62 protein-coding genes (1 of these 62 only partly in view) are annotated in these 57671 nt (G+C 35.4%); 30 read left to right on the top strand and 32 right to left on the bottom strand.

Translation table 11 applies throughout. The annotated features are described in order from the left end of the window. Positions 1 to 14: the 5' portion of a hypothetical protein gene (locus tag MHI02_RS07615; protein ID WP_204798139.1), read on the bottom strand. Its footprint begins 427 nt before the window's first position; only the first 14 of its 441 coding nucleotides appear in the window; it begins with the start codon at positions 12 to 14; its stop codon lies off the left edge, out of view. Between the two features lie 95 nt (positions 15 to 109). Here MHI02_RS07615 and MHI02_RS07610 point away from each other — a divergent pair, with 95 nt between their 5' ends. The 3 genes from MHI02_RS07610 (at position 110) to MHI02_RS07600 (ending at position 2343) form a co-directional block, all read left to right on the top strand. Further along, on the top strand, positions 110 to 931 hold the full coding sequence (locus tag MHI02_RS07610; RefSeq protein WP_204798138.1) for an undecaprenyl-diphosphate phosphatase: 822 nt from the start codon (positions 110 to 112) through the stop codon (positions 929 to 931). Between the two features lie 234 nt (positions 932 to 1165). Further along, positions 1166 to 1465 (top strand): helix-turn-helix domain-containing protein, encoded by a 300-nt coding sequence (locus MHI02_RS07605; RefSeq protein ID WP_052771789.1) that lies wholly within the window; start codon positions 1166 to 1168, stop codon positions 1463 to 1465. Further along, positions 1462 to 2343 (top strand): IS3 family transposase, encoded by an 882-nt coding sequence (locus MHI02_RS07600; RefSeq protein WP_052771790.1) that lies wholly within the window; start codon positions 1462 to 1464, stop codon positions 2341 to 2343. Before MHI02_RS07605 ends, MHI02_RS07600 begins: the two co-directional genes overlap by 4 nt. Before the next feature lie 537 nt (positions 2344 to 2880). Here MHI02_RS07600 and MHI02_RS07595 read toward each other — a convergent pair. Both MHI02_RS07595 and MHI02_RS07590 read right to left on the bottom strand, forming a co-directional pair. Continuing rightward, complete coding sequence (locus MHI02_RS07595; RefSeq protein WP_047186445.1) at positions 2881 to 3192, bottom strand: metal-sulfur cluster assembly factor; 312 nt, start codon at positions 3190 to 3192, stop codon at positions 2881 to 2883. Positions 3193 to 3267: 75 nt separating this feature from the next. Beyond that, positions 3268 to 4029: an alpha/beta fold hydrolase gene (locus MHI02_RS07590; RefSeq protein ID WP_047186446.1), complete on the bottom strand. Its 762-nt coding sequence runs from the start codon at positions 4027 to 4029 to the stop codon at positions 3268 to 3270. A 204-nt stretch (positions 4030 to 4233) separates the two neighbouring features. Here MHI02_RS07590 and MHI02_RS07585 point away from each other — a divergent pair, with 204 nt between their 5' ends. From MHI02_RS07585 to MHI02_RS07570, 4 genes are all read left to right on the top strand, one after another. Beyond that, complete coding sequence (locus MHI02_RS07585; protein WP_341165809.1) at positions 4234 to 5052, top strand: Cof-type HAD-IIB family hydrolase; 819 nt, start codon at positions 4234 to 4236, stop codon at positions 5050 to 5052. Between the two features lie 171 nt (positions 5053 to 5223). Further along, positions 5224 to 5358: a hypothetical protein gene (locus MHI02_RS07580; RefSeq protein WP_257456403.1), complete on the top strand. Its 135-nt coding sequence runs from the start codon at positions 5224 to 5226 to the stop codon at positions 5356 to 5358. A 23-nt stretch (positions 5359 to 5381) separates the two neighbouring features. After that, positions 5382 to 5570: a DUF3813 family protein gene (locus MHI02_RS07575; RefSeq protein WP_047186448.1), complete on the top strand. Its 189-nt coding sequence runs from the start codon at positions 5382 to 5384 to the stop codon at positions 5568 to 5570. 113 nt (positions 5571 to 5683) lie between these two features. Continuing rightward, positions 5684 to 5947 carry a NifU N-terminal domain-containing protein gene (locus MHI02_RS07570; RefSeq protein WP_047186449.1) on the top strand — a complete coding sequence of 88 codons (264 nt, stop codon included), beginning with the start codon at positions 5684 to 5686 and terminating at the stop codon, positions 5945 to 5947. Between the two features lie 71 nt (positions 5948 to 6018). Here the strand turns inward: MHI02_RS07570 and MHI02_RS07565 are convergent, their stop codons facing one another. Next, positions 6019 to 6405 (bottom strand): hypothetical protein, encoded by a 387-nt coding sequence (locus MHI02_RS07565; RefSeq protein ID WP_216883676.1) that lies wholly within the window; start codon positions 6403 to 6405, stop codon positions 6019 to 6021. Between the two features lie 174 nt (positions 6406 to 6579). Here MHI02_RS07565 and MHI02_RS07560 point away from each other — a divergent pair, with 174 nt between their 5' ends. From MHI02_RS07560 to MHI02_RS07550, 3 genes are all read left to right on the top strand, one after another. Next, positions 6580 to 7449 (top strand): DegV family protein, encoded by an 870-nt coding sequence (locus MHI02_RS07560; RefSeq protein WP_204798137.1) that lies wholly within the window; start codon positions 6580 to 6582, stop codon positions 7447 to 7449. 118 nt (positions 7450 to 7567) lie between these two features. After that, the gene (yppF, locus tag MHI02_RS07555; RefSeq protein WP_047186452.1) at positions 7568 to 7768 is read left to right on the top strand and encodes a YppF family protein; all 201 of its coding nucleotides are present in this window, start codon (positions 7568 to 7570) and stop codon (positions 7766 to 7768) included. 110 nt (positions 7769 to 7878) lie between these two features. After that, positions 7879 to 8751 carry an SDR family oxidoreductase gene (locus MHI02_RS07550; protein ID WP_047186453.1) on the top strand — a complete coding sequence of 291 codons (873 nt, stop codon included), beginning with the start codon at positions 7879 to 7881 and terminating at the stop codon, positions 8749 to 8751. Between the two features lie 117 nt (positions 8752 to 8868). On the opposite strand, the gene MHI02_RS07545 is transcribed toward MHI02_RS07550, so the two are convergent. Continuing rightward, on the bottom strand, positions 8869 to 9513 hold the full coding sequence (locus MHI02_RS07545; protein ID WP_084824119.1) for a cupin domain-containing protein: 645 nt from the start codon (positions 9511 to 9513) through the stop codon (positions 8869 to 8871). 336 nt (positions 9514 to 9849) lie between these two features. Between MHI02_RS07545 and istA the strand changes: the two genes are divergently transcribed. Continuing rightward, positions 9850 to 11367, top strand: coding sequence for an IS21 family transposase (gene istA / locus MHI02_RS07540; protein ID WP_047186307.1), 1518 nt, complete (start codon positions 9850 to 9852; stop codon positions 11365 to 11367). Continuing rightward, a complete protein-coding gene (istB, locus tag MHI02_RS07535) occupies positions 11367 to 12089 on the top strand; it encodes an IS21-like element helper ATPase IstB (RefSeq protein ID WP_047186308.1) in 723 nt (240 codons plus the stop codon). Before istA ends, istB begins: the two co-directional genes overlap by 1 nt. Before the next feature lie 160 nt (positions 12090 to 12249). On the opposite strand, the gene MHI02_RS07530 is transcribed toward istB, so the two are convergent. The 4 genes from MHI02_RS07530 to MHI02_RS07515 all read right to left on the bottom strand — a co-directional run bounded on the left by MHI02_RS07530 (position 12250) and on the right by MHI02_RS07515 (position 16476). Further along, a complete protein-coding gene (locus tag MHI02_RS07530) occupies positions 12250 to 12789 on the bottom strand; it encodes a DUF6944 family repetitive protein (protein ID WP_047186454.1) in 540 nt (179 codons plus the stop codon). A gap of 348 nt (positions 12790 to 13137) precedes the next feature. Next, the gene (locus MHI02_RS07525; RefSeq protein ID WP_257456401.1) at positions 13138 to 14634 is read right to left on the bottom strand and encodes an alpha-amylase family glycosyl hydrolase; all 1497 of its coding nucleotides are present in this window, start codon (positions 14632 to 14634) and stop codon (positions 13138 to 13140) included. A 173-nt stretch (positions 14635 to 14807) separates the two neighbouring features. After that, positions 14808 to 15167, bottom strand: a complete 360-nt coding sequence (locus MHI02_RS07520; RefSeq protein WP_047186456.1) for a YisL family protein — start codon at positions 15165 to 15167, stop codon at positions 14808 to 14810. Between the two features lie 133 nt (positions 15168 to 15300). Further along, complete coding sequence (locus MHI02_RS07515; protein WP_240473185.1) at positions 15301 to 16476, bottom strand: DUF418 domain-containing protein; 1176 nt, start codon at positions 16474 to 16476, stop codon at positions 15301 to 15303. A gap of 174 nt (positions 16477 to 16650) precedes the next feature. On the opposite strand from MHI02_RS07515, the gene MHI02_RS07510 reads away from it, so the two are divergent. The 6 genes from MHI02_RS07510 to MHI02_RS07485 all read left to right on the top strand — a co-directional run bounded on the left by MHI02_RS07510 (position 16651) and on the right by MHI02_RS07485 (position 18738). Further along, the gene (locus tag MHI02_RS07510; RefSeq protein WP_047186457.1) at positions 16651 to 16866 is read left to right on the top strand and encodes a spore germination protein; all 216 of its coding nucleotides are present in this window, start codon (positions 16651 to 16653) and stop codon (positions 16864 to 16866) included. 10 nt (positions 16867 to 16876) lie between these two features. After that, entirely contained in the window at positions 16877 to 17080 is a 204-nt protein-coding gene (locus tag MHI02_RS07505) for a spore germination protein GerPB (RefSeq protein WP_047186458.1), read from the top strand. A gap of 82 nt (positions 17081 to 17162) precedes the next feature. After that, positions 17163 to 17738, top strand: a complete 576-nt coding sequence (gerPC, locus tag MHI02_RS07500) for a spore germination protein GerPC (protein ID WP_047186459.1) — start codon at positions 17163 to 17165, stop codon at positions 17736 to 17738. A 154-nt stretch (positions 17739 to 17892) separates the two neighbouring features. Further along, a complete protein-coding gene (locus MHI02_RS07495) occupies positions 17893 to 18066 on the top strand; it encodes a hypothetical protein (RefSeq protein ID WP_047186460.1) in 174 nt (57 codons plus the stop codon). A gap of 16 nt (positions 18067 to 18082) precedes the next feature. Further along, a complete protein-coding gene (locus MHI02_RS07490; protein ID WP_047186461.1) occupies positions 18083 to 18451 on the top strand; it encodes a spore germination protein GerPE in 369 nt (122 codons plus the stop codon). A 68-nt stretch (positions 18452 to 18519) separates the two neighbouring features. Then, positions 18520 to 18738 (top strand): spore germination protein, encoded by a 219-nt coding sequence (locus MHI02_RS07485; RefSeq protein ID WP_047186462.1) that lies wholly within the window; start codon positions 18520 to 18522, stop codon positions 18736 to 18738. Between the two features lie 145 nt (positions 18739 to 18883). Here MHI02_RS07485 and addA read toward each other — a convergent pair whose 3' ends face one another. The 3 genes from addA to MHI02_RS07470 form a co-directional block, all read right to left on the bottom strand. Beyond that, positions 18884 to 22654 (bottom strand): helicase-exonuclease AddAB subunit AddA, encoded by a 3771-nt coding sequence (gene addA, locus MHI02_RS07480; RefSeq protein WP_341165808.1) that lies wholly within the window; start codon positions 22652 to 22654, stop codon positions 18884 to 18886. After that, positions 22647 to 26144: a helicase-exonuclease AddAB subunit AddB gene (addB, locus tag MHI02_RS07475; protein WP_145523888.1), complete on the bottom strand. Its 3498-nt coding sequence runs from the start codon at positions 26142 to 26144 to the stop codon at positions 22647 to 22649. Before addB ends, addA begins: the two co-directional genes overlap by 8 nt. A gap of 157 nt (positions 26145 to 26301) precedes the next feature. Then, positions 26302 to 26937 carry a TVP38/TMEM64 family protein gene (locus MHI02_RS07470; protein WP_216883683.1) on the bottom strand — a complete coding sequence of 212 codons (636 nt, stop codon included), beginning with the start codon at positions 26935 to 26937 and terminating at the stop codon, positions 26302 to 26304. A 212-nt stretch (positions 26938 to 27149) separates the two neighbouring features. On the opposite strand from MHI02_RS07470, the gene MHI02_RS07465 reads away from it, so the two are divergent. Continuing rightward, the gene (locus tag MHI02_RS07465; RefSeq protein ID WP_341165807.1) at positions 27150 to 27539 is read left to right on the top strand and encodes a hypothetical protein; all 390 of its coding nucleotides are present in this window, start codon (positions 27150 to 27152) and stop codon (positions 27537 to 27539) included. Here the strand turns inward: MHI02_RS07465 and MHI02_RS07460 are convergent. The 3 genes from MHI02_RS07460 to MHI02_RS07450 form a co-directional block, all read right to left on the bottom strand. Then, positions 27475 to 28008, bottom strand: a complete 534-nt coding sequence (locus tag MHI02_RS07460) for a competence protein ComK (RefSeq protein WP_083452452.1) — start codon at positions 28006 to 28008, stop codon at positions 27475 to 27477. The genes MHI02_RS07465 and MHI02_RS07460 overlap by 65 nt on opposite strands. Positions 28009 to 28357: 349 nt before the next feature. Beyond that, complete coding sequence (locus MHI02_RS07455) at positions 28358 to 29353, bottom strand: lipoate--protein ligase (protein ID WP_047186736.1); 996 nt, start codon at positions 29351 to 29353, stop codon at positions 28358 to 28360. Between the two features lie 238 nt (positions 29354 to 29591). Next, complete coding sequence (locus MHI02_RS07450) at positions 29592 to 30323, bottom strand: MBL fold metallo-hydrolase (protein ID WP_060667475.1); 732 nt, start codon at positions 30321 to 30323, stop codon at positions 29592 to 29594. A gap of 105 nt (positions 30324 to 30428) precedes the next feature. Between MHI02_RS07450 and yhfH (MHI02_RS07445) the strand changes: the two genes are divergently transcribed. Together yhfH (MHI02_RS07445) and yhfH (MHI02_RS07440) are read left to right on the top strand one after the other, a co-directional pair. Further along, complete coding sequence (gene yhfH / locus MHI02_RS07445; protein WP_083452453.1) at positions 30429 to 30557, top strand: protein YhfH; 129 nt, start codon at positions 30429 to 30431, stop codon at positions 30555 to 30557. A gap of 105 nt (positions 30558 to 30662) precedes the next feature. After that, entirely contained in the window at positions 30663 to 30791 is a 129-nt protein-coding gene (yhfH, locus tag MHI02_RS07440; protein WP_083452454.1) for a protein YhfH, read from the top strand. Between the two features lie 313 nt (positions 30792 to 31104). Here the strand turns inward: yhfH (MHI02_RS07440) and hemY are convergent, their stop codons facing one another. The 4 genes from hemY to MHI02_RS07420 form a co-directional block, all read right to left on the bottom strand. Next, on the bottom strand, positions 31105 to 32505 hold the full coding sequence (hemY, locus tag MHI02_RS07435) for a protoporphyrinogen oxidase (RefSeq protein ID WP_341165806.1): 1401 nt from the start codon (positions 32503 to 32505) through the stop codon (positions 31105 to 31107). Continuing rightward, positions 32505 to 33440, bottom strand: a complete 936-nt coding sequence (gene hemH / locus MHI02_RS07430; RefSeq protein WP_145523890.1) for a ferrochelatase — start codon at positions 33438 to 33440, stop codon at positions 32505 to 32507. Before hemH ends, hemY begins: the two co-directional genes overlap by 1 nt. A gap of 20 nt (positions 33441 to 33460) precedes the next feature. After that, complete coding sequence (hemE, locus tag MHI02_RS07425) at positions 33461 to 34495, bottom strand: uroporphyrinogen decarboxylase (RefSeq protein WP_145523891.1); 1035 nt, start codon at positions 34493 to 34495, stop codon at positions 33461 to 33463. A gap of 214 nt (positions 34496 to 34709) precedes the next feature. Continuing rightward, on the bottom strand, positions 34710 to 36917 hold the full coding sequence (locus tag MHI02_RS07420) for a transglycosylase domain-containing protein (protein ID WP_204798133.1): 2208 nt from the start codon (positions 36915 to 36917) through the stop codon (positions 34710 to 34712). 342 nt (positions 36918 to 37259) lie between these two features. Here MHI02_RS07420 and MHI02_RS07415 point away from each other — a divergent pair, with 342 nt between their 5' ends. Beyond that, on the top strand, positions 37260 to 37757 hold the full coding sequence (locus MHI02_RS07415; protein WP_341165805.1) for an antibiotic biosynthesis monooxygenase family protein: 498 nt from the start codon (positions 37260 to 37262) through the stop codon (positions 37755 to 37757). A gap of 185 nt (positions 37758 to 37942) precedes the next feature. Here the strand turns inward: MHI02_RS07415 and MHI02_RS07410 are convergent, their stop codons facing one another. The 3 genes from MHI02_RS07410 to MHI02_RS07400 all read right to left on the bottom strand — a co-directional run bounded on the left by MHI02_RS07410 (position 37943) and on the right by MHI02_RS07400 (position 39579). Further along, on the bottom strand, positions 37943 to 38422 hold the full coding sequence (locus tag MHI02_RS07410) for a thioredoxin family protein (protein ID WP_204798132.1): 480 nt from the start codon (positions 38420 to 38422) through the stop codon (positions 37943 to 37945). After that, entirely contained in the window at positions 38415 to 38861 is a 447-nt protein-coding gene (locus MHI02_RS07405; RefSeq protein ID WP_047185316.1) for a disulfide oxidoreductase, read from the bottom strand. The genes MHI02_RS07410 and MHI02_RS07405 overlap by 8 nt, the downstream gene beginning before the upstream one ends. Positions 38862 to 38949: 88 nt before the next feature. Continuing rightward, a complete protein-coding gene (locus tag MHI02_RS07400) occupies positions 38950 to 39579 on the bottom strand; it encodes a phosphatase PAP2 family protein (RefSeq protein WP_225344048.1) in 630 nt (209 codons plus the stop codon). A gap of 90 nt (positions 39580 to 39669) precedes the next feature. Between MHI02_RS07400 and MHI02_RS07395 the strand changes: the two genes are divergently transcribed. Beyond that, the gene (locus tag MHI02_RS07395) at positions 39670 to 40107 is read left to right on the top strand and encodes a ferritin-like domain-containing protein (RefSeq protein ID WP_047185315.1); all 438 of its coding nucleotides are present in this window, start codon (positions 39670 to 39672) and stop codon (positions 40105 to 40107) included. 91 nt (positions 40108 to 40198) lie between these two features. Here MHI02_RS07395 and MHI02_RS07390 read toward each other — a convergent pair whose 3' ends face one another. Then, a complete protein-coding gene (locus tag MHI02_RS07390; protein ID WP_204798131.1) occupies positions 40199 to 41413 on the bottom strand; it encodes an ABC transporter permease in 1215 nt (404 codons plus the stop codon). Beyond that, positions 41406 to 42149 (bottom strand): ABC transporter ATP-binding protein, encoded by a 744-nt coding sequence (locus MHI02_RS07385; RefSeq protein ID WP_047185313.1) that lies wholly within the window; start codon positions 42147 to 42149, stop codon positions 41406 to 41408. The genes MHI02_RS07390 and MHI02_RS07385 overlap by 8 nt, the downstream gene beginning before the upstream one ends. A 627-nt stretch (positions 42150 to 42776) precedes the next feature. On the opposite strand from MHI02_RS07385, the gene MHI02_RS07380 reads away from it, so the two are divergent. The 3 genes from MHI02_RS07380 to MHI02_RS07370 all read left to right on the top strand — a co-directional run bounded on the left by MHI02_RS07380 (position 42777) and on the right by MHI02_RS07370 (position 44359). Further along, positions 42777 to 43208, top strand: coding sequence for an HIT family protein (locus tag MHI02_RS07380; RefSeq protein ID WP_047185312.1), 432 nt, complete (start codon positions 42777 to 42779; stop codon positions 43206 to 43208). A gap of 136 nt (positions 43209 to 43344) precedes the next feature. Next, the gene (locus MHI02_RS07375) at positions 43345 to 43866 is read left to right on the top strand and encodes a tryptophan transporter (protein WP_047185311.1); all 522 of its coding nucleotides are present in this window, start codon (positions 43345 to 43347) and stop codon (positions 43864 to 43866) included. A 121-nt stretch (positions 43867 to 43987) separates the two neighbouring features. Beyond that, the gene (locus MHI02_RS07370) at positions 43988 to 44359 is read left to right on the top strand and encodes a YtxH domain-containing protein (protein WP_370447396.1); all 372 of its coding nucleotides are present in this window, start codon (positions 43988 to 43990) and stop codon (positions 44357 to 44359) included. A 52-nt stretch (positions 44360 to 44411) separates the two neighbouring features. Here MHI02_RS07370 and MHI02_RS07365 read toward each other — a convergent pair whose 3' ends face one another. The 3 genes from MHI02_RS07365 to MHI02_RS07355 all read right to left on the bottom strand — a co-directional run bounded on the left by MHI02_RS07365 (position 44412) and on the right by MHI02_RS07355 (position 47430). Continuing rightward, entirely contained in the window at positions 44412 to 45314 is a 903-nt protein-coding gene (locus MHI02_RS07365) for a glycine betaine ABC transporter substrate-binding protein (RefSeq protein ID WP_047185309.1), read from the bottom strand. 69 nt (positions 45315 to 45383) lie between these two features. Then, the gene (locus MHI02_RS07360; RefSeq protein WP_047185308.1) at positions 45384 to 46238 is read right to left on the bottom strand and encodes an ABC transporter permease; all 855 of its coding nucleotides are present in this window, start codon (positions 46236 to 46238) and stop codon (positions 45384 to 45386) included. Next, a complete protein-coding gene (locus MHI02_RS07355; RefSeq protein WP_060667479.1) occupies positions 46231 to 47430 on the bottom strand; it encodes a quaternary amine ABC transporter ATP-binding protein in 1200 nt (399 codons plus the stop codon). Before MHI02_RS07355 ends, MHI02_RS07360 begins: the two co-directional genes overlap by 8 nt. Before the next feature lie 389 nt (positions 47431 to 47819). Between MHI02_RS07355 and MHI02_RS07350 the strand changes: the two genes are divergently transcribed. Continuing rightward, positions 47820 to 48314, top strand: coding sequence for a GbsR/MarR family transcriptional regulator (locus tag MHI02_RS07350; protein ID WP_047185306.1), 495 nt, complete (start codon positions 47820 to 47822; stop codon positions 48312 to 48314). Between the two features lie 371 nt (positions 48315 to 48685). On the opposite strand, the gene MHI02_RS07345 is transcribed toward MHI02_RS07350, so the two are convergent. Beyond that, positions 48686 to 49039 carry a DUF1878 family protein gene (locus MHI02_RS07345; protein WP_052771721.1) on the bottom strand — a complete coding sequence of 118 codons (354 nt, stop codon included), beginning with the start codon at positions 49037 to 49039 and terminating at the stop codon, positions 48686 to 48688. A 343-nt stretch (positions 49040 to 49382) separates the two neighbouring features. On the opposite strand from MHI02_RS07345, the gene MHI02_RS07340 reads away from it, so the two are divergent. Together MHI02_RS07340 and MHI02_RS07335 are read left to right on the top strand one after the other, a co-directional pair. Then, on the top strand, positions 49383 to 49925 hold the full coding sequence (locus MHI02_RS07340) for a DUF3267 domain-containing protein (protein ID WP_047185305.1): 543 nt from the start codon (positions 49383 to 49385) through the stop codon (positions 49923 to 49925). 156 nt (positions 49926 to 50081) lie between these two features. Further along, positions 50082 to 50981, top strand: a complete 900-nt coding sequence (locus MHI02_RS07335; RefSeq protein WP_047185304.1) for a peptidylprolyl isomerase — start codon at positions 50082 to 50084, stop codon at positions 50979 to 50981. Between the two features lie 45 nt (positions 50982 to 51026). On the opposite strand, the gene MHI02_RS07330 is transcribed toward MHI02_RS07335, so the two are convergent. Continuing rightward, positions 51027 to 51221, bottom strand: a complete 195-nt coding sequence (locus tag MHI02_RS07330; protein ID WP_052771720.1) for a sporulation YhaL family protein — start codon at positions 51219 to 51221, stop codon at positions 51027 to 51029. 149 nt (positions 51222 to 51370) lie between these two features. On the opposite strand from MHI02_RS07330, the gene MHI02_RS07325 reads away from it, so the two are divergent. After that, positions 51371 to 52597, top strand: coding sequence for an HD domain-containing protein (locus MHI02_RS07325; RefSeq protein ID WP_060667480.1), 1227 nt, complete (start codon positions 51371 to 51373; stop codon positions 52595 to 52597). A gap of 260 nt (positions 52598 to 52857) precedes the next feature. On the opposite strand, the gene MHI02_RS07320 is transcribed toward MHI02_RS07325, so the two are convergent. The 3 genes from MHI02_RS07320 to MHI02_RS07310 all read right to left on the bottom strand — a co-directional run bounded on the left by MHI02_RS07320 (position 52858) and on the right by MHI02_RS07310 (position 57661). Continuing rightward, positions 52858 to 53406, bottom strand: a complete 549-nt coding sequence (locus MHI02_RS07320; RefSeq protein WP_060667481.1) for a GbsR/MarR family transcriptional regulator — start codon at positions 53404 to 53406, stop codon at positions 52858 to 52860. A 69-nt stretch (positions 53407 to 53475) separates the two neighbouring features. Continuing rightward, on the bottom strand, positions 53476 to 56433 hold the full coding sequence (locus MHI02_RS07315) for an ATP-binding protein (RefSeq protein WP_257456383.1): 2958 nt from the start codon (positions 56431 to 56433) through the stop codon (positions 53476 to 53478). A gap of 4 nt (positions 56434 to 56437) precedes the next feature. Further along, positions 56438 to 57661 carry a metallophosphoesterase family protein gene (locus MHI02_RS07310; RefSeq protein ID WP_204798129.1) on the bottom strand — a complete coding sequence of 408 codons (1224 nt, stop codon included), beginning with the start codon at positions 57659 to 57661 and terminating at the stop codon, positions 56438 to 56440. Between the last annotated feature and the right edge of the window lie 10 nt (positions 57662 to 57671).

Below are 57671 nucleotides of genomic sequence, written 5' to 3'. Positions count from 1 at the left end.
TGTTTATGTTTCATCTTTCAACCTCCTCACCATTTAGACTATTCATTAGCCTATTGGTTGGTGAATTATTTTTTGGAGGAGAAATTTATTCAAGTTAGGAGAGAAGGAATTGGATTTTTTTGAAAAAATATGGACTTTAATCGAGTACTTTATTTTGGGTTTAGTCCAAGGTATAACGGAACCTATCCCCATTTCATCTAGTGGCCATTTAATTATCTTCCGGGAATTATTCGGTATTGAAGCAGAAGGGCTTTCCTTTGAAATCTTTGTTAATTTTGCATCTTTATTAGCCATTTTAGTTATTTACTGGGAAGATATCATTCGATTAATCAGGAATGGATACTTATATGTTTTTAAAAGGGAAAATGCTGCCAAAGATGACTTCCGTTTTATCGTATACCTAGTTATAGCCACTATTCCAGTCGGAGTCGTTGGTGTATTATTTGGAGATGTGATTGGAGAATCGCTTAGTAGCACAAAAATAGTCGGATACACTTTATTAATTACCGCTGTTGCATTATGGATTATTCGGAATCTCCGTGGTAGAAAAAATGATGGTGATTTATCAACAAAAGATGCCATTATCGTAGGTTTGGCACAAACAGTGGCCGTTACTCCTGGCATTAGTCGTTCGGGTGCAACTATTGTTGGATCTATGTTAGTGGGAATGAAACAAGAGACTGCATTACGATTTTCATTTCTATTATATATCCCAGTTAGTCTCGGAACAGGCCTACTTGAAATACCAGATTTAATTAAAAGTCCCGAATTCCAAACGATGCTAATACCACATATCATTGCATTCGTTACAACATTTATCGCAACCTATTTTGCGCTAAAATGGTTTATGGGAATCATGGCCAAAGGAAACTTAAAATATTTCTCCTATTATTGTGTTGTAGTAGGATTTTTGGTTATTTTCTTTTTGTAAAATATAGTTTTATTTACCTAAACAGCAGAGCATTCGTAGTCGAATTTGCTTCTGCTGTTTTTTATTCCTTTTAGGGGGGAATAGAATTTTCTCACGGACATTTGACGGTTTTCTCATTGGCGTTTTGGCCATGATATCTACTGATATTGTATCTATAAAGTAGACAATTTTAGAAAGTGTCCTATTCATTTGATAATCTTATATATAGAATTAGATAGAAAATAGGGGATGAATATGACAAGACAACTAAAAAGATACAGTTATGAATTAAAGAAAAAAGTGGTTGAAAAGTATTTTGAGGGGTATGCAATCCGAGATTTGATAAAGGAATATAACATTAGTGCACCTCGAGTAGCGAATCGGTGGGTTAATAAGGTACGTGAAGGAGGTTATGAAGCGTTAAAAGATACAAGAGGTATGAAAAGCATAGGTAAACAGAAACGAAAAGAAGAGGAAACCAAAGATGAGCTTATCGAACGACAAGCATTACAAATCGAATATTTAAAAAAGCTTTTGGAGCTGGAAAGGATGTGAGAAAGCAGAAAGAGGTACAATTTGCCTTTATAGAAGCAAATGAGAAAGATTATCCTGTTACGATGTTAGTGCAACTGACTGATGTATCACGATCTGGTTATTACAAATGGAAAAAACGTGGAGGGGGTAGTGTGCAGGCACAAAAGGACGAAGAATTATACAACTATATCATCCAATTACATCATAAACACCGTGGTACATTGGGAAGAAAAAGAATGAAAATGGCATTAAAGGAGGAATATGACATTGAGGTTGGAGAGATGCGTGTCTCTAAAATCATGCGGAAATATGGTATTCGTTGTAAGATCCGCCAAAGGCGCTTTGTTAAGCGTAACGAGATAAATAAAAAAGTACCGAATATATTAAATCGAAACTTTCAAGCAAAGAAACCCGGAATGAAGTTTGCGATTGATATTACCTATTTACCAGTGATAGAGGGGCCAAACAAGAATCTTTATTTGTGTGCGATTAAAGATTTATTTCATGACGAGATTGTGGCGTATTCTATTAGTCAACGTCAGGATATAGAGCTTGTATACGAAGCGTTAGATCGTTTAAAAGAAAAAAAGTTTGTGAAAGGTGCCATTTTACATAGTGATCAAGGCACACAGTTCACAAACGCTGGTTATCAAATGCGTGTCAAAGAGATGGGCCTCACCCCATCCATGTCCCGCAGAGGCAACTGCTGGGACAACGCATGCATTGAAAACTTCTTTAGTCATTACAAGTGTGAAATAGAATGTTTTTTTGAAAACACAGAGACTGTATTCGAAGTTCAAAATGCGGCAAACCAATATATCCATTACTTTAATCATAATCGAATCAACACAAAATTACAAACGAGTCCTGTAAAATATATCAAGCGTTACGCAAGCTAAAAATGCACCGCAGGGAACCACAGCGGAGCTGCTTGCCCTTGCCTGGCATGCCTCTTCTTAGTGATTCGGTGTGTTGGGGATAGGGGCCCCCGACCAGCGAGAACTTAGAAGAGATGGTTCGTGGTACGCTCTGTGTGCGAATAGGGAGCTTTAATAGCTTTATTTTTCCCGATTCGCCACTTTATTCACCACCACGAACCCAAATGCCTGGCAAGGGTGGCGTATATGATCATAGCTCAAACTATCGGAAACAAAGGTATTGTGAAAAGTTTTTTGAGACACTTTGGTACTGTCTACTTGACAGAAGCAGGTGTAACCTCTCATGGACATATCCCGGTTTTCCTGAATGAATTTTGTCCGTGAGATAAGCTTTCCAAAGGGGCTTCTTTAGATTAAATTTTTATTTGCATAAAAAAATATCAGGTTGAGAATAAATATTAATTCTTAACCTGATATTGCATCATTTTCTATACAATTTTTCAAATACTAAAAAGTCCTGGGAACTCGTTACCGCAAAAAGAGCTGCGGCTTTTTGAATCAATCCGGAATACCCAAAGCAATTTTTGCATAACGTGACATCATATGTTTATTCCAAGCTGGTTCCCAAACAATGTCAACTTTTAGCTCTTTTATTTCAGGTATGTCTGCTAAAACAAATTTCACATCACGTTCGATATGTGCAGAAAGTGGACATCCCATTGAAGTTAAAGTCATAACGACCGTGCACAATCCTTCTTCATCCAAATCAACGTCATAGACTAGTCCCAAGTTAACAATATCTATCCCTAGCTCAGGGTCAATAACGTTCTCTAATGCACCCATAATATTTTCTTTAAGTGCTTCATCCATTCATTACAACCTCCCTTTAATGCCTTTCCTATATTTAAACATATTTTTCATACTATTTAAATGATGTAAATCACATTATACGTATTTTTCAAACCATTTCACAGTTTCCAGCTTTGCCATGCGACTAACTTTATGATCTCGATTTTTTTCTTTTATATAACGAATATGTTCTTTAATCTTATACTGCTCTTTCACTTCATTATAAAAGCTAAAAGAATGGTCAAATGGAACAACCGAATCCTTTTCACCATGCCAAAATAACAATGGTCGATCATTCAAGGTATCCTTCCTTAATGATAAATCGATTTCCTTTAATTGATCATATAATTGAGCAATCATTTCATCAAAATTAGGTATCGTTATTTGATCTTGAACACTTTTAATTAATTCCCTTGCAAATATTGATGGCTTGGGAGATCCCATTAATACAGCGGCTGCTTTAATCCACGGGAATTGAGTTAGCGCTGCAGATGTTGTTATTCCTCCCATGCTCGTACCAGCCAATCCAATTCTTTCATCTAATAAAATTTGTCTATCCTTTAACTCATGACGAATGGTATCGATATCTTTTAAATTTTGCAGAACAATTTCCCAAAATGCTAAGGTTCGTTTTACCGGGTCTATATCAAATTCTCTTTCACCATGATGTAAACTATCTGGTAAAATAACCCGTAAACCTCTCTCGGCAAGTAAATAAGCTAAATCCAGATTATGTTCTTTTGCACTTGTAAATCCGTGACTATATATTACTGTCGGCAATTTTTCTTTTTCCTTTGAAGCTTCAACTACGATTAAACTAGGTATCTTTTTTATTTCTTCTTTAAACACACCAATCATTACGACGCGACTCTCCTTGAACTATAATAATTATATTTTAAGCTTGTTGGACCCCTTCTTGCAAATTTTGTAAATACATTACACCTTTACACATTGCCTTTTCCACTATAAACTTGGCAGAAAGGTCTTTCTTACTAAATAAGTATAACCAGGGCATTTACAACCTAATAGCGAATGCCAAGTTTTCTAAATGGGGTGAATGGAATGTTAGATAAGTACTTAATTGCGTTAGATTTAGATGGAACGTTGTTAACGGATAGTAAAGAAATAGATCCTCGAACGAAACAAACCTTGCTTAAAGCAATGAACGAAGGCCATATCGTTGTTATCGCTACAGGGAGACCACATCGGTCAAGTATAAATTATTACCATGAACTTGGTTTAAATACACCTATGGTAAATTTCAATGGTGCACTCCTTCATCATCCAACTGAAGAAAAGTGGGATATACTACATAATCCAATGTCGTTGAGAACAGCCAAAAAGATTATAGAAGCAAGTTATGATTTAAATGTACGAAATATTCTAGCTGAGGTAATGGATAATGTATACCTAGAACAATTTGATGAAGAAGTAATAGAACTCTTTCAAGGACCTAAAAACAATCCTCCGTTTACGATTGGCAATTTAAAAAATAAATTAACGGAAGATCCAACTTCTCTTCTTATTTTTCCAAACGAAAAAGAGGTTCATACATTGCGTAATCATTTAACAGAATTTCACGCTGAACTCATCGAGCATCGTAATGGGGGTGCACCATATCATGTTGTAGAAATTGTAAAAAAGGGAATGAACAAAGCAGTTGGACTCCATAAAATTGCGAAATACTACAATATTTCCAAAGAAAATATCATTGCCTTCGGGGATGAAGATAATGATTTAGAGATGATTGAATATGTAGGTGTAGGTGTTGCAATGGGGAACGCTATTAAAGAATTAAAACAAGTTGCAAACCATATAACAAATACCAACGAACAAAATGGTATTGGTACGTTTCTTGAAGAGTATTTAAAGTTAGATTAGACTAATGCGTACTAATTCCCGATTATTACCAAGCTTAATTTCGTTCAGGCGAACCATACTATAATTGAACGTAAAAAACGTTCACTTTTTGTTTTACTTCTTGAGCATCATTCAGGGGTTAAAATTAACCCCTGATGTTTCCATTCTAATTTCTGAAGGAGGAATTCAGGTATGGGAAAAGGAAGTAAATCACGTCGATTTGTACAACATGGTTCTGATTCCGTTAAAAAACATGCCGAGCGTTTCCCCTATCGTTCTACATTAGCTGAACGTGAAAGAGAAGTGAATGGACAAGAGAATCTTTAGAAGTACCTTTAGGAGGGTTTTCATTGCAAAACAACTTATTTCAACAAGCTAAAGACGCAGTAAATAACCTCATTAATGGTAATGCTAGTGAAGCTGATAAACAAGCAGCCGAAAGCGCAATTCAGTCTGCATACGAGGATGCATCTCCGCAAGAGAAGGAACATCTACAACAGCTTGAGCAACAGTTGAAGCAATCAAACCAACTAAAATAATTCATGTAACAAGTATAGACATCCCCTTTCATCAGGAAGGGGATGTTACTTTCATCCTTAAAAATAATTTGGTAATATAAAGACAAGTAGGTTTACGAGGAGGAATGACAAATATGGCAATTCATGTTGAAGGGACACCAAATCCAAACGCAATGAAATTCACAACAGATAAAATTATTTTTGAAGGTACAAATAGTATTTCTGTTATGCCTGGAAACACAAGTGAGCACGACATTCTTAACGATTTAATGAAAGTGGAAGGCGTTGACAACGTCTTTGGATATCAAAACTTTATTACCATCAATAAACAATTTGATGCGGAATGGGAAGACTTAACCCCTCGTGTTAAAGAGGTAATGGAAAGATACGGTTATTAATACATAAGAAAGGCGCAAGTACCCGTTTGGGTGGGATAAATGGACCAAAAATAAATAATTATTTTTGGTCTCTATTTTATTTCAATCGGTATGTAATTGGGATTCATTGCTTTTCCATTTTCACTTTTTCCATAAATAACAAAAATTGGAGCATCATCCGCTTCCATTACTTTTTTAGGTAATGTGACTTCAATTTCAAAAGGTTTCCATTCCTGACCATTAAGTTGGATAGGTTTCTCTTCTTGTAGAACTTCCTCCCCTAGTTCAACTCGATAGAATATTTCTTCACTCGATGTTTTTACATCAGCAACCAATTTAGCCGTAAGATCTTCAACCTGGACATCCACATTTCGAATATCTATCGTACTCGGTGAATCGGAATTTGAATTCAATTCATCTGTGTTGCTACAACCGACAAGAAGAACAGCAAATAGCATCAAAAGCATGATTCGTTTCATTTTTCACTCTCCCCTCTCATATTCTTTTAAATGTCATCATCATTGTAAGCTTTTTTCCAAAATTTAACCACCTTCGTGATGTAAGGGATATACCATATAAAATTTTATTTTTGACTAAATATGGATATCGCTATAAACTGAAATAAAGAAAGATTTTTTATTAGGAGTGATTGAATGGCAATTCAAATACTTACCGATTCCAGTTGTGATTTAACGCTAGAACAGTTTTCGGAATTAGACATACAAATTGCACCATTAACCGTTCATCTAGATGGACAAGATTATGAAGACGGTGTAACGATTCAAGCAAAAACTGTTTATGATGCCATGAGACAAGGAAAAGCACCAAAAACCTCCCAGATCTCTCCACAAACGTTTAAAGAAATATTCACTTCCCATGCAAAAGAAAATAAGCCATTAGTATACATAGCTTTCTCTTCCCAACTTTCAGGAACCTATCAAACCGCGAAAATGATGGAACAGGAAGTAAAGGAAGCGTATCCTGATGCACCAATACATGTTATCGATACGAAATGTGCATCCCTTGGGCAAGGTTTAGTTGTATTACATGCAGCAAAACTCGCAAAACAAGGAGCCTCAGTAGATGAGGTTGTAAACGCAGTAAGATATCAGTCGGAACATATGGAACATATATTTACCGTGGATGATTTAGAATATCTAAAACGTGGTGGCCGTATTAGTAAGGCTCAAGCTTTTGTTGGTACTTTATTAAAGGTAAAACCTTTACTACACGTAGATGACGGAAAGTTGGTTCCACTAGAAAAAATTCGAGGTTCAAAAAAAGTTTTAAGTCGAATGCTAGAACTAATGGAGGAACGAGGGCTCGATCTCACGAATCAAACCATTGGTATAAGTCACGGTGACGACCTAGAAAGAGCCGAACAACTTTCCAAGATGATCCAAGATAAATTTAGTGTTAGTGAAAATCAAATTGTAATTGAAATGGTTGGTTCTGTCATAGGAGCACATTCTGGTCCAGGAACGATAGCCCTATTCTTTTCCAATAAACCAAAACCGAATTAAAACAACATCCTAACCCCATGGAAAAACTTTAAGATTAAAAGCATGAAATCTATTTTTTAAACATATATTCAATTAAATATAGATATAAAGTCATACACTTAATGAGGGGGAATCTACATTGCATATTTTCGATTTAGTAGACAGATATATGTCCGTTCGAAATCACATGCCAGATTCAGTTAACGACTTACTCGACTTTTATCAGCATAAGTACATTATGGGGGAAATTGACATAAAAGACTATCGACACATATTTGCATACTTGCATAAACAAGGTGCCATATCAGCATTTGATTACGAAAGATCAGTAACCTATTAATACGGAAGCGACTAAAGTCCTTTTTTAAAAAGGGCTTTTTTTCTATTATGCTTTCTTCATGATTGGATTTTCCCACGAAGGGTACATTAATGATGAAGGAGGAGATGTGGATGAGTATGGAGCATCATAACGGAAAAATTACTCCACCAAAACAAATTCAAGGGAAACAACCAGGAATCGAATCTGAGATGATTCCAAATCCGGAATTTATCCGCCATGATTATGAAGGAGGTAATAAATTAAAAAACAAAGTAGCTATTATTACCGGTGGGGATAGTGGTATTGGCCGAGCCGTGAGCGTACATTTTGCTAAAGAAGGTGCGGATGTTGCGATTATTTACTTAAATGAACATGACGATGCCAATAAAACGAAAGAACTCGTGGAACAGGAAGGCAGAAAATGTTTACTCCTAAGCGGGGATATTGGTAATGAAGCTTTTTGTTCAGAAGCAGTAAAAAAGACATTTGATACGTTTCATCAAATTGACATATTAGTAAATAACGCTGCAGAACAACATCCTCAACCAAGTTTTTTAGATATAACAAGTGAACAATTAGAAAAAACATTCCGAACGAATATATTCAGTATGTTTTACTTAACGAAAGCAGTCATTCCTCATCTAAAAAAAGGGAGTTCTATTATTAATACTTCCTCGATTACTAGTTACAAAGGAAATGTGGATTTGATTGATTATTCGGCAACAAAAGGAGCAATTACTTCATTTACTAGATCATTATCCGGTGCTTTGGCTGACCAAGGAATTCGGGTTAACGCTGTTGCTCCGGGTCCGATTTGGACTCCACTAATTCCCGCTTCTTTTAACAAAAAGAAAGTGGATTCATTTGGAGCCGATACTCCGATGAAACGGCCTGGTCAACCGAAAGAGGTTGCACCTGCTTATGTTTATTTAGCTAGCGATGACAGCAGCTACGTAACTGGGCAAATGATTCATGTGAATGGTGGAACGATTGTGAACGGGTAAGATAACTTATGGTTAGTTATAAAGAAGACTTCCATCAGTGGGGGGTTCCCTTCCCCAACTGATGGTTAGTCACACTTATCAGACCTTTATGGGCAGTTGATATTCTTTTCACATCTCTTAATCCTTATTTTCTAAAAACCCCGTATATGGTACCCATTCTTCTTGTGTTCTACCAGGAATACTTGTATGATCTTGACTTCCACCTTCTGCGGCCATTGCATCTGCTTTTGTTACATGAACCGTTCCACGTGGATGGTTCGGTGGTGCATAGATGGAATAAAGTTTTAGCGGGATAGTTCCTGTATTCGTTACATTATGCCATGTTCCAGCGGGTACCATAATTGCAAAATCATCAGCAACTCTTCTTTCAAAATCAAGGTTATCTTTTCTCTTACCCATTTGAACAATCCCCTGTCCTTGTTCGATACGTAAGAATTGATCAACTTCAGGATGTATTTCTAAACCAATATCATCCCCTACATTAATACTCATCACCGTAACCTGTAAATGTGGTCCGGTCCATAAAGCCGTGCGATACGTATTATTTTGCTTAGATGCCTCATTAATATTAACAACAAAAGGATTAGGACCGTAATCTCTTAATAAAATATTATTATTTTGTCTAACTGTTTCAAATCTATTTTCATATAACTCGGCTGGTTTTTCCCAGTATTCAGAGTGCCTTGTATAGTTATTCATTGGTGGTGCATTTACATAATAAGGATATTGATAATATGGATTATTGTAAGGAAAAAAATACATTCTACTCCATCCTCTCACATTTTATAATTGGGTAGCTAAAACAACTAATATAAATATTATGCAATCGTATTTATTATGAATAGGCACAAACCTACCCTGAATAAATTTCTCAAACGTTTCACTTAAAAATTGATGCAACATTTTAGATAAACACCTATATATTATAGGGATTAAACATCTCAAAATGTTTATGGCAAACTAAAAATGTAGGTTATGGCACTTCTTTTATGCATGTCCTATAGGGCTATGCATAAAAGAAAAAGCCACTTGCTAACAACTCAATAATTAACTACACTTCCTGTTGGACCCATTATTCTGGCAGGAGGTAGATTAGGAGTGTTAGAAGTGACTGAAATTAATTATATCAGACAACAAGTGAACGGAAAAGGGCATACATATGCAGAGGTTGCGAGAAGAACAAATAGAGACCCAAGAACCGTACAGAAATATGCGGATCTAGATGAATTCCAACCTGAATTGAAAGGAAGGAAACATCAACCCTCTCCGGTTATGGATCCGGTGAAAGAGATTGTGGATCAGTGGTTGAGGGAAGATTTGAAGAAGAAAAAGAAATATCGGAGAACTGCGAAGCGTATTTGGGAGTTATTAAAGGAAGAGTGTGGATTTAAAGGTTCAGACCGAACGGTGAGAGCATATGTCTCTAAGCGGAAAATAGAATTACTTGAAGAGATGGAAGCAAACGATGAGGCAGCTCTTCCGTTAGAAGCAAGTCCAGGGGATGCCCAGGTAGACTTTGGGGAGGCACCGTTTAAGGTAGAGGGAGAAGTCATAGAACTTCCGTATCTGGTTATGTCTTTCCCGTACAGTAATGCATTTCTGGTTCAGGTGTTTGAGTCCCAGAATCAAGACTGTTTCTTGGAAGGCATGAAACGATTCTTTCATCACCTTGGGGGTGTACCTAGAAGAGTTCGTTTTGATAACTTATCACCTGCGGTGAAAAAGATTCTTCCTCATGGAAGACGTGAACTGACGGAGGGATTTGAAAGGTTTGTCTTACACTACGGTTTCGAATATGAATTTTGTAATCCAGGTTCAGGGAATGAAAAAGGTCATGTGGAAGCAATGGTTAAGTATGTTCGTAATAATTTCTTTTTACCAGAACGAAGAGTATTTCAATTAGACGAATTCAATACCAAGTTGTGGGGAGAAGCTGAAAAAGATCGTCATCGCCAACATTATGAGAAAAAGGAAGAAATCAGTAAATTATTCGAAGAAGATAAGCATGCATTTTTACACTTACCGGCCAAGGAGTATAGTTGTGTACGCTATGAAACTTTGAAAGCTGATAAATATGGGTTTGTCCAAGTGGATACAAAAAAATACTCCACTTCCCCACGTTACGCAAAACAAAAAGTCTTGGTGGCAATCACATATGATCAAGTTACTATCCTTTCGGATAGATACGAAAAAATTGTAAGACATAACCGAATCTACGGAAATGCATCAAAATCAATGGTATGGCAACCCTACCTATCTCTTATGGCCACAAGGCCAACAGCTTTGAAATATACGACGTTCTATGGCCAATTACCGGAACGCTGGCGAAGCTATTTGAATGAATGCACCGTTGAGGAGAAGAAAGAAGCTCTCAAACTATTATCAACATTACTGAAAGAACATAGTTTAGAAAAGGCAACAGAAGCGTTGGAGATAGCTTCTAAAAGGAGCCATCCATCTTCCGAATCAATCAAACAGGTTTTCCATCAACTTATTCACGGGCGAGGTTATCGCGATACGTTGGAGATGAAGCCTAGCATCCCAGTCATGCCAGTCGCTGAGCGAGGGATTAAGAAATATGATGTCTTCTTTTCCTCTGAAAGGAGGCAGGCATAATGCATGAAATGATTCAGGAGTACGCAAAGCGATTAAAACTCAGCTGGATTCGTGAGAATTTCCATACGGTGAACATAGAAGATCCTCAACAATACTTATTAACACTTTTTGAAAAGGAAGTGGAACAGCGTGAGGAGCGTAAGATAAACCTATTATTCAAAACGGCAACGCTGCCGAACGTGTCTGGCAATCCTTTTGATTGGACAGATATTCAATTGGGTCAAGGGTTAAGTCAAGAATGGGTATTAGAAGGAGAATTTATCGAGGCAAAGGAAAATATGATTTTTTATGGTGGAGTAGGTGCAGGTAAAACCTACCTCTCTACGCTCATAGGAATCAATGCCATACAGAAGTATGGCAAGCGAGTGAAGTTCTATACCGTTGCTTCATTGGCAAATGAGCTGTTGGAAGCGAATGAAAAAGGTACGTTGACCAGGCTGTTTAACAGAATAGATAAGCTTGATCTATTAATATTAGATGAGCTAGGCTATATTCCATTGCATAAGCAAGGTGCAGAACTACTGTTTCAAGTGATATCTATGTGTTATGAAAAACGGAGCATTATCATTACTACCAATCTTCAATTCGGACAGTGGAACCATGTCTTTGGCGATCCAATTCTAACGGAAGCCGTAGTGGATCGCCTAATCCACCACTCCCACCTCATTCTGTTTGGGGGTGAAAGTAAACGAATGAAAGAGTCTATGATGATGAAAAATTAGAGGTTGGCAAGTGGTTTACAAAAAGGGCTGCCGTTTCATACATTTTACACTTGCCAAATACACTCAAAATTAGGAGAAGAGGACATGAACGAAGAACTTCAGAGGTTATTTAACAATTTGATTCAATTGGAAATAGCAAATTGCAGCATCTTCCATTAAATTATATTGGTATAAAGTGATATAATGGCTGATCAGAATGTTGGTCTTTTTGATTTTGTATTGTCATATTAATAGCCGAAATCACAGATCCAGCAGCTTGAATCCATGCTCCCGTATCATCTAGTAAACTTACATCTACATTTTCCACCTCTTCTTTAATTCCTGATATTCCTTGAATGCCATTGCCGATAGACTGTAAGAAATCTCCCTGAAATCCGAACACATCGTTTTCTTCAATTGCTGGTATTAATCCAATTCCTGCTCCCATGGCTTGAATAAAATTACCTTGAATCTCAAGATTGATGTTTTCTACATATAAACCTGTTACTACAAAAAGATTTCCAATGGTTTGGACTTCGTTGGCTAATTTAACTAATTCCTCTGATGTATAATCAGAAATAATCGAACTTCCAATAGCTTGCAGTATATTTCCGACTTTCGCAATTACCTTACCATCATCTTCACTAAAAGGAGGGTCTATAGCATTGATTACTGTTCCTACTGCTTGAATCCACGCCCCGATAACCGTATGGTGACTCAACTGACTCTCACCTCACTAATCATTTATCTACTCTTATACCGTGTATTCACTGCAGTATCATATGAAAACTATACCTATATGATTATCATTTTTCGTAAACATTTTTTAAATAGGTCATAGCCTATTGAAAATCATCAATAATAGCCTTAAATAAAATGTAGACGCTAAATCCTTTTTACAGGATAGCGTCCTAAAACTTTTCCAGATTTTTTTACGAAATGGCCATTCTATTTTAATCTGTCACTTCACTAAGAATAATGGTACTAAGACTAACACATAGTACTAATGTTAATGCAATAAGTCCAATCATTCTTTGCACCTCCTATCCTATTTAAGGAAAATATCCTTTTACTCTTCTGCTTCACGTTTTTTTTGTTTTCTACTTAAGTAAATAACCCCAACAATGAATAATAGCAATGTCCCAAAAATAAAACTGATGAATCCCCAGTTTAATCCTTTGTCTGGTTGCAAATGAAAAACTTCTACAGATTCTCTAGGTAATCCGATACGATAGTCGCCATTATCATCAGCGCGTACTAAATTATCTTCCAAATAACCTCTCAATTGCATTCCGGGCTCTATACCAGATACAGTAATATCCTGTGATGTACTACTGTTGTTAATTGCTATATATAAGGTGTCTCCTTCATATGACCTACGAAAAACACTCATAGCATTACTTGTATCAACTAATTCAAAATCCCCGTATTGTAACGCGCGAAATTGGGATCGTAAGGATGATATTTTATGGAAGAACTCTTGTAAATCAGAATCTCCACTATTAAATTGAACAAGATTTTGAGCGGCAACCGCATCTTCGCCATACATCGGAATCTCGGATCCTTGGAAAATCATTGGAACTCCTGGCGTTGTATACATATATGTCAATGCCAGTTTCCAAGCCGTCAATGAGTTTCGGCCATTTTCTGAGAACTCTTGTGTGAACCTTTTCGAATACATATCATCCATATAAAGTATTGGTAGTTGATTTCCGCTTTCTTCCCAAACATTATAGATAGCGGAAACCTCCTTGTCTTCTTTAGAAAAGGTTTCTCTCATCGTTTGATTTAACGCTGTATTTTCAATCACTTGTATACCAGTGCTATCTAATATTTTTTGACTGTTCTCATTCGTTTCAAGAATATCTCCTATTAAATAAAAATTAGAATGAATAGATTTAATATGTTCTGTTAACTTTTGTAAAAAAGAAACTGGCATTTGATCAACTGCATGAATGTTAAAACCATCAATTTCAGTTTCTGCCATCCAGAAGTCTGCAACATCCATTAAATATTGTTGAACTTCTTCATTTTGTAAATTTAATTGCACGGTATTATTGATCCATTCAGGTCCAGATAATTCTTGTTCCTTTACCCAATCAGCTTTTTCAGTATCTTGAACGATTGGATTCGTTGGTGCGATGAATTGTGTTACAAATTCAATGACAACCTTCATCCCTCTCTTATGCGCTTCCTTTACAAGCAATTGAAAGTCTTCCATTGTTCCAAACTGTTCTTCCAATTGATAGAAGTCTTCAATCCAGTAACCATGGTAACCTTTATCAGCGTTTGCCATAATAGGTGAAAGAGAGAGAGTTGTAATCCCAAGTTCCTGAAGATCATCTAATTTTGTAATAATCCCCTGGAAATCCCCTCCATGATATGCATATGGATCATTAACATCAACATTACTATCCATGCTATGGTCGCCATTATTATATCTGTCAATTAGGATGTGATAAATAACCTCTTCTTGAATCTGTCGTTCATCTGCATATAATAAAGTGTTTTCATTACTTAGCAAGAAAACACCAGCTATTAAAAATAGCATTCGTATTTTTTTCATTCAACTATCCCCCAAAATATGTATTCACCCTTTTATTATTAACCAACTAATCTATTAGTCAACCAGATTTCGAATATTGTTGAAAATCATTCATAATGTGGAACATCATTTAAAGACGTTCCACTAAATAAAAAAACTGCCGTTTAGACAGTTTTTAATCCTTCATATGATAACTACATCGGTAATCTTACAAAACCTAAAATCAACACAATGACTAACGCGATAACAAATTGGATCCAGAAGCTTCTGACTGGTTTTCCTTTAGATTTTTTCACTAAAATCATTTCCATTGCAGCAATTAACCATATACCAGCTAATGATTTTGTAATGGCTTCAGCAAATAATGGCATTTGTATACTTTGGAAATATACTCCAAGTAAGTCCCCACCAGTGTATAAAATAAATAAGTAATCAAGACGTAAAATCATGTGAACGATTTTCGCAGGTTTTTCTTTTCCTTGATTAAGGAAGACAAGTGCAATGATAAAAAGAATAAAACCTAGTACCCACGAAGTAATATGCATATGTGTCATCTATTATGTATCCTCCCTTTCAACTTTCATTCTAACGATATCATACCATAATCTGGTACAACGGTCATTTTTTGTTCTTTTTAGCATTAGAAAACGAAGGCGCTCGACAAACCTTTGCCGAAAGAATGCTTTCTTATCTGCGCAAAAATGGTTGTCGCTTCCAATACGTAAGGCTTCTCCATACCCATTCTAATGGGCCGAATCGGAAACGGCTAAACCACCACTTGCTAAAGATAATTTGACCTATATAAATGATAACAACCATTACTACTCCAGTAAAAGGGCCAATTTTGCCATATAGCCCAAACCCTACTCCGTAAAACAATAGAAAACTAATAATAGACTGAAATATATAATTTGATAATGCCATTCTCCCAACATATGTAAATGGTTTCATTATTTTTCTTCCTAGGTCCGTTCTAAACAAAAGAGTAACTGAAAAAATATAAAATAAAGCAGAAAACATTCCACCAATATTATCTTGAATATAAGAAAACCATATTGGATTTCCGAATAAATAGGCACCCATTTTTAAACCTATAAAGAGTAAAAAGGAAACAACCCACCATTTGATTAACAGAGATTTATATTTTCCAGGTTCATGGAGCCAACGTTTCTCCCCTATAAACATACCAAATAAAAATAGCGGAAGGAGTACTAGTATTAAAAATATTAGAGTAACAGGATTATTTGCAAACAACCAATCCTCATAATTCTGTAACCAAACCAATCCTATTTCATTGCTTAAATAATTTTTGTATGACTGTTCAATCATCACAACATCTACATAATCTAAGTAATCTTTGGTTAAATAAAATAAAAAGGAAAGAAAACTTACACTTCCGACCATCATAGCTATTCCAATTGCCAGCTTTGTATTTGACTTTGTATGTAGGAATAAAAGCGACAGTATTCCAACTAAAGCGTAAGATAATAAAATATCCCCGTGCCAAAGTAGAAAAGCATGCATCGCACCAAAACAAAATAAAATGAATAATCTTCTTAATAAAATGAGATTGGGATTATTTCCTCTTGCCATTATCCGCTCTCTCATCATTTGTAACCCAAATCCAAATAAAAGGGAAAATAACGTGTAAAAACTACCCTGGAAAAATATATCAATAAAAATTAGCGCAGCTTGATCTATATTTGATGTCCATGCTTCTTCCGCCCCGCCATACATAAAGTATGGTGCACTAAAAGCCCCAATATTTACAATAAATATTCCAAATATCGCTAATCCCCTTGCCGCGTCAATCCATTCTAATCGATTCGATTCCTGTAATGGCGTTGCATTATTTTTCATCATCCAATCCCTTCCCCTTTCATATCTGATTTAGCAAATTCCTTACTTGCGCACACTATTCAATTATAGCACCCTTTTTTAAAGTAAAACTAAATCCTCTCACCTATTCCATTTTTTATTCTATTCATACGCACATTCTTAAAATCAAGCATAAACTGTGATAAAGGAGGATGTTATATGCCTGCAATCGTTGGAGCTATTAAAGTAGTCAGTGTTTCCAATTCGAGTGTATTTCATGTTGGAGACGTATATTCCATTTTGCCACAAAGTAGTGCGAAAACGTATGCCGGTGGAGGATCCTTTAATACGGGAAATGGAATTAGAATTCATTTAGGAAATTCAAATACACACGTTAATGACCGAGATCATATAGATCAACCGAAAGTTCTATGAGGTGACAACGATGGACATGACCATTCATCAAGCAATCCATATTCATTTTTTAAAAATCGGTGCTATCACTAATTCTTCCGTTGTACAAATTGGTAGCACTGGCTGTATTCAAGCTCAATCAGATATTCATAATACTGGGGGTTATACTGAAACTGCTGAAGTTGCTGAAGCGCAAACAGAGGCTCCACTTGTTCCTTTAGCTCCAAATGCTTAATCACAACTTCTAATCATTCGCATAAAATAATCTAGGCATTTGTCGGAGAACTAAATTACGACCTTGTATTGGAGGCAATGCAATGTATGGTCAAGATTGGAACCAGTACGTTTATGAATTACAAAGACATATACAGAACTTGGAAATTCGGATGAAAAATTTAGAAGACCAAGTACACCAACTAAACGCGAACAAAGAATCAAAAGACAGGGTTAATATTGAAAAAGTCGAGTACAAATTTGATCAATTAAAAATTGAAACATTATCAGGTAGTCTTCATATTGGACTTTCACCCGAAAACTTAGAACAAATGGAAGACTTTGCACTTGGTCAAACCAATCAACAGACTGCTCAAAGTTTGCCTTTATTTAATCAAAAACTTTGTACTGATCTTAGCGATTGGCTGCACCAATCCGGACCAAACATGATTAATGATCTAGCTAATACTCATGAACGGACCATTGATAGCTCGCATCAATCCTTATTACTCCAAGATATTCAAAAGCAGCTGCCAAATCGAATTTCCTATTATAAGGAACAAGCCGAAAAAGATAATAATATTTCTGAGGAACAAGAGTTTGAAAGTTTTATAAAGTCTAAGGTAATGGAAGAAATCCAACATTCCTTAGCTAACTATATTAAAAAATATAAAGGTTAACTTATTCAGTGGGCTTTTTCCACCCCCCATTGATATGGTTGAACTCATCAGAACCCTACTAGCTGTTTTCCCCATTCACAAAACTTAATTTAAACGATGATTCTTGAAGTGGGGGATTACAAGCCGGTAAAGTCGTGACAAAGGAGAATATTAAATGATAATGGAAGTTCATAATTACGGGTTACATGTTGCCAATGTTCAAATTGATGCAATTGCTGCTTCTTCTGTCTTTTTAATCGGAGATAATGATTCAATCGTTTTATCATCTTTTTTTGATACACCTCCTGAGAGTTATTCTATACTCAATTTGGTACCACTAGGAGCCTAACTAGGGGGGGATTTATTTGGTAAAACGTACATCCAACGTTCAATTAATAAATACAGTCTCTGCTATAAATGCCTCTTTCATTAATATTGGAGATACACATGAAGCCTGTCCGGAAACAAGAGCCATAGCCTTACAAAAAGAAGGTGAGACGTTTCAAGGTGAATTAGAGTTTGAAGATTATTCCATCTTTAGTCAAAAAAAAAATTTACCTAAAACCAAACCTAAAGTTATAAAACATACGATCAACCATCAACCTAATATTTATGTACAAAATGTTAACGTCATTGCTCTTTCCTCTTCATCTATCATGCAAGTAGGAAATTTAAATCATATTTCAGCGGAGTCTAGAATATTGCATATTCGCTATGTTATTGCTGAAGATTAATTCTTAACAATATATAACTAGTGTCATATACTATAAATAAATTTCATAACCCAAAAGTAGGTGTTAGCATGCCATCAATTGTTGGCCCAATAAGAATAAACAGTGTCGGTGGAGGCGTCATTAATTTCGGTGATACATTTTATTTATCACCAAAAAGCTCCTCTAAAACAAATGCAGGTTCTGGCGGATTTAATACGGGGGATTTTATTAATACTAACTCAGGAATTAGTAATACTGGAACAAACGATCCCGATATAGCTGATCAAACTCAAACCGCCAATGCCTAATTTTTCAAAAAACAAAAAACCTTACAGGTCCATAAAGAAGACTAACCATCCTTAGGGGTTCCTTCATCCCCACGGATGGTTAGTCGCATTTATCGAACCTTTTATGGGCAGTTGATCTCCCACCTACCTTCTTGAGTTAGGAGTCTTACTGCTCATTTAGGTATGATAAACTCTGTAGAGTGTTAAAGTTTTCTGGTACTTCAACAACAAGTTGTTTAGAAAAGAAATACAAGTATGTTTTCTTCACTGGTTGTTTCGATATTTCCTCTATAGCATGGCGATAGAGATTCATTTGGGTTTCATATTTTTTGATTAACTTATTTTTTAATCTATCTGTTAATTCCTCATTGATCGCATCTGTCTTATAATCTAGTACCATCCATCCATCTTCAAAAGGGAAAAGGCAATCAATTACCCCTTGAATAAGTACCCTTTCATTCCCACCAGTCCAATGTGCATATACTTCATTTGCCGGAAGGGTTAAACTGAAAGGTACTTCCCTATGGACCGATGTCGCTTGTTCCAACATAGTAGCGGCTATTTCTGTATTATAAAAATTCTTGATTGCAGGAATATCAATAATATCCGCTTCTTGTCTCGTCAAAATTTCCTTTTCAACAAAAACTTCTAGTTGTTCTTCAATTTCCACTTGATTAAGTGGCTTAGTTAGTGGAAGATGTTGCATCACGGTATGCATGGCAGTCCCTTTTTCTGCAGCTGTAATAACTTTTTGTTCTTGCATAAAATTCGGTCGTTTCACAATCGGCGGCTTAAATTCTTTCACCAATTGATCTGCACTGTACTCATCTTTGATTTCCCGCTGTCTTTTAATTTCCGTTACAGACTGCTTTGCTCGGGAATATGCTGCTTGTTCATGTGGATAAGTATAGGACAATCTATTTTCTACTACTTCTTTCCACTGTTCATCTTGAGTGCCTATTGTTTTCCATCCGATTACTTTCTCTTTTAAAACCTGGTCAAACTCAGTTGATGTTTCATCCAGATTTGTGTAATCACTTGCATGAACAACCGATATATCCCATTTAGATGGATCCATTTGAATGTCTTTTAAAACGACATCCTTCACGTCACCTGAACGTAAGGAGCCCCCATCTTGGTGTCGCATTAAAGCTGGGCCTACCCAATCCAGATAAGAAACAGCGGCCATGCGGAAATACGCTGGTAAAACCCACTCGGAATGGTCAACCATCCTCTGCCATTTTTCTAACTTTTTCTTAAATGAAGCAACATTTCCAATCATAACAAGCTTTTCTTTTGCACGTGTTAACGCAACATAAAGGACGCGCATTTCTTCTGCTAATAGCTCTCGTTTCTGCTCTCCTTGTACAGCGTGATAAAACAATGTTGGATACATAATTCTTTTTACAGGATCAATATATTTACTCGCAAACCCCAAGTCTTTATGCAGTAAATACTTCTGATTTAAATCCTGCATATTAAATTGCTTGTCCATTGCACCAAGAATAACGACAGGAAATTCCAATCCTTTACTTTTATGGATTGTCATAATGCGTACAACATCTTCCTGTTCACTTAGTGCACGTGCTGCTCCAAGATCGTCTCCGCGTTCCTCCATTCTTTCAATAAAACGTAAGAAACGGAATAATCCACGAAATGATGTTCTTTCATAACCTCTTGCACGATCATATAACGCACGTAAATTCGCTTGACGCTGGCGTCCACCAGGCATCCCACCTACAAAATCGTAGTAACCAGTTTCTTGATAAATATCCCAAATTAATTCTGACAATGCGCCTTGTCTTGACGCAAGGCGAAATTGATTTAATTGTTTTAGAAAATAAGAAATCTTTTCAGCTGTCTCATCCGAATTTTGCTGTCTATATATTTTTAAGGCATCATAGTATGGATTATATTTATCAACTAAGCGAATTTTGGCTAGTTCATTTTCTGTTAAGCCAACAATTGGTGACTTTAGAACAGATGCAAGCGGAATATCTTGTCTAGGATTATCGATGGTTTTAAGTAAACTAATCATAATTTTCACTTCCATCGCTTCGAAATATCCTGAAGATAGTTCCGCATATACCGGGATTCCTTGATTTTTCAATTCATCAACAATCGTTGGTGCCCATGTCATGGAACGAAGCAATATAACAATGTCTCGATACTGAATATCACGCTGAATCCCCATGCCTTTATCATAAACTTGTAACGGTTTATTTTCACCTTCATGACCTAACCATGACTTTATTTTTTTAGCATAGGCACGCGCCTCGATTTGTGCCTTTTCTAAATCCTGAAAGCTTTCTTCACCTTCTTCTACCTCATCCTTTTCGTCCTCTGAATCGCGATCAATCATAATCAATTCCGGATTAGGCTTGGGAAAGTCGTACTCATCATACATTTTATTTCCATAGATGAGTTCCGCCTTTTCATCGTAGTCAATATCCCCCAGTGTTTCGTCAAGGATTTGACGGAAGATATAGTTCGCACCTATTAAAACTTGCTCTCTACTACGGAAATTCCTAGCTAAGTCAATGCGGATCCCAACAGAATCATCATTAGTAAATTGCTTATATTTCTTAATAAAGAGGGACGGTTCTGCATGACGGAATCGATAAATACTCTGTTTGACATCCCCAACCATGAACCTGTTCCCTTTTCCTTTTTGATCACTAACAAGGGAAAGAATCGTTTCTTGCACAAGGTTCGTATCCTGATACTCATCTACCAAAACCTCGCTAAACTGGCGTTGAAACTGGACAGCCACACTTGAAGGAATAAGCTTCTCAGAAGTTGAATGTTCGTCTAACAATAACCGTAAACAATAATGTTCCAAATCCGAAAAGTCAACCAATGCTTTTTCTCTTTTTTGTTCGGTGAATTTAGCATCAAATTGTTTTACTAATGTTGTTAACTGTTTAATAACTGGAGCAAGTTCCCGCATATCCTCTATGTGCCCAGCAAGATTACGGTTAAACCATTTGTCTGCCATCTTCTTCCAGCGCTTTTTGTAACTATCTCTTAGATTTTTTACTTGCTCCTTTTTCATTTCATCGCAATCTTGCTTTTTCCTAGATAAAGCTTTAAATGTATGTTCTTGAATAAAGTTTTGCAAATCGTCCCAGTTCTCTATATGCTGTTTGGCTGCCTCTAATAAAGCAAGATCATTGTCAATGGTTTCCGCATATTGATATGGCCCATCACTTTCCCTTGTGATTTCCAATGCTAAATACATTTCCTGTTCCATAGCGAAAAATTGGTTTTTCACTTCTTTTTTCATTAGGTCTAACCAATTTAAATCTTCCTCTTGAAAGATTTCTGGTATCGCATAACGATTAGCTAGACTGTCTAACCATTCGTATGGCCAAGGGTTTTGAATAGCAAAGGTATGTAAATCTAGAATTACCTTTTCCAAATCTACATCACTTCGATCACTCGAAAAACGATCGACAACAGCAAAGAATTTTTCTTGTTCTTCTCCTTCCATTCCATACCATTCTTCAAATAACTCATCCATCACATCTTGTTTGATTAAATCTGCCTCCATATCATCGGCGATACGGAAAGCAGGATCAATATCTAGTAAATAAGCGTATTTGCGTATTACTTCCAAACAAAAGGAATGCAACGTGGAGATGGATGCACGCTGTAATAAGGATAGCTGCTTTTTCAAATGAATCGAGTTAGGATTTTGTTCTAGAGCTTCTTCTAAAGCTAAACCTACTCGACTCCGCATCTCTGCTGCAGCTGCATTCGTAAATGTCACAACAAGCAATGAATCAATATCAACAGGGTTATTTCGATTTAGAAGCTTTTGAATGATTCTTTCAACTAATACGGCTGTTTTTCCGGAACCAGCCGCTGCTGCTACAAGGATATCGGCACCATCTGTATAAATTGCTTCTTCTTGTTCTTTTGTCCAACTAACCATCGTTTTCCACCTCCACCCTTATTTTTTCTAAAACTTCTTTATCTTTCATACTCTTCAATTTACGGTAATTATTTTCTTCTAATATCGGATCAAATTGGCATACAGAACGAAAAGGACAATAGGTGCATGCAATTTGATTTTTATTTTCATATGGATTTAAATGAACTTTACCAGAAGTAATGTCCAAACCAGCACGCTCCATCAAATGATGGATATGGGATTGTAACTGATCAAATGTTTCTTTTCCAGCAATACTAGAATTGCTTTTAAATTCTCCATTCTTTTTAAGTCCTGCTGGTACAATATGACTCATATTTACAGAGTCAATCGAAGTATCCATTTTCTTTACAATCTCTTCATCAGAAAGTAATAAGCCTTTCATTTTATACTTCTTGAAAATTTCCTCATCAATTTTCTCTGAATCTAATTTTACATCTTTTGAAATCATGGGATTGTGTACATGAAAATACAGTACCCCAGCAGGAGTTGCTTTTTGCTTCAACCATCGTTCTGAATGTGTAAGAACTACATCTAAATAAGTGAGCATTTGTAATGCCAAACCATAATATACTTCGATTAAGTCGAGTCCCCTTGAACTAGATTTATAATCAATGATTCGTAAATATAAGTCATCTATGTTCGTAGCTTTATCTACTCGATCGATTCGACCCCGCAGCAATAATTTGTATCCATTAGGAAGATTCATCGTTAATGGTGGAAGGTCTTCATCAACACCAAAACCTAACTCTAAACCAACCGGGGAAAAATGACTAAGGCGGGCTTGCTCACTTAAAATGTAAGTTGCTCTCGCAATAATTTCCTCAAGCTTTTGACTAATATATTTATGTCTATTAGAACTGTGTAAGATTTGATGTTGCAATATCGGCGCTAAATTCCCCACTGCCCTCTTCGCATACGTATTTGCATCCGTCTGATTAATAGTAGAGTAATCCTTGCCTTCTTTTTGAATCCATTCCGTAATTATTTTAATCGCCTCATGGAAAAGCATTCCAATATCTGGAGCATCTAACTTGTACGTTTGCCGCTCATCTAGTTTTAAACTATATTTTGCAAAATGCTGATAAGAGCACCTGAAATAGGATTCGAATCTACTTACACTTGCATGAATTTCTTTCGGGTATAATTGTTTAACTGTCTCCTCGTCTAAATCTTTCGGTTCATTTTGATAATAGAGACTTTGTAAAACTTTATAGGTCGTACTATTTTTAGATTGGTTTTTCACATACCAATTGAAAACCTCCCACCAAATTGGTTGAATCAGATAACCTTTTTGGTGACGTGATAGTTGGGCAGTAAGAGCTGACCTTGTTTTCACAGGTGATGTTACAAAGCGTTCGGCTTCGAATAAATCATCTGGATCTTGGAGCAATAACCGATCCTTACATGTAGGAAATAAATCTTCTAACCGTTTCAATAATTGTGAAGGCATTTTTCCTTTTCCTTCTTCGTCACTTAAAGGATAGCTAACCCAAAGACGATCTTTCGCGGCCGTGAATGCTAAATACATATAAAACCAATCATCAAGGAGTTGACGTTTACTACTGTCTGCAAGTTGGATTCCTTGTGAAGCTAACATTTCCCTCTCCTCTTCACTGATCATTCCATCTGCAGGCGGCTTCATTGGCCATACTCCATCATTTACTCCTAATAAGAAAGAGCATTTAATCCCACTCATCCGAGAACGGTCAATCGTACCGACAATGACATGATCAATGCTTGGTGGAACATGGGAGAATGTCAATGTCTCAAACCCAGCATCAAGGGCTGAGCTAAATATGGACAATGTCATTTCTTCTTCTCCAGCCATCTCTACCATTTCATCGAATAATTGAACAACAGCATTCCATACTTGTTCCTGCTCCCGACCCTTTTCTAGTAAACCTTCCTCATCATAATACGTTCGCATTTTCTCCAAACGTAATGGTACCCCTAATCTTTCTAACAACAAATAAATCGTTTCGCAAAACTCCACCACTGTCTTTGCTTGACGGATATCTTCATCAAATGGCTTCAAAGCGTGAATAACTTGGGCGCGATAGCGATTAATTCTTGTTTGTATTTCTTTTTCGTGGTTTGTTTGTGCAGCTTGATCAAACCCTCGGAATCGCTGAAACTTCCATTCTTTTTCGCTAAACCAACGATCTCTAGAACGGATACCATATTCTAGTACATAATTTTCTAATTCATCTATTGCATCATTAGTCAGCGGATACTCTTGGTCTGACTTCGGAATAAATCCTGTTTTTAAAACACGGAAAATAGCATCATATCTCCAATTCCCCTCCACAATATCTAATGCCGAACGTATAAATTCAATTAAGGAATGATTTAACATCGTACGTTTTTCATCAATAAACACGGGGATTCCATGATCGGCAAATATGGTATGAATTAAATCATGATAAACATTGGATTGTCTCATGAATATTGCAATATCCTGAAAACGGTAATTTTCTTCTCTTACTAAACGAAGAACTTCCTGTGCTGCCCCTTCTACTTCTGCTCGAGGGTGAACTGCTTCTGCAATCTGTATATTGGCATTGCCTGCAAAACTTGGAGCAGGTCTCGTGTCAAAGTAATTTTCCAAATGGGCAAAATAAGGTCGATCTTTAAATTTCCCGTTTTCCGGCTCCATTCGAACTACTTCATCAATTGAGATATGATTCTCTGCAGCTATTTGATTTAATACATGATACGTTTCCGTCGTTTGGTAAAACAAATCCATTTCATTACCCGTTTTTTCCGGATTATCTAGTGTTAATGTAATAGTGACCGAACTACAATTTCTCATTAGCTCTTCCACAACAGTTAACTCTTTTGGAGTAAAACTATGAAAACCGTCTATATAGATTTCTGCACCTCGTAATAACGATGATTCCTTTATCTTTTCCGCCAAAATTTGCAGTTGATCTTCACTATCTACGTAATGATCTTTTAATGTAAACACCAATTTTTCATAAACATATAATAAATCTTCTAATTTATTTGTCAGTGCTACTTCCCCAGGTTCTTTATGGACAAATTGATTCATATGTTCAATCTGCGCTCTTAAAACTTCTGGAGTGACTTGATATCGTTTAAATTCAGTAATCATTTGTTCTAACTGGTTTAAAAATCCTTGCTTTTCCATCGCTTTATGAAAAGTGAACCATTCGCCTTGCTTTTCTTCGATGATTTTTCGGAGCATCATTTGAATACCAACGGAACTGATAAACTGTTTGGTTGCTCCTCCCGTTTCTTGCAAAATGCGCCAAGCAAGTCTTGAAAAACTTACCACTTGAGCTCGAATGCTTCCTGTTAATTCTTTATCATGAAATAAAGCATATTCCTGTTGAAAAGTCATCTGATCTGGAACGATGTATAGAAGTGGTTTTCCCAATGGATTTTCTAATTGTTTTTCTTTTATTTCATCCATGACTCTTCCACTTTTCCCTGTTCCTGACCTACCTATAATAAATCGGAGTCCCATATTTCTCCTCCATTCGTTAATAAAACTTGGCATCCCCCTATAGCTCGGCGGATGCCTTAATTGCATTTAGGTATATCTTTACGGTGCTATATATAATAAAGCTCCTACCTTTTCTATTTTACCAAAGATAGAAGCTCTATTATAGTTTATCATTCTGTCAGTTATTTCTTGCCGCCCGTTTTTCCAGCCGCTTTTCGACGACCTTTCCAATAATCCAGAACAAGACAATAATGATTAAGACAATAATGGTCTTCATCGGTTTTTCCGCAAACTCCATGATGCTTGAACCGACATAAGATATAGAAAAAATCATAACAGATTTCCCAAGAAGAACCGCTAATGCAAATTGTTGAATGCTAATTTTCGATAATCCAGCTACAACATTAATAATAGAGGATGGAGAAAACGGGAAGGCAAGTAAAACAAATAATGGTCCAAAACCGTGCTTGTCTACCCATGATGTAACCGCAGTTACTTGTTTATTCTTCCTTATTTTCTTTACCCATTTTCTATTTCTTACTTGCCTTATAATAATAAAAACAACCACTGCACCAGAACTAGCACCAAGCCAGGATAATAGAAAACCCTCAAATAACCCATATGCTGCAGCATTTGTTAAGACAAATACAATCAATGGTAAAAAAGGTAAAAATGCTTCGATAAAGGGAAGAACAAAGCCGGGAACTGGACCTAATCCTTCATATTGATCCAGTAATTGCATAATAAAATCTTCGGTTCCTTCTTTTTGGAGCACCGTTTGCCAATTGGAAAAGCTAATGTTCATTAACATCAAATTAATACTCCTCATTATGTAAATGTTCTATCTTTCCGAGTGTATTTATTCTCATTCTATCCTAAATGAAGGTACCTGCATACTTTCTAAGTTGAATTAAGCTACTTTCTTTCATTTTACTAAAAAATATTAATTTATGTTGTATTTTAGTTTGATTTTATCATATAATAAGAATAAACACAGAACACTTGTTCTTTAACGGAGGAGTTCATATGCGATATCTTCATGATGATGAACTACAAATTGCAACAAGATTCTTATTTCTCTCCATGGCAATCGTCGTATTGAATCAAGATATGAACCATATTAAAGATGGTAAGTTTAAAATTAATGAGCCCTATCTTGACCTTATAGAGAGAATGACATTGCTCGCGAGAAAAGAACGTAGAAAACTTCGCAAAATCATGCAAGACAAAAAAATGCAAGTCATCCATTTAAATAAAAATGACTCATTTTCTTCTTTTCTTTTCCTTTGCCAAGGAAGAGAAGAAAAAAGAAATTATTTTAACCCTGCTATTCGTAAGAAAGTGGAAGAAGTTATTCGAAGTTTAATGGGAAAGGCTCTGCTATCATTTCAGGACTCTGCTGTTGTAAATAATTAAGTCGCTTATCAAGTAGAAAACGAAACTGTGCCGTTCGTTGTACTTGATTCAGCATCGTTCTGATGGATACATCTAATATTAACTTTTTTCCATTTTTAAAAAGAATCTTAGTTTTACGTTCTGTCACCTTACTTATTTTGTCAATATGAGAATGGGAAATCCAAGAACATTTGGGGTTTTTAGGTGATGTCGTGGGAAAAAAATACATACCGCTAGAAGGGTCGATGGATATTGGAATTTTACTAGTAAAGCCAGAAATGTTCCTGGCTCCATCTTGCCTGCCTCTTAGACTCGACCCGAAATATTTGCAGGCAGAATTGATAATTTGATAAGGAGTAACATCAACAATATATTCTTCATCTTCTTCCATGATTCTAGTAATAATTCCATTATGATCATTCTGTTCCGCGACAATTGCCAATGTAAGAGGGCTTATTTCAAAAATTGAGGTATCTTGTTCTTCTAACATAATAACCTTCCTTTCCATTAGAAAACGAAAAGAAAGTAGCTTACTACTAATTTAACAAATTTTGTCTAAAAATGGTAGTAAAAAATTAGAAAACTTGACATTTTCAAGAACAAAGGCGTAAGCGCCCGTTTAGTGACGTATAGACTGGACTGAGCCGTAGGAGATAAAGGAAACACGGAGAGCGTAAGCGAGCCGATGTTGACTTATCGTACGGAGGTGAAGGAAGTCTACTAGTCACTGGGCGCTGGAGCCGGACGTGGCCTCTTCTGAATAATCATCCACATGCAGCAAATTTTATAACTTCCTAACAACTAAAAAACAGCCCACAAAACGTGAGCTGTTTTAATTTTTAATATAATAAGCTTAAAAAATCTTCCTTAGAGATTTTACCCAAATAATGTGGAACGTCTACTTCTTCTAATGCATTCTCAATTGCTTGACGTTCGTGACGAATTCCTATTAATTTTTCTTCTAATTCCTTTATGTCCCCGATTCCAAAGAAGTCTCCATAAATTTTGCAGTTTTTAATTATCCCTTTTTGGACATCAAGACGAACGTCTACTAATCCTGCAGGGAATTTATGAGATTCTTGAACATTATAAGATGGGGATTTTCCATAATTCCATTCCCATTTTTGATATCTATTTTTAGAAATTTCATGAATTCTTTCCCAATCTTCTTCTGTGAGTTCATACTGAGGCACATCTTTCACATCATCTACTTCAAAAACATTTTTTAAGATTATTTCTTTAAATTCTTCCATTGAAATTTTTTCATCTAAGAATTCCGAAATAGTTGCAACTCGACTGCGAATGGATTTAATACCTTTGGATTCAATTTTTTCCTTTTTCACTTTTAATGCTTTCGTTAATTCTTCTACTTCAGAATCTAGCATTAATGTTCCATGACTAAACATCCGTCCTCTGGTTGAGAACATAGCATTACCAGATATTTTTCGTCCATTGACTGCAACATCGTTTCGCCCTTGTAGTTCTGCTGGCACACCCATATCATTTAACACTTTTATAATCGGTTTTAGGAATTTAGCAAAGTTTTGAAAACTTTCTCCATCATCTTTCGTAATAAAGCTAAAGTTTATATTCTGCTCATCATGGTAAACTGCCCCTCCACCAGATAAACGACGAACCACTTTAATACCTTTTTCATCAATATAATCTGTGTTTATTTCTTCAATCGTATTTTGGTTTCTACCAATGATAATAGACGGTTGATTAATATAGAAAAGTAAATATGTATCCTTTTCGCCAAAATTTTCAAGGATATATTCCTCGATAGCTAAATTAATCATTGGATCTGTAATACCTTTGTTGTCGATAAACTTCATAACCTATCATCTCCTATAAGAGGTTGTTCAAAAAAGTCCGGTGAAAATGACACTTCGCATTTCTTCGTTGGCTTGCTTTTCCGTTCCTCACGTATTAATTGCATACGTTCCGGTACTCAAAGCTACGCCGCCTCGAACTGCTTGGTCCTTTTCATCCTCCTTTTTGAACACACACTATAATTATCCTACTTCATTATTTTAACAAATTGAATCACAATTCAAAGAAAAATGCCCTAAATTACCTATTCCAAATTAACCCTTCTTTTGCCAGTTGAACTTCTCCGGGAAAATGTTGCTTTGCTTCTTTAATTAATTTTTCCCTCTCCCCATATTGAGGCAAATGAGATAATAATAGTTGTTTGACATTAGCCATTGCAGCAATTCGACCAGCTTCCTCGCTATTCATATGACCGGCGTTTGAACCGTCACTACCCGCATAATAGTTACAGTCCGTTATAAGCAAGTCTGCACCTTCAGCGAAAGCCCCCCATTCTTCTTGATAACTAGAATCAGCGGTGTATACTACAACAGATTCACCATCTGTAATTCTCATCCCAAAACATGGCACAGGATGTTTGGTTCTTAGGAATGTGATCGTAAAAGGACCAATTTGCAATGCTTCATCAGGACTGTAAGCCATTCCCTTCGTATATGTATGGGAGAGGGCTTGAAAACCATCGCTATCTTCGGCATGTCCATAAATAGGTAAAACTGTATCATTTCCTGTTACATAATACTCAATTAATTTTGCATATTGTAATACACCAATATCAGCGACATGATCATGATGATAATGGGAAACAATCACAGCATCAAGGTCTGCGATATGCTTATATTTTTGCAATTTCGATAAGGAACCACTACCAACATCCATTAATAGTGAATACCCATCCTTCTCCAACAAATAAGCAGAAGTTGCACCATCTACGGCTGGATAACCGCCCCAAAAGCCAATTACAGTAAGCTTCATCAAAACACTCCTTCATTTTTTTAAAAATGTTATAAAACAGCATTGACAATTTTAACCCTGTTGTAATACAATAATAGTACAATAACAAAAGGGGGAAATAAAAACATGATGAACGTAATTGAGTTTTTCAAAAACCTACCTAAAAAACAATGTAAGCAGTGTGGTGGAGACATCCACGAAAAGGCAGATTGCTATGGTAATATCTGTGACGAATGTGACCACCCAGCAAGATAATCCAATATCGCTCTTTTTTTATACCACTGCTGTTATACAACATAATAAAAAAGCAACACCTAACATACAACACAATCTAAGTATTTACTAAGGGGGAAAGTTATCATGATGAATATAATCGAATTCTTTAAAAATCTTCCTAAAAAGCAATGCCACGTTTGCGGAGGGGAAATCCACGAAAAAGCCGATTGTTATGGTAATATTTGTGACGAATGCGATCATCCGGCTAGATAATAAATATTAAGTATTTTTCTCGTTATAACAGAATCACGATATATTTATTCCACCTCAAGCTTTCGGGGAACAAAAAGATAGGTGGGAGATCAACTGCCCGTAAAGGTTCGCCATCAGTGGAGGATGATGGAATTTCCCCACTGATGGAAGTCTTCTTTATCAATCTCATCTTCCTAATGATTCAAAATGGATACAGCTGCATTGCAGTTGTATTTTTTTATTTTAGAAAACCTGTTGCTATTAGGTTGATAAGTGCTATTGTAGCTAAATTGCCTTTTAAAATAGCGTTGATTAAAATAATCAACGCCACTAGTTACGCTAAGTTATTTAAAACTTCATGTGCAATGTTTTCCCCACTTGCAATACAATCAGGAATTCCTGAACCATCATACGAACTACCAATTAAATAAACTCCTGGTAATTGTTCGGCTATATTTTCTTTGACTTTCTTTATTCTGTCCAAGTGGCCTACTGTATATTGTGGACGGGAATCTTTCCACCGAGTGACAATAGTAAATTCAGGTTTTCCCTTAATTTTCATCACTTGTTTTAAATCATTTATTACTATTTCCGTTATTTCTTCATCTGATAAATCCACAATCCCTTGATCAGTCGGTTTTCCAACATAACACCGCAATAACACTTTGCCTTTTGGTGTTGTTGTTGGCCATTTTTTATTAGTCCATGTACATGCCGTAATTCGGTATTTATTACTGTTACGGGCAACTTGAAAACCTGTTCCTTCTACCTTGTTCTTAATAGCTTTTTCATCAAATGCCATAACTACATTTGCTGAGGATGTAAGTGGGATCTCTTGTAACGTCTTAAAGAATTCAAACTGGCTAAATATTTTAGGTACAACATTATGCTGTGTTGCCATAATAACAGTATCCGCTTTTATTACATCACCATCACTTAATAATATATGGTAACCGTGTTCTTTCTTTTCAATATGATCTACCGATTTTTGCATGGAAATAGATTCTTTATCTATTGCTTCTACTAAACGGTGGATTAAAGTCTCCAAACCATTTTCAAATGAAAAAAATGCCCCTTTTTGATTTTTATTTTTCTTTTTGGTACTAGGCATTGTTTTTTGTAGACCTTTCATCACACTTCCATATTTTTGTTCCAATTGATAAAACAGAGGGTAAGTGGCATTAATACTCATTTCGTCAATATCTCCGGAATGAATACCAGATAAAAGTGGAGAGATTTGCATATCCACAGTCTCATTTCCAAAACGAGCACGTAAAAATTTGCCTAATGATTGGTCTCCATCATTATTACTTTTTGGTAAAACAAGATCATTTAGTGCCCTAATCTTACCTTTCCAGGAAAGGAGACTGGATGACATCAAAGCACCTTTGTCTTTAGGTACACCCATATACGTTCCTTTTGGTAAAGGATGTAATTTATTCTGTGCTAAAATATAGGACTGTCCAGTTGCATTATGTATCATTTCATCTTCTAGACCAAGTTCCTTCACAAGCTTAATTGCGGAAGGTTTTCTTTCTAGTAAAGAATCCGGTCCTTTTTCAATTGTAAATCCATCGCGTTTTATTGTTTGTATTTTTCCACCTAGACGATAACTTGCTTCGATTAATTTAAATGTATAAGGAAGAGACTTTGATTGGATTAACTTTTTTAAATAGTAGGCAGCGGAAAGACCTGTAATTCCGCCACCTACAATGACTATATTTTTCTTTTCCATTATGCTTCACTCTTCGTAGTATTTAATACAACGTCAGCAAGTGTCTCAATGAACAATGGATGGACATTCGGCATTTCTGGACGATAATAATTCGCATTTAGTTCGTCGCAAACTACTTTGCATTCATAATCATTATCATATAAAACTTCCAAATGATCCGCTACAAATCCAACTGGTGCGTAAACAAAGGAACGATATCCTTTTTGTTCAAATAAATCACGAGTTAGATCTTGTACGTCTGGTCCTAGCCAAGGATCGGGAGTATTTCCTTCACTTTGCCAACCTAATTCATAATTTTCGATTCCAGCTTCTTTCGCTATAAGATCAGCAGTCTCTTTTAACTGGTTCGGATATGGGTCTCCATTTTGTAAAATTTTCTCTGGTAAGCTATGTGCAGAAACAATTAATACAGCTTTATTACGTTCTTCGTCACTCATTTTATTAAAGATAGTTTTGACACCATCTGCCCAGAATTTAATAAAGCCTTCTTCGGTATACCAGCTCTGTACAGATTTAATAGAAATTCCGTGTTTTTCACATTCGCTTTGCGCACGATCATTATAAGATTTCACACTAAATGTAGAATAATGAGGTGCTAATACAAGGGAAACAGCCTCCGTAATTCCGTCTTTTGCCATTTCTTTCACGGTATCTTCAATAAATGGATGAATATGTTTCAAGCCAATATAAGCCTTAAATTCATATTCATCTTGAATAGAATTTAATTGTTCTTCTAGTGCTTTCGTTTGGTCTTTTGTAATTTTAGCTAATGGAGAAGTCCCGCCAATTGCTTTATAACGATCTTTTAAATCTTGCAATGCCTCAGGTTCTGGCTTTCTACCATGACGGATATGTGTATAATATGGTTCGATATCCTCTTCTTTATATGGAGTTCCATATGCCATTACTAGTAGTCCAATTTGTTTCTTACTCATTTGTTCGCGTCCTTTCGTGTCTATTTCCTTGAGTATTCATGAATTAAAGCTGTCAATTTCTTCAATGTTTCAGGTTTAATTTCTGGAGTCACTCCATGTCCTAAATTAAAGACGTGATTTCCATACTCTTTACCTTCGTCTAAAATAGCTTTTGTCCTATTTTCTATTGTTTCCCATTCTGTAAGTAAAATCATAGGATCAAGATTTCCTTGTAGAACCTTCGTAACGCCCATTTCTCGCGCTTCTTTAATAGAAGTTCTCCAATCCAACCCGATAACATCAACCGGTAAGTCATTCCACTCTAATAATAAATGACGAGCACCAACACCAAAATAAATTAACGGTACATCTTGGTTACGTAATTCCGAAAAAATTCTTGTCATCACAGGCTTAATGAATACACGGTAATCTGGTGCATTAAGTGCCCCTACCCATGAGTCAAAAATTTGAATTGCCTTTGCACCAGCTTCAACTTGTGCTTCCACATAGGAAATAATCATATCAGCTAATTTATCCATTAAAGCAAACCATGTGGATGGTTCACGATACATTAATGCCTTTGTCTTATTATAGTTTTTTGAAGGACCTCCCTCAATCATATAACTAGCAAGCGTAAATGGCGCACCACTAAACCCAATCAAAGGTACTTCTAATTGTTCTTCCGTTAACAATTTGATCGTATCTAATACATATGGAACGTCACGGGATGGATTGATTTCACCTAGGCTTTCCACATCTTGGAAGTTGTTTATCGGATTATCAATAACAGGTCCAACGCCCGCTTTTATTTCCACTTCAATACCAATGTAAGGAAGTGGTGTCATGATATCTTTATATAAGATAGCAGCATCAACCCCATAATTTTCTACTGGTAAACGCGTTACATATGCGCATAATTCTGGTTGATGAGTGATTTCAAATAAAGAATACTTTTTCTTTAGTTCTCGATATTCTGGTTGTGATCTACCTGCTTGTCTCATAAACCAGCCAGGAGTATAATCCGTTTCTTCCCCGTTATATGCTTTAATAATAGTATCATTGATTTTTTTCGACATTTTTTTCATCCTTTAACCGTTTCTTCTATCCCTACTATAAAGATTTGCGTAACAAAAGTGTAGTAAAATCCACTTTTGTCACTAATTTGACTCAATTACACGATGATATGAAAACATTTTACCATGATAAAGAAGACTTTCATCGGCGGGGTTTTTCTTCATCCCCTACTGACGGCCGCACCTATCGGACTTTTACAGGCAGTTGATCTCTCAACTACCTTCTTTGTTCCCTAGAAGGCTTGAGGTAGGATAAATTTACCGTATCAGACCTTACGCCTTCCAATTTTGTAAGTGGATCATAAGGAACAACATAATAGTTATTGGAATGGAATAAATTAAAATTTATATAAAATTCATCCTTTCCTGTAACTTCTCCAACCCGTTCATCGATTCCATCTTTTTCACGATAGATACGATAAACTACACGTTTATCCTTAGACCCATTCCATGAAATTTTTCCTCTGACGAAAGAAACTCCTCCGAATTCGAGTTCAGCGCGAATATTCTCAATTTCAGGTAATACAATTGGTTCAGGTAAGTCTTTCACATTACTAGGTTTGATGAAGTCCTTGGATAATGAATGTTCTTTATCCATTTCCGTTAGTATCGATTTAGTAAGAGCAGTAGGATAAGTACTGCCACCTGTAAGATAATGATTTTCATCCGATTGATCATACCCCATCCATAATACACTTACATATTCTGGTGTATATCCTACAAACCATGCATCTTTTGTTTGTCCTTCGACGTGAGGATGTTCCGTGGTTCCCGTTTTTCCTGCTAAGGCCTTCTTATATTCCCCTGCACTTCCTGTCCCCTTCTTCACTGTAGTAGATAAAATTTTTGTCATATCCCATGCGACCTGAGGACTGAAAACCTTAGTTTTTCGGGATTCTGCCTCATAAACCACTTTATCATATCGATCATAAATCCGATCAATCGTATATGATTTCACCATTTTTCCCTCATTAGCAAAGGCACTATACCCTTCCATCAACTGAATTGGGGTAACTCCACGAGTTAATCCACCTAAAGCAATTGCAAGTCCTTTATCATCATTATCTAGTTGTATTCCCATTTTTTCTAAATACGTTTTAGAATAGTCTACCCCTATTTCATTCAATAACCACACAGCAGAAGTGTTTTTGGATTGAACGATTGCTTCATAAACCGTAGTTATATTCGCGTACGTATCATCTGCATTTGAAACCTCGTAATCATGAATATCCATTTGTTGATCGGGAATAAGTGTAAATGCTGAATATGCATCTTCTTTCATCATAGCAGGACCATATACTGCTAAAGGTTTGAATGTCGAACCTGGTTGTCTCTTCACTAACACGCGATCTAAATTACCAAACTGATAATTTCTTCCCCCTAAAGTCGCGACAATTTTCCCGCTTTTCGCCTCCATCATGACAAATGTTCCTTCCACCTCATCATTGTTTCCCGGGAAATAATCACTATCTTGGAACTTTTTGTAAGCAACCTTCTGTATATTATTGTCTAAATTAACAACAATCCGGTAACCTCCCCTCTCTAAATCATCCAAGGACAATTTATATTTTTCTTCAGCTTCTTTTACTACTAGATCCATATAAGAATCATTCCATGGTTTTTCTTTTTCCTTTTGCAAATTTAGATCAAGGGCTGTACTTTGTTCTTTTAATCTTACTTCATGAGAAATCTTTCCTGCATCTTCCATGGACTGTAAAACGATATTTCTTCGTTTCAAGGCCTTATCGGGATAATCGATTGGGGAATAACCATTCGGAGCTTTTGCAAGACCTGCTAACATAGCACCTTCTGCAATGGTTAAATCGGAAACAGATTTAGAGAAAAAGAAATGAGAAGCAGTTTCTAATCCATATACCCCCTTTCCAAAGTAGAGTTGGTTCAAATATAATTCTAATAGTTCATCCTTTGTAAACTGCTGCTCTAAATAAATAGCGGCCATTACTTCTTTAGCTTTTCTAGACCATGTTTTATCATTATATAAAAAGAGATTTTTCGCTAATTGTTGGGTTAAAGTGCTTGCCCCTTCTACCTTTCCCATAGCAAGAATATCTTTGTAAACAGCACGTATAACAGATTTGAGATCCACACCAAAATGGTCGTAGAAACGTCTATCTTCAATCGAAATAAATGCATCTTTTACATGTTCAGGTATCTCATCAATAGATATGTAGTTTCTATTCTCATTATAGAGTTTGCCTATTATTTCACCATTAGTCGTTTCAATTGTAGTAGTCCCATCTAAACTTAATTTTTCTTTGTCAACAACTAAACTTCCACCAACCCAAATGGCCCCATAACCAATGAAGCAAAATAATAAAATACTAATAAGAAAAATGAAATACCTTTTCAATTTTCTTATTAACCGATGTCGTATTGATAATTGTTCCTTCTTATTATTCTGCATCGATTCACCTCTGTAATGATACTCACCTAATTATACGACAAATTCCGCAATCAGAAAAGCAAAATAAATTATTTATTAGTTAATAATAATTATAAATTACAAACTCCCTGTGAATGATTTTTCTCACCTAAACTGGAAGCAAGACTCCCCTCTTAAGCTTCTTGAAAATCAAAAAGGTTGGTGGAGACCAACTGCACTTATGGGCGATAAATGCGACTAACCATCACGGGGATGAAGAACCCCCACTGTTGGAAGTATTCTTTATATTTAGTAGTATATACATAACTTAAACTTATATTTTTTCTATTCGGGTAATATAATAAGAAGGGAAAGGGTGGTACGATGAAGGCTCATATGACAAATGGTACGTTAGATTTTCTACTTAAACTTGAAGAAAAGCACCCCAACATTTCATTTCACTTTATGACTAGTAATAGTGGAGCATTAGCATACTATGAGAATAGTGATAAGAAGGTATTCAGTGCTGGTAGAACGTATGAAATAGTTAAACAATCCGGTAATTTTATTAAAAAAGCCTATATTGTTATGAATACCATTACTGTATATGAAGAAGATCAAAACGTATTTGAGGATCGAATAAAAAATAGACTAGTGAATAAAATAGATGACTGCCACGCTTACCGTTTTCTAAAACCGGTAAAAGGTAATAAATTTGTTATTCTAACCGTTTGGAAGTCCGTTGAAAACTATAATAACTGGAAAAAATCTCAACGATTTCAAGATGCACAAAAAATATTGCACGCAGAAACACCTGCTTACCCTAGCGATTTACCGTTTACTACTTCCTATTTTCTTTATGAAAAAGAAGGAGCTAACTAGTTTTTTATCTAGTTAGCTCTTTCCGTAGTAAGACGTCCAGCTCCAGCGCCCAGCGACTAGCGAGACTTCCTTCACCTCCGTGCGATAAGTCAACATCGACTCACTCCGTTCGTCGTGTTTCCTTTATCTCCTGCGGCTCAGTCCAGTCCGTACGTCGCTAACCGGGCGCTTACGCTTTTGTTTGCCTATTTAAGTACATATTCATCAAAAAATTTCTGGAATTCTTCTTCTGATTGTTGACCTACAATTCTTGCTTCTTCTTTCCCATCTTTAAAATGAATTAATGTTGGAGTACTTTCAATAGCGTAAGGCTCACCCTCTTCAGGAAACTCTAGAAGATTGAGCATCTTCATATCGACACCGTTTTCTTCAGCAAGTGGAACTAGGTATGGTGTCGTATTTTGGCAATACGAACATGTCGGACTAAAGAAATATACGGTCACGTCTTCACCATTTTTCAACTTTGACTCCAGCTCATCTGGCAAAATTTGATTTTGATAATTTGGATCATCTAGCTGATCAATAGTTGCTTGATCTAAATCACTCGTTCCATAAGGATTATCTGAACCATTCGTTTTTTGGTTATTTTGATACTGGACAACGAAAAACAAAGCAATAATTAAAACCACAATAACCCCAATGATTGCTATCATTTTTTTACCCATTATTTACTTCCTCCTTTACTACTTTCCATAAAAATATACTTAAAACAAATATAACAGTAAAAGCGACAAATGCTAAAAATGGTATGGTAATAAAACCAAAATAATTCACATATATTGCATTACAAGGAACGCCCCCAGCACATGACCCTCCCATTTCTTGCATTGCTGGTACTTTTTGAACAAGATAATGATAGAAAGAAACAACGATACCGACTCCACTTAAAATAATACCAGACACAATACTATTAATTTCTTTCTTGATTGCAGCAACACCATAAATAACAACTAATGGGTACATCAAAATTCGTTGATACCAACATAATTCACATGGTATGTATCCCATTACTTCAGAATAAAACAAACTCCCTGCCATTGCGATAAAGGCCTGGGTCCATGCTAACATTAATAAATTTTCAGCTTTTTTGGATAGTTTTCCCATATAATATACCCTTTCATGGTTTACTTTTCTCTAAAAACTAATTATACATGGTTGGTTTCCTATCTGCCTAAAAAAAACTATGACAACTTTATGACTCTTTTGGAAAAAGTTTTTCATATAGATAAATGTAGCAGATCAATAGAATAAATCCTATACCAAACCCTGCTAATACATCTGTTAAATAATGTGCATTAATAATGAACCTACTAATTCCAATTAGAAATACAAGAAGAGATAAGCTAACTTGGATAATTATTGATATACTATGTACTTTCACTTTTCTTGTAATAAAAAATGCTAGTAAACCGTAGCAAACCATCGAAATCATGGCATGACCTGATGGAAAACTTCCTCCTACCGCATTAGCTGCTACTATAATACTAGGCCTTTCGCGAGGGATAATATCTTTGATAAATCCATTTATAAAATAGGAAAAAAGTGTCCCTCCCGCAAATATAAAAGGAGGAAGCAAATGTTTATATATCAAGGCCAAAATTACCGACGCTATTAGAACAAAAGGAATTAAAAATTGTCTTGAACCCAACTGAGTAATGGCAAACGCAAAATAGTATAAAGGTGTACCTGCATACCCTTCTACTAATTTAATTGTCCACTGATCCACTAATGGAACGTAGCCATTCCTAATTTGAAATATCCAAACCGAGATTGGTATGAATATAACGATGGTTAGCAATATCATTAGATTTCTTTTTCGCAATGATGTTAACCCCTTTTTGTATGTAATGTTTAAAATAATCGTGATGTGGTATACAGGTAGTATAACAAAAATATAAAGGTAGGGATAATCATGGAAAAAGAAATGAAGCAATTAATTGATGGACTAAACGAAGACCTATCTCATGAATACGGTGCAGCTATCCAATATACTTATAGTGCTTCCGTTGTATCCGGACTTTACCGTTCTGCTCTTAAACCATTTTTTGAAGAAGAGATTACAGATGAGTTAGGACATGCATTGTATCTTTCTGAAAAAATCAAATCACTTGGTGGAACACCGACAACTAGTGCTGCAGAAGTTCCACAGCCTACTGATGTTAAAGATTTACTAGAGGCGACTCTAAAAGCTGAATCTGATACCATTAAACGATATGAAACAAGAAAACAACAGGCAGAAAATCTAGGATTAACAGAACTTGTTGTAAAATTGGAAGATTTAATTTCGGATGAAACCAATCATAAAGAAGAAATCGAACGGTTATTAGAAGATCCAAGATTTAATTCATGAAATAGCTATAAAGAAGACTTCTATCAATCGGGGGTTTCTATCTTCCAAAAATAAATCAGTGGAGCTTATTATTCCACTGATTATTTTTGTTTTATTCTAATTTAGATTTCACATACCCACTAATAAATACGAAACTAAACAATAACCCACCAATTAAAGCAATCACAAATCCTAAATATTCTTGTGTTAATACAATAACAAGAGCAAAAAGAATCGTTTGAACAATACTTAATTGATATAAAATTTTCATGACGGCTCTTTTGCGCTCACTCATTTCAACAGGATACAAATCTAACCATATATTCACTCGATGGTGATGATACAATGTCATCATTTGGAATGTACTTAAATATAAAAATAGGATGCTAAGAATAACCTTTAACCACATATTTGGGACAAAGAAAATGAATAATCCTCCAATTACGAGTAAACGGAAATACATCCCTATGTACTCTCCACTACGTACAAAAGTGATACGGTATAAGTAGTCATAACTATTTTTATTATGAAATGGAACAGAATTTGTAACCAATCGAACGAGCCACTGACGTTTTTTAACACGTACCTTTAAATGTGGCACATCTGCAAACATATTAGCAAAACGATAAAATGCCTGTAAGCGATGTTGGTCTTTTTCGATTAATAATTCCCAGTTAATCCCTATTTGCTTTTTGGAATAATAATAATCGTAGAGAAAGATGATAACAAAAATAAACGTCGTAATCCCTGCAAACATAACATCGCCACGTATTACAAAATAAAAAATGGTTATGTTTAATATGATACGGACGAAAGCATCCAATAATCGTATATTTTTATCTCTAACTTTTAGCATCCACCAATTTGCAAAAAGATTGCCTATTTTTATAATAAGTAAAACGAGTAAAGTAAGTAGATAAATACTTCCAGTACGTTCCGGATAAGAAGCAAAAAATAAAGGACCTAAAGCAGCTGCTATAAGTAAAATTAAATATAGTTGAATCACGAAACTATAAATTAAAGTATTACGAAAATAAGCACTCATCTTATCTTCTGCAGTAATGATAAAAACAAGATCAGGTTCCTTTAATAACGTTCGTACAGGACTATAGCTAGCAACTAAACCAAATAAAACTCCAATAACCAGAGCAGTTGGAAAGTTAGACGGTAAATCATCTAAAGCCTGCCGATAATAGACAGCTAAAGTAGAAATTAAAAAGAAAAGCACAATAACCATATGTCCATTTAAAATATAGCGTAAATATCTCCCTAATTCCTTTATATGGGCAGATAAACGCCTTTTATAAAACAAATGGGAATCAAACATGGCTATCTTCCTTTGTTAATTGAACATATAAATCATCTAAAGTTGCTTGAGGCATATTGAAATCGTCTCTTAACTCGTCCAATGTACCTAAAGCACGAATCTTACCGTCATGCAAAATAACAAAACGATCACAATACCGTTCAGCAGTTGCTAAAATATGTGTAGACATTAAGACACCTGCACCATTGTTTTTTACATCATTCATTAATTGTAAATAAGACTGTATTCCTAATGGGTCTAGTCCAACGAACGGCTCGTCGACAATATACAATGGAGGATTAATTAAGAATGCACACATAATCATTACTTTTTGACGCATCCCCTTTGAAAAATGAACAGGAAACCAATTTAGCTTTTTTTCCATACGAAATTCCTTTAGTAAAGGATCTAATCGTTCCTTAAAGATATCTTCACTAAGTCCGTATGCCATTGCAGTAAGTTGAAGGTGTTCATATAAAGTCAATTCATCATAAAGGATTGGCATTTCAGGAATATATGCGATTTGCTTTCGATAAGTTGTAGAACTTTCTTTAAATGTTTTTCCATTTACGACGATGTTCCCTTTTTTGGGTTGCATAAGTCCAATTACATGTTTAATGGTTGTACTTTTTCCTGCACCATTTAATCCAATTAACCCAACAATTTCTTTCGGCTTCACATCAAAGGAAATACCATGAAGGACGTTTTTATGTGTATAACCACCATAAAGATTATCAATATGTAAAAGTGAATCCAAATCATTTCCTCCTCTTCATTACCCTTGATTTTATCACGTTTAGCAAGCTTTTCCAAAACAAACTGTCATTAAAATTTCGACACGAAAATAGGGTTTTATTTTTTTAAAGAAATATTTTTAATTTGTTGTATATAAAATAAGAAACAAGTACAGAATAGGTAGTGAAGAAACAGGATGCAGCAAACACTTAACCAAGTGTGAATCACAAATGAGGTGTTAGTGATCGAGTTACTAATATAGATTTTGTGTATATTAAAAAACACAAATGAGGTGTTAGTGAACGATAATCTACTCTGAATTTGAGACTAATTTACACACAAATGAGGTGTTGGTGTTGGCGATTCTAATGTAGAAAACCCTTTTGCCAGATATCGTCTCATTATATGAGGCTTTGACAAAAAGGTTTTTGTAAACAGTTAAATTACGATTTAACAAGTTTACTGTCCCCACTCATTAGGTTTACCATCCTGTTTCTTCAAATAATAGGTCTAGCTCGTATATATACGGGTTGGGCCTATTTCTTTTTCTAAAACACTTTACTTTGTTTCCGCTTCCTATATACAATAGAAGAGGATGTTCAAAAAGTCCGATGAAGGTAGTAATTACTATTAATTAGGAGTGATCAATATGAATCATGAAGATTGTATTTTTTGTAAGATTATAAATGGTGATATTCCGTCTGCAAAAGTTTACGAAGATGAGCATGTGTATGCGTTTTTAGACATTTCTCAAGTTACAAAAGGACATACATTAGTCATTCCAAAAACACATGTCAAAGATATTTTCGAAACACCACCCGAAGTAGCTAAAGAATTGTATGCGCGAATTCCAAAAGTAGCAAATGCTATAAAAGAAACATACCAACCACTTGGATTAAATACGTTAAACAACAACGGAGAAGCTGCTGAACAGTCTGTATTTCATTTACATATCCACCTTATCCCACGATATGGCGAAGGAGACGGCTATACACCAAATTGGACCGTTCACACCGATGACTATACTTCAGAAGATTTACAACAGATTGCTAAAGAAATCGGACAAAACATCCAAAATTAGTCTGAAAAAATAGAAATAAATAAATAGCACTATTTATTTATTTCTATTTTTGTTATAATAGCTGTAAGTTTCCGCAACTGACAACGAGTGTACAGTTGGGAGTAGCTTAGAAAAGCATAGATGAGGAGAGATCAGTATGAATATTCGCATTTTAATTACTTTGTCACTTTTGGTGGGGATTGGTACAGTATTACACGCAGTCGTACCAGGGTTTGTTTTTGGTGTTAAGCCAGATATGTTGTTATCCATGATGTTTTTAGGCGTATTTCTATTCCCTAAAGCAAGATACGTTCTGTTATTGGCATTAGTATCTGGAGTTATTTCTGCTTTAACTACACAAGCACCCGGTGGACAAATTGCAAACATGATTGATAAGCCTTTATCTGCATTTATTGTTTTAGCTCTTTTTGTACTACTACAAAAGAAAGTTCGCAATGCGATCAGTGCACCTATCTTAACTTTCATTGGAACGGTCATTAGTGGTTCCGTATTTGTTGGTGTAGTTGCATTGTTTGCTGGGTTAGGTAATGGAACTTTCTTAGCAATGTTTGTTGGTGCTGTCCTACCCGCTGCTGCAGTAAACACGCTAATCATGGTAGTTATTTACCCTGTTGTCCAATCCATCATGAAACGAACAAAGTTCATCGCAGCAACTTAAACGCAAAGAGGTTCCTCTGGCATCATGCCTGAGGATCTTTTTTTCTAAAAATAGAGATGTATCACTTACAACCAACGCATTACTGTAGTATTATTATGTTATAATATAAAGTGAAAGGAGCGTGTTAACTTTGTCAAGAACGAAATCACTCGTTTTAGGACTCATTGTTGGCGGAGCTGTTAGTGCATCCGTAGCTTTATTAACTACACCTTCATCTGGAAAAGACTTTCGTAATCGTTTTAGAGAACATGATATGAAAGAATTACTTAATAACTTAAAAGAAGATGGATTACGTCTTAAAAGACAAATTACTGAAACTTCAAAGGAAAGTGCTTCCTTAATTAAAGATTTAACCCAAGATATCAAGAAATCAGTAGAAGAATGGAAAGACACGGTAGAGCCTCACCAAGAAAATATTCATAAGTACTTGGAACAAATAGAAAGCAGTTTAAGAGACCTTGAAGAAAAGGTAAAGACTACCACCACAAATTAAACAAAAAGCTGATACATTTTAAACATGTATCAGCTTTTTTATGCCTATTTAATTATTCAATTCCTTCTGTCCACTCAGCTACTTTATCTTGGTTTTCTTCTACCCAAGCTGCTGCTGCATCTTCAGGGCTTTCCCCATTTTGAATAGCTAACATTACTTCTTCCATATCAGAAATATCCCAATGGAAGTTATCCAATACTTGGTAAGCTTCAGATGCATCGTCTTTTAATCCTTCGCGAACAAAGGTATTAATCGTTTCTTCTCCTCCAAAAGTTCCTTCAGGGTCATCTAAATATTTAAGATCATATTTGGAGAATTTCCAGTGTGGAGACCAACCAGTTACAACAATATCTTCTTTGTTTTTAATTGCTTCCCCTAATGCAGTTGCCATTGCACCACTTGAAGAAGTTTGAACTTCCCATCCATCAAGATTATCATAGTCTTCTAATGATTGTTCAGCGGCAGCAACTACACCAGCACCTGCGTCAATACCGGTAATTTTTTTATCAGCTTGATCTTTTAAATCAGCAATAGAATTAACATCTTCCATATATTCAGGAACAACTAAACCTATTTTAGCGCCTTCCAAATTAGGTCCTAAATCTTCCACCTGGTCACCGTATTGGGCGGCTTGTGATTCATGTGTTACTGGCAACCATGCAGAAACCGAAGCATCGGCTTCCCCACTTGCAACTGCTTCCCACATAACGGCATTATCAAGTGGAGTTAATTCAACTTTATAACCTAAATCTTCAAGAACTTTCCCAATAACATTGGAAGACGCGACCTCTGAATCCCATTCTACATAAGCTAAATTCAATTCTTTTTGCTCTTTTGATTTACCGTCAGAAGCAGTATTATCTGATTCTGAGTCATTCGCACCACAACCTGCTGCAACTAATGATAAGGAAAGTCCAGCTACAACACTAAGACGTTTCCAGTTCAGATTAAACATAAATAAAATCTCCCCTTTTTTAAAATTATTATATTTAGACTTTTCAAATTGAAAAGATACCAACTAGACTTATTTTTTCTTGTTCATATTTTGGGTAATACGATCAATGATAATTGCTAAAATAACAATACCTAAACCAGCTACGAAACCAGTACCCACCTCTGCACGTTGAAGAGATGAAAGAACTTCTCTACCAAGACCTTTCGCGCCAATCATAGAAGCAATAACAACCATGGATAGAGCTAGCATTACGGTTTGGTTAATTCCAGCCATAATGGTTGATTTCGCCATGGGTAATTCTACCTTAAATAACTTCTGTGCTCCTGTACTACCAAAAGCATCTGCCGCTTCAACCAGTTCACTGGAAACTTGCCTAATCCCTAGGTTTGTAAATCGAACAGTTGGCGGTGTGGCAAATATTAAAGAAGCAAACACACCTGGAACCATACCAATACTGAAAAATGCTACAGCAGGTATTAAATAAACAAAAGCTGGCATGGTTTGCATAAAGTCTAGAATTGGCGTAATAATGGTATTTGCAATTTTACTTTTAGACATCAATATACCAATTGGAACACCAATAATAACGGATAAGATACTCGCTAACAATACTAGTGTGACAGTATTCATTAAATTTTCCCAATGACCTTGATTATAAATTAACCAAAGACCAACGATGGAAAAAGCTGCAAGACCAAATTTCTTCCCGGAAACAAAGAACGCTAGCACCGCAACGGCAAGGATAAAAATGACAGGTGGAATTGCTAATAGTACATCATCTGTGAAGAATCCCATAAACTCATTTAAATATTTTTTGATCGGTTCGAATAAAAATGCAAATGTTTCTTTCGTTTTATCTGTTACCCATTCCGTACCTTCTGCAATAGGTAATTTTGGTATAAAATCTAATAGACTATTAAGCATTTTCTACATTCACCTCGCCTTCCCCAGCAAGAGCCGCTATAACAGAACCTCTGACAATAACTCCTACTAGTTTCCCTTCTTCCACTACTGTTACTGGTACTTGCGAATCATAAATGATAGAAAATATATCGTGCAATGCCGTATCTTTATTCACTGTCGGCATGTCCGTTTTGATTATTTGTTGTACATCTCTAATGTCTTTCTTACGTGCGTCAGAAGCATCATCTGCAGTAATATATCCTTTTAAATTTCTCTTACCATCTACTACAAAAATACTCGATAAACCTTCTTCCCTCATTCTTTCTAAAGCAACACGTGGTCCATGTTTTTCTACATTAATCGTTTCTGGTCGTTTCATAATGTGTTGAGCACTTAATACTTTAGACTTATCAACATCTTCCACGAATTTTTCAACGTAATCATTTGCCGGATGAACTAATATCTCCTCAGGAGTACCAATTTGTACAATAGAACCATCTTTCATTAATGCAATTCGATCTCCCAAACGTAATGCTTCATCAAGATCATGTGTAATAAAAACAATTGTTTTTTGCATCGTTGTTTGTAGATCTATTAATTCATCCTGCATTTCTTTACGAATTAATGGATCAAGTGCCGAGAAGGCTTCATCCATTAATAATACTTTCGGATCATTTGCTAGTGCCCTGGCCAATCCGACACGTTGTTGCATCCCGCCCGAAAGCTGACCAGGAAATTGTTCTAAATAATTACCAAGCCCGACTAATTCGAGAGCTTCTTTTGCTTTCTTCTCACGTACCTCTTTAGGTACATCTTGGATTTCTAAACCATATTCCGCATTTTTTAATATCGTTCGATGTGGGAACAATCCAAACTTCTGGAAAACCATACTTAGTTTTTCTCTTCTTACTTGACGCAGAGCTGTTTTATCCATTTTAGATAAATCCTCTTCGTCAATAAATATGCTTCCCATCGTTGGTTCAATTAATCGATTAATAAGGCGAACTAATGTTGACTTACCGCTCCCCGATAAACCCATAATTACAAAAATTTCACCTTGTTCTACAGAAAATGAAGCCTGGTTAACCCCAACCGTACATCCTGTTTCTTTCAGAATGGCTTCTTTAGATTTGCCCTCATTCAGTAGTTTTAATGCTTGCTTTGTATTCTTTCCAAATACTTTTGTTAACTTTTCTACTTGGATGATTGACATATCTTTCACCTCTTTCTTTTAATCTATTTAATTAGAAAACTTGGCATTCGCTATTAAGTTGGGCGATGCCTAAGTAACACTTTTACAGGAAGAAAACATATACCTTCCTTTCTGCTAAGCAAAATGTTTACTATTTAGAAACCTGTTTTGACATCAAAAGTTCTAAATAACTGATCATACTATATAACTATACATCTAATTGTTAGTCTTTCACAAACTGTGAATACCGTTGTTTTCGAATATATTTTATGTACAGTTTGAACTGTACAAAGATTAAGTAAGTAATGCTTTGAATTCCTCCTAATCACGTCAAAATACTGCATAACTGTCAATTTTATAAATTTTATTATTTATTGTAGGGTTTTATATAAGAGGGGATTGGTGGTTTAATGGATATTATAAATAATGAAAAAACAGAGCAAATTATTACGGAATTTTCAAAAACTGTTCAATTGTTCGGGTTACATCCATTAGAAGCACGTTTATTTTCATATTTATACCTTTCCGGGAGGGCGCTTACACTTGATGAAATGAGCGAAGCTTTAGGTAAAAGTAAAACTTCTATGAGTACCAATATTCGTAGTTTATTAGATATGAATTTAGTACAACGCGTTTGGAGAAAAGGCGTAAGGAAGGATTTATATAAGGCAAATTCACCATTATTTAAAACATTTATGAACTTTTATATCACGGAATGGGTTAATGCAGCAAAAAGCCAAAAAGAAACATTAGAGGAAATACAAATAATGATAGACAAACAAAATAAAGAACCTTCAACAGATGTGAAGAACGTTTCTAATCGGTTGAAGGAAATTATTGCTTTTCATAGCGAAATTGAATCACTCTATGAGAGAGTGGAGAACAAAAGCGGAAGCGCCCGTTAAGCGACGTACGGACTGCGCCTGGCCATGCCAGGTGGTCCGATGTTGCCGCGCAAAGCGGCGGTTTTAATCGGACATTCCACCGCCGTAGGAGATAAAGGAAACATGCCCCTTCATAGGGGTATGCCGACGTTGGCCGCAAAGGCCGTACTTAGTCGGCCTTCCTTTAGTACTTTGAGTCGATGTTGACTTTCACCACAAGGGTATAAGTGCGACTAAGCCTCTGGTTTCACCATCGGCAAGTCTTCTTTATCGTCCGGAGGTGAGGGAAGTCTCGCTAGTCGCTGGGCGCTGGAGCTGGACGTGGTCTTCCCTTTAACAAGATTTAATAAGCTAAATTTTTATACTTTCGTATCTTTTGAAAAATAGTAATTCTACCTTTTTCGTATTTTCGATTCTCTCGTTATGATATTGGTAAACTCATTCATTAAAGAAGGATAATATCCTTCTTTTTTTAGTGCAGCTATTGTTTCATTTGGGTTGAGTTTTTCATTTAGCATGCCTGCGAATCTTACAAGAAGCGTAGTAAAGTCTATAAGCCCCTCTTCTTTTTGTTGATGGTATGTCTGATTAAGGCCATTTAACAGTTCCATCAAATCATTATACTCTTTTTCCGATATATTATTTTCAATAATTAATCTAATAAATGGATACCTATTAAGATTGATAACCTTTGAAATTAATTGAATATGAAATGAAGAGGTATCACACTTCCCAAACTCCTTCAATATTTTCAACCCCCCATTATATGCATTCCTTCAGAGTTTTATGTTCATTCGTTTTCATATTTAATGTCTTAGAAAACTTGGCATTCGCCAGGTTTTTGGGCGGTTGCCTTAGTTGCACTTATACAGGAAGAAAGTATGATATCTTCCACCTTAGGAAACTTAGCATTTGCTTAGGGCGAATGCCTTAGTTGCGCTTATGTAGACGGGAAAGATTTTTATGCTTTCCCATCTGCCAAAATAACTATTGATTTTTATTTCAAATCGTACTATTATTCATGAAGTAATTTCTTATCAATCTTAGAATTTGAAATAAAAAGTGTCACGTAAAAAGAGGTGTTTAAGTATGAATTGTTGGAAATCCATTAATCCAGATAAAGAAATCGGTAAAACTCGAACGTATTTTATATCTACATTAATTGGTGTTCTTACATTTATCATTTTATATGTTCCGTTTACGATTTATCATGGAACTAACCGAAATCATGAAACTGGTTTTATCCCATTTTTAATATCCGTTTGTTTTTTACCTAGTATTCATTCGTTCATGCATATTTTACCATTAATTCTCTTAAATAAACGAGTCCATATTTATTATAAATTTAAAATGAAAATATTTCCTATTTTTACCTATTATACAAAAAGCCATATAACAAAAAAAGTGTCTTTAATCGTTTTAATTTCACCGACAATTCTCATTACATTTACTGGAATCATTTTGACTTATCTTTTTGCAAAGTATTATTTATATATTTTATTATTTACATGTATTCATGTTGGAGTTTCATTCCTTGATTTCTGGTATATGAATCAAATCATCCGCGCACCAAAAGAAGCGTATGTCCAAAGTGAAAATGACGGCTTCGATATATTACTAAAAGCTCATTAAGGATCCAGTATATACTGGGTTCTTTTTAATTGTGGCAGAATTTAGGTATTTTTCAAGTAATTTAGTTTCCAACTATTCATTTCCTATTGATGTATGTTATATTTAATTTTGTATAAAATAAGAGTTATATTTTAGAGATTAGGAGTGTTCGTTTAGATGAAAAAACTAATTGTAGCAGTTGCATTAACTGCTAGTGTCTTTACACTGTCTGCATGTAATAATGGAAACTCTGATGTTATGGAGTCAAAAGCGGGAGACATTACAAAAGATGAATTTTATAATGAACTAAAAGACCGATATGGTGAAGGTGTACTAAAAGAATTAGTCACTACTAAGGTTTTGGAAGATAAGTACGAGGTTTCTGAAGAAGATATAGACAATGAAATTAAAAATATGAAAGATATGTATGGGGATCAATACGATATGGTTATTCAACAAAACTTCGGGGATGAGGAGAGCCTTCGTAAAGTCATAAAGATCTCTCTACTACAAGAACAAGCAGCTGCTGAAGATGTTGAAGTTTCAGAAGACGAAATCAAAAATAGATATGATAGACAAAAGACAGAAATTGATGCACAACACATTCTAGTGGCTGATGAAAAAACAGCTAAAGAAGTAAAAGAGAAATTAGATAAAGGGGAAGATTTCGCTAAGCTTGCTAAAGAGTATTCCACTGACAACAGTGCTGAAGAAGGTGGAAAATTAGGGTATTTCTCTGCAGGCCAAATGGTGAAAGAATTTGAAGATGTAGCATATAGCATGAAACCTGGTGAAATTAGTGACCCCGTAAAAACAGAATACGGTTATCACATTATCAAGGTAAATGATGTCCGTAAAAAAGAAGGAAAAGTTGAAAAATACGAGGATGTAAAAGATGACATTCGTCGCCAATTAGTTTCTGAAAAAGTGGACATGAATGCTTTACAAGATAAAATTGACGATATGATTAAAGATGCTGACGTAGATATTAAAATAAAAGAATATAAAGATATGTTTAAACAAGAAAAACCAAATCAAAATGAACAAGAAGCTCCTAAAGAGGATGCTAAAGGATAAAATAAATAGAGGTACAACTCATTTTTAGTTGTACCTCTATTTTTATTATGAAGTCTGTTGTCTATCTTTCTCCCGTTGTTCTTTTTCTTTTATCATTCGTTCTATAAAAATCTTCCCTTCCCTCTCCGCATTTTGTTGCTCAAGTTTTCGTTCTGCAACCATTGCCCGAAAAGCCATATAACCACTAAAGAATATTAATAGAATAACTGCAAGAACCCACCAAGGTACTCCAAGAATCATAGCCCTTCCCCCTTGTCCACTTCTATCTACCCCAATATATATGATGGATTCCATAAAAATATTCTTTTATTGAAAATCTTTTCATTTTGTCTAGTAAACTATAAAGGGTTAAAATAGTAGTAAACTTACGGCACAATTGGAGTGGTATCATGTCAAATACACAATCCTATTTTTATTCAAATGTTCCTATTAACGTTGAAGTTAGTGACCTGGAACGAGAACAAATCTTAAAACAATTTCCCCCACCCTCTTTACCAAATGGCAAGGATACTTTTAATTTAGATCATGAAACTGCCGGAAATCAGGTTCATGTTCGTCTACTAGTTAATGATTATCAAGTACAATTAACAAAGACGAATAAAGAATTCTTAAAAGTACGGTTTAGTAATAATGTTGGGGTAATTCAAGCTAAAATATGGGATAATCAAGGTGCAGTTGAAAGAATCCTGCCATTATTAGAGCAATATTCCATTTTCGATGTTGTGGGAAAAGTAGATGAATTTAATGGGTTTAAATCATTAACAGTGAATGAGTTAAATCCATGTGAGGAGGAAATTAATCCTTTTACATACTTACCTTATACAAAACAGGATTTAGAAGGTTTGACTATCGAATTATTTTCATACCTCAATGAATTAAAATCTCCATATAAAGAAATTAGCCTTGCCGCGATGAATCAATTTTGGGAGCAATTTTCAATTAGACCTGCAGCCAAAGGGTATCACCATAATTATTTAGGCGGGTTATTAAAGCATACAGTCGGACTAATGCGCTTTGCTCGGTTTATTTTAAAATTTGAGGATAATCCCTATAAAGCATTAATGAAATTAATAAATATAGTGGAGAAGGCCCATAAAAATGAGCTATGGGCAGAAATTCAAGGTAATCAGAGTCAGCCTTTTATTTGGAAAGGTACGATTGATCATTTATATAACATGTTTTATGGTGCGATGAAGCATAAGGAGAGTCAACCAAACTATGATTTACTTATGACAAGTATATTATTTCATGATATTGGTAAATTACTTGAGTATGATCACGCTGGAAAAACTTATGATGATTTCCGTTTTCTATTTCCCACTGCCACAAATAGCAACTTTGAAAATCGTAAACAAGCAGGAATTACAATGGATGAACTAGGTGCCATGGTTGGGCATATACCTTATGGTGTTCTTATTTTATCTAAAATCATCGAAAAGGAGAATATTCCTGTTTCGATGGAAGAAATTCACCAAATGGCTCATTGTATTCTTTGTCACCATGGCCTTCCTGAATGGGGGTCAGCCGTTAGATCACCGGAAACTATCGAAGGATATTTAATCCACATAGTAGATTATTTGGATAGCCGATATGAGAATGCAGAAGTAATTAAATAAAGAAAACTTCCATCAGTGGGGGTTTTCCTTCATTTACGGGCAGTTAATCACCCACCTACCTTCTTGGTTTCCCGAGAGGCTTGAGGTGGGTTAAAAATAAAAACTAGAGCATTTGCTAAATCAATAGCAAATGTTCTAGTTTTTATATCACGTCCGGCTCCAGCGCCCAGCGACTAGCGAGACTTCCTTTATCTCCTACGGTGGTGGAATGTCTATACGTCGCTAAACGGGCGCTTCCGCCTTTGTTCCTCAATCGTATTCTATTTATTCTTTGGAATATAATTAAATATCTCTCCGGAATCGATAACTTTGATAAATTGCATGAGCCATTGATAATATTTTTTTGCATATTCCAATTTCTCCAAGTCATGTTCGATTTTTTCCTTTAGCTCTTCATCATTTGTCTCTTTATACATTTCTTCAAGGATTTCAATTGCTTCCATCGTTTCATCAATATTTGATTCCGTCTGGGATCTCCATCGTTTACCAAATAAAGAGGTAAATGACTTATACCAGTCTTCTTCTGATTGATAAAGATCTTTTCGAATCCCCTTACGAAAGGCAGTTTCCACCATTCTCATTTCGGATAATGTACGAACACCAGTAGACATGCTTGTTTTACTCATATGTAAAGCATCCCGCATATCATCTAATGTCATCGGTTCATCATTGAAGTATAATACACCATATAATCTTCCAGTTGACGGTGTAATATCATATAAATCCATATTTTTTGCAATTACTTGGATAAACTTTTCAATTATCGCTTCATGCTTTTCCCAGTTCTTTCCGTCTCTTTCTGTTGTCAATGGGTGCCCCCCCTACTAACGCTATTCTGGAAATAGTGTATCATTAAATTTTAATTTATGCGAATAGGATTATTTGAAGGCTGTCGCTTTTAGAGAAATAATCTCTATTTGATCCATATCTAAGGTTATCTCTTTCCTACATGTAAATAAGATAACTTGATACGTTTTCGATATTTCTTCCAATAGGTTAATTACCTGTTTTATTCGTAAAGAATCAAAATGTAAAAATGCATCGTCCAAAATAAACGGTAAATGATTACTTTCACTCATTGTTTTTCCAATGGCAAGTCTCAATGACACATAGAGTTGATCTATTGTCCCCTTAGAAAGTTCATTAACCTCATATCGTAAACCGTTATTTGCCTCAACCTGAAACGACCTATGATCCATTGGGGCATATACACTTTTATATTTATATCCAGTTAGCCTACTAAAATAGTATGATGTAGCTTCCATCACTTGATATAAATGCTTTTCCTTATATGCTCGTTTTGTTTCATTTAATAGTTCTTTTGCTGTTTTTATTATTGCCCATTCTCTTGCCAATTTATTTAATTGTTCTTGTTCCATTTCAAACTGATGTAAATTATTCGAATACTCTTCAGAAGATTCCATTGTTTCTAACTGAGCCTGAACCGTAACTAATTCCTTTTGCGTTTTAGAAATCTCCTGTTGCAAATCTTCAATCTTATTCGCCGTATCATTTCGCATCCATTCTAGTTCACTTTCTGACTGGGCCTTTTCTACAAAGGCTTTCCATTGGCTATTGGGAAATAATCTTTCTAATTGAGCAAACGTGTTGTCTAGCGCTTCCTCGTTCTGTTTTTTTTCATTTACTTGATTCGCCTTTTGATAAAACAATTCCTCTGATTCCACTTGAGCCAATTCTAATAGATTCCTTATTTCGCTTTCGTACGTTCCTATTCGCAGCAATAATTCATCTTGTTCTTTACTATTTTCTTTTAGTAAATCGGTGTATTGCTCGATTTGTTGGGTTATTTCTTGCTGTTTCCTTATAAAAGATTCAATTGCTTTTAGCTGTTGTTCTATCAAATCACCAGTTTCCCAATTTTGTTCTTTGACAAATTCATTTACTTCCGACTGAAATCGGATTACTTTTTCTAGAAGTATTTCTTTATCCTCCAGTACTTTCATATACTCTTTAAATTGGGAAACAAGTTGCTTCAATGCATGAAACAATTCTGGCCAATAGGAAATATCGACATGTTTTAAAAAGGGATAGAATTGATACTGTTCCTTTATTTGTTGTTGAATACTCTCGTACCTATCTTCCACAACCTTCATTTTATCCCGATAATTTAACCGTTTCATGTCATTGGATTTTAATTGTTCTTTAATATTTTCCATTTCAGACACACGTTTATGGTGATCAGAGATTTGGATTTCTGCATCCTGAATATCGTCTTTTGATAATGTATGGAACGTGTCAGATTCAAAATCTGATTGTATAACCATTTCCATTTCTTTTAAACTTTTTCTTCCCCACATCCATTGTCCGACTCCAAATAGCAATAATAGAAAACTAATATCAAGGAGTATTCTTATATCAGTAAATAACCCAACCATTGAAAAAACAACTGCAATGACAAGACAACTGATAAAGAAAACATTCATATCTTTTTCTTTTTTTTCTCTTCTTTTCCTCCAATTTTGCTGTTTTTGAACCGCTTCATTCTGCAAATTTCGAACAGCATGATGTTTATGAAATCTATTTATTTTTTCATTTAACTCAAAAACCTTCTCATCTGGTAAAATTTGTTCTTCCAGTTCTTCCAATTGATTATAGAGATAGTTTCTTTCTTGTTTTAATTGTTGTACTTCTGCCTGGATTCTTTCTTTTTCTAAGGCTACATTTCCTTCATCTCTTTTAATTTGTAACCATGTTTGTTCTATGTGAAATGGAAAATTCATCTTATATAAATGCTCAAAATGTAAATCTACATTTAACCGATTTAATTCCATTTCTATTTCCATTTTCTTACTATCAATGATGTTTTCAGTCCGCTCAAGCTCCTTTTTATTATCCAGAAACTCATGTTTCAGCTTAACCAATGTTTGTGCTGCTTCATATAGCTTTTGATTTGCTAATTTATTTTGGAGCCGCTCCAATTTCTCTTGATACTTCTTTGCATTCCCTTTTAAAACAGCCAATTCGCTTTGGAGTGGTAAAAGATTAGATTTTATATTTTCAATACGAGTTTCACCATGTTCAGGAAAATCAAGATTTTGTCCATACTTTTCCAAATTACTTTGATATCGAATATATTCTCCTATGAGTGGTAATGCTTGTATATTTTTTTCAATGTTTAGTAGCTTTATCTTTTCTTCCTGAAGTTCATTCTTTAATTCACACAACCTATCTTCAAGTTGGGATTCATTCATTTTCTTCTCGCGATAGGTTGTTTCGTTCTTCTTATACCCCTGTAGTGAAGCAAACTGCTTATCTAATGTATCCAATTGCCGGTTGATCATTGGCTTTTTCCCATATGGTTTAAAAAGTTCAGCCAATTTGTTGTCTAACTTTTTTTCTAGATGGTGGATCTCCGTTGAACCAGTTAATCCAATTCCTAACAGCACTTCACCAAGGTCGGATTCCTTCATATTTGTAATCTTATTTAAATCCATTGCAGAAAAGGAAAATATAGATTGATAGGTTTCTAACGTTGTTCCCTTTAACCGTTTCTTTAACCAATCTTCGTCGTATTCCATTCCATCAGGGGTATAACAACTTGCTGCCCCGTTTCTTAAACTGTCTAGTCTCTCAATTGTAAAAATTCCCACTTCCTCATCGGCGATTGTCAACCTTCCACCAATCTGTCCCCCCGACTTTGGACGATAAAATTCCCTTTGCTTAGGGGGTAATCCGAATAACATAAACAGAATAAAATGGTAAATAGTAGATTTTCCTGATTCATTCTCTCCATAAATACAAATCCCATCAGAGAAGCTTATTTCAAAGTTTATCCATTTACCAAATCCATAAATATAAGCTTTTGTAAATTTCATTGCATCACCCCTTTAACAATTCATTTAATAATAATTCTTTTGCCTCTTCTTTCATTACTTGTTGATCTTCTAAGGAGACTGAATGTAAATATCTTCTTGCTTGCTTATGTAAATACAGATCCTGGATAGATTTTTGTAAATCCATCTTTTCAGCTTGTCTAATAACTTCACCTATAAAATGTTCCCCTTTTTTTAGTTCCGCATCTAAATTTTTCCTTTTTATGTTTGTAGTAAAGTGAAAAATATATTTCCACTGTTGGTCCTGGGAAATCATTTGATTTATTATTTCTATTAATTCCTCGATCTGCTTAGCGTTTTCCCATTGTTTCAATACGAAGTCGCCAGTTAAGCTAAGATCTATCAGGGTCTTCCCTGCTATTTGCCTATCATTATTTATCGTTTCCTGAATGAGACGTTCTGCTTGGTGAAGATTCTCGCAATTAGTAAGATCAACTTGGACAGGTTGGAATGTAATCGTATTTAATGGGATAAAAGTTAACACCGAATCTGTCTCCGATAATACCACATGATAACACCCTTTTTGCCCAGTTTCTTTACGATTTCTTCCTTGTATATTCCCAGGATAAACAACAAATGGATTTTCCTTTAAAACTTCTCGTTTATGTATATGGCCAAGTCCCCAATAATCGAATGGCTCTTTTTGTAACTCGGAAAGTTGAAAAGGAGCATAAACATCATGATCTGTGTTACTTTGTATACTTCCATGTAAGGTTGCAATGTGAAAAGGAATATCATGATTGATTACTTTAAATTCCTTCGCCTTTTCATCTGTTACAGCTCTATTCTCATAGCTAAAACCATAGATATTAGCAAGAGCTTCATTTCTCTTCTTATAGGTGAAATGGGACACGGTAACATTCTCGAAAATGTGAACATTATCTGGGTAAGTTACAGGATGGAGGTTACCATTTATAAAATCATGATTTCCATAAGATAGATAAACTTCTATGTTATGTCTTTTTAATTCTTCAAAAGCTTTACGAAGTTGAATTTGTGCTTTTAAACTTTGTTTTTCATTATCGAATAAATCTCCGACAATAAGAACAAAATCTACCTCTTTTTGTATCGCAACCGCAACTAATCTATCTAAGCTAACAAAGGTACTCTCCACGATTTCTTGAAAAATATGATTTGGTGTATGGGCTAGCCCTTTAAATGGACTATCTAAGTGTAAATCAGCTGCATGAATAAAAGATATCTCTTTCATTGTCCTCCCC

It is taken from the genome of Oceanobacillus sp. FSL K6-0118 (assembly GCF_038006665.1).
GTDB lineage: Bacteria > Bacillota > Bacilli > Bacillales > Amphibacillaceae > Oceanobacillus > Oceanobacillus caeni.
The sequence above is the reverse complement of the archived record's forward strand: the minus strand, read 5'-3'. Positions and strand labels throughout refer to the sequence as shown.

Excerpts from the sequence above, each read along its gene's own strand:
- MHI02_RS07415 (WP_341165805.1), top strand. The coding sequence starts at position 37,260 with ATGAAGGCTCATATGACAAATGGTACGTTAGATTTTCTACTTAAACTT.
- hemY (WP_341165806.1), bottom strand. The coding sequence starts at position 32,505 with ATGGAAAAGAAAAATATAGTCATTGTAGGTGGCGGAATTACAGGTCTT.
- MHI02_RS07390 (WP_204798131.1), bottom strand. The coding sequence starts at position 41,413 with ATGTTTGATTCCCATTTGTTTTATAAAAGGCGTTTATCTGCCCATATA.
- MHI02_RS07570 (WP_047186449.1), top strand. The coding sequence starts at position 5,684 with ATGGCAATTCATGTTGAAGGGACACCAAATCCAAACGCAATGAAATTC.
- yhfH (WP_083452454.1), top strand. The coding sequence starts at position 30,663 with ATGATGAATATAATCGAATTCTTTAAAAATCTTCCTAAAAAGCAATGC.
- MHI02_RS07325 (WP_060667480.1), top strand. The coding sequence starts at position 51,371 with ATGTCAAATACACAATCCTATTTTTATTCAAATGTTCCTATTAACGTT.
- istB (WP_047186308.1), top strand. The coding sequence starts at position 11,367 with ATGCATGAAATGATTCAGGAGTACGCAAAGCGATTAAAACTCAGCTGG.
- MHI02_RS07380 (WP_047185312.1), top strand. The coding sequence starts at position 42,777 with ATGAATCATGAAGATTGTATTTTTTGTAAGATTATAAATGGTGATATT.
- MHI02_RS07365 (WP_047185309.1), bottom strand. The coding sequence starts at position 45,314 with ATGTTTAATCTGAACTGGAAACGTCTTAGTGTTGTAGCTGGACTTTCC.
- MHI02_RS07550 (WP_047186453.1), top strand. The coding sequence starts at position 7,879 with ATGAGTATGGAGCATCATAACGGAAAAATTACTCCACCAAAACAAATT.
- MHI02_RS07495 (WP_047186460.1), top strand. The coding sequence starts at position 17,893 with ATGATAATGGAAGTTCATAATTACGGGTTACATGTTGCCAATGTTCAA.
- MHI02_RS07335 (WP_047185304.1), top strand. The coding sequence starts at position 50,082 with ATGAAAAAACTAATTGTAGCAGTTGCATTAACTGCTAGTGTCTTTACA.
- hemH (WP_145523890.1), bottom strand. The coding sequence starts at position 33,440 with ATGAGTAAGAAACAAATTGGACTACTAGTAATGGCATATGGAACTCCA.
- MHI02_RS07360 (WP_047185308.1), bottom strand. The coding sequence starts at position 46,238 with ATGCTTAATAGTCTATTAGATTTTATACCAAAATTACCTATTGCAGAA.
- MHI02_RS07405 (WP_047185316.1), bottom strand. The coding sequence starts at position 38,861 with ATGGGAAAACTATCCAAAAAAGCTGAAAATTTATTAATGTTAGCATGG.
- MHI02_RS07395 (WP_047185315.1), top strand. The coding sequence starts at position 39,670 with ATGGAAAAAGAAATGAAGCAATTAATTGATGGACTAAACGAAGACCTA.
- MHI02_RS07515 (WP_240473185.1), bottom strand. The coding sequence starts at position 16,476 with ATGATGAAAAATAATGCAACGCCATTACAGGAATCGAATCGATTAGAA.
- MHI02_RS07460 (WP_083452452.1), bottom strand. The coding sequence starts at position 28,008 with ATGTTAGAAGAACAAGATACCTCAATTTTTGAAATAAGCCCTCTTACA.
- gerPC (WP_047186459.1), top strand. The coding sequence starts at position 17,163 with ATGTATGGTCAAGATTGGAACCAGTACGTTTATGAATTACAAAGACAT.
- MHI02_RS07340 (WP_047185305.1), top strand. The coding sequence starts at position 49,383 with ATGAATTGTTGGAAATCCATTAATCCAGATAAAGAAATCGGTAAAACT.
- MHI02_RS07595 (WP_047186445.1), bottom strand. The coding sequence starts at position 3,192 with ATGGATGAAGCACTTAAAGAAAATATTATGGGTGCATTAGAGAACGTT.
- MHI02_RS07605 (WP_052771789.1), top strand. The coding sequence starts at position 1,166 with ATGACAAGACAACTAAAAAGATACAGTTATGAATTAAAGAAAAAAGTG.
- MHI02_RS07580 (WP_257456403.1), top strand. The coding sequence starts at position 5,224 with ATGGGAAAAGGAAGTAAATCACGTCGATTTGTACAACATGGTTCTGAT.
- MHI02_RS07505 (WP_047186458.1), top strand. The coding sequence starts at position 16,877 with ATGGACATGACCATTCATCAAGCAATCCATATTCATTTTTTAAAAATC.
- MHI02_RS07350 (WP_047185306.1), top strand. The coding sequence starts at position 47,820 with ATGGATATTATAAATAATGAAAAAACAGAGCAAATTATTACGGAATTT.
- addA (WP_341165808.1), bottom strand. The coding sequence starts at position 22,654 with ATGGTTAGTTGGACAAAAGAACAAGAAGAAGCAATTTATACAGATGGT.
- yhfH (WP_083452453.1), top strand. The coding sequence starts at position 30,429 with ATGATGAACGTAATTGAGTTTTTCAAAAACCTACCTAAAAAACAATGT.
- MHI02_RS07455 (WP_047186736.1), bottom strand. The coding sequence starts at position 29,353 with ATGAAGTTTATCGACAACAAAGGTATTACAGATCCAATGATTAATTTA.
- MHI02_RS07510 (WP_047186457.1), top strand. The coding sequence starts at position 16,651 with ATGCCTGCAATCGTTGGAGCTATTAAAGTAGTCAGTGTTTCCAATTCG.
- MHI02_RS07315 (WP_257456383.1), bottom strand. The coding sequence starts at position 56,433 with ATGAAATTTACAAAAGCTTATATTTATGGATTTGGTAAATGGATAAAC.
- MHI02_RS07560 (WP_204798137.1), top strand. The coding sequence starts at position 6,580 with ATGGCAATTCAAATACTTACCGATTCCAGTTGTGATTTAACGCTAGAA.
- addB (WP_145523888.1), bottom strand. The coding sequence starts at position 26,144 with ATGGGACTCCGATTTATTATAGGTAGGTCAGGAACAGGGAAAAGTGGA.
- MHI02_RS07465 (WP_341165807.1), top strand. The coding sequence starts at position 27,150 with ATGCGATATCTTCATGATGATGAACTACAAATTGCAACAAGATTCTTA.
- MHI02_RS07410 (WP_204798132.1), bottom strand. The coding sequence starts at position 38,422 with ATGGGTAAAAAAATGATAGCAATCATTGGGGTTATTGTGGTTTTAATT.
- MHI02_RS07375 (WP_047185311.1), top strand. The coding sequence starts at position 43,345 with ATGAATATTCGCATTTTAATTACTTTGTCACTTTTGGTGGGGATTGGT.
- hemE (WP_145523891.1), bottom strand. The coding sequence starts at position 34,495 with ATGTCGAAAAAAATCAATGATACTATTATTAAAGCATATAACGGGGAA.
- MHI02_RS07565 (WP_216883676.1), bottom strand. The coding sequence starts at position 6,405 with ATGAAACGAATCATGCTTTTGATGCTATTTGCTGTTCTTCTTGTCGGT.
- MHI02_RS07545 (WP_084824119.1), bottom strand. The coding sequence starts at position 9,513 with ATGTATTTTTTTCCTTACAATAATCCATATTATCAATATCCTTATTAT.
- MHI02_RS07450 (WP_060667475.1), bottom strand. The coding sequence starts at position 30,323 with ATGAAGCTTACTGTAATTGGCTTTTGGGGCGGTTATCCAGCCGTAGAT.
- MHI02_RS07585 (WP_341165809.1), top strand. The coding sequence starts at position 4,234 with ATGTTAGATAAGTACTTAATTGCGTTAGATTTAGATGGAACGTTGTTA.
- MHI02_RS07420 (WP_204798133.1), bottom strand. The coding sequence starts at position 36,917 with ATGCAGAATAATAAGAAGGAACAATTATCAATACGACATCGGTTAATA.
- MHI02_RS07310 (WP_204798129.1), bottom strand. The coding sequence starts at position 57,661 with ATGAAAGAGATATCTTTTATTCATGCAGCTGATTTACACTTAGATAGT.
- MHI02_RS07525 (WP_257456401.1), bottom strand. The coding sequence starts at position 14,634 with ATGAAAAAAATACGAATGCTATTTTTAATAGCTGGTGTTTTCTTGCTA.
- MHI02_RS07485 (WP_047186462.1), top strand. The coding sequence starts at position 18,520 with ATGCCATCAATTGTTGGCCCAATAAGAATAAACAGTGTCGGTGGAGGC.
- MHI02_RS07520 (WP_047186456.1), bottom strand. The coding sequence starts at position 15,167 with ATGACACATATGCATATTACTTCGTGGGTACTAGGTTTTATTCTTTTT.
- MHI02_RS07355 (WP_060667479.1), bottom strand. The coding sequence starts at position 47,430 with ATGTCAATCATCCAAGTAGAAAAGTTAACAAAAGTATTTGGAAAGAAT.
- MHI02_RS07590 (WP_047186446.1), bottom strand. The coding sequence starts at position 4,029 with ATGATTGGTGTGTTTAAAGAAGAAATAAAAAAGATACCTAGTTTAATC.
- MHI02_RS07330 (WP_052771720.1), bottom strand. The coding sequence starts at position 51,221 with ATGATTCTTGGAGTACCTTGGTGGGTTCTTGCAGTTATTCTATTAATA.